Genomic DNA, 56222 nt, shown 5'->3' on the forward strand with positions numbered 1-56222 from the left:
CACTGGCTACACTTCTACAACCACCAGCGCCCCCACGGCAGCCTCGGAGGCAAACCACCCATTACCCGGTGCAACCAACCTGCTGTCTAAGTACAGCTAGGGATACCTACCAGGGGCCGTAGGGACCGTGGTTGCCGCCGCGCCCCGAGGTCTGGCTGACGGCGGGCTTCACGTCCGCCAGGTAGACGCAGGCGGCGACGATGGCGACGAGCTGGAAGAGGTTGAACCCTCCGCGACTGCCCAGGGCGGACAGCAGGCCGACCACGACGGCACCACCCGTGAGGGCGAGCCAGAAGCCCTTGGTCCGCTTGAACGCAGCCTCGAAGGCCGTGCCGGGACGCCGCACGCAGTCGGAGAAGGCCCACACCTCGATGCCCAGGGCCACGAGGCCGAGCGCGAGGTACAGGTAGTACTGGATTGCGAAGACGAGAGCCACAGGTTCAGCTTAGCTGGCCCGCTTCGGAGGACACAGCGGGCGGTCGACGGGTGGCCGATGCTGCTATGGTCGGCCGTCGATCACGAGGGACTCGCTCATCCGGACGGACCAGCGCACGCGACAGACCGGAGTACGGGACAGACCGGAGCACCGGACGGACCGGTTTACAGAACACACCGGTTCATCCGACGGACTACGGCTCAGAGTCCGCCGTCGCGCCCACCCGCCGCCTGCCGGAGGGCCTGCTCGAGGTCCGCCCACAGGTCCTCGGGGTTCTCGATGCCGACCGAGAGGCGCACGAGAGCCTCGGGGACGGTGAGCGGCTCGGCCGGCTGGCGCCGCCGTCGTTCGACGAGCGACTCGACGCCGCCGAGCGAGGTTGCGGGAAGCCAGAGCCGGACCGCCGCGACGAGGGCGTCGGCCGTTGCGACGTCGTCGAGCTCGATGCTGACGATGCCTCCGAAGCCGTTGAACTGCGCGGCGGCGCGCTCGTGGCCGGGATCCGTGGGCAGGCCGGGGTACCGCACGCGGCGCACCGCGGGGTGGTCGGCGAGCCGGTGTGCAAGGAATGCCGCTGTGGCCTGGCTCCGCTCCATGCGCAGGGCGAGCGTCCGGAGTCCACGCAGCGCGAGCCAGACCTCGAACGGCCCCGCGATGGCTCCGTGCAGGGTCCGGTGCGCCAGGAGCCGCGCGCGAAGGGCCGGATCAGAGGTGATGAGCGCGCCAAGGACGACGTCGGAGTGGCCGGCGAGCCACTTGGTGACGGAGTGCAGGACGATGTCCACACCCGCCTCGAGCGGCCGGTGCACCATGGGGGTGTTGAAGGTGTTGTCCGCGACGACCACGGCCCCGGCGGCATGCGCGGCGTCGGTCAGGACGGACAGCTCGGCGACCTCGAGCATCGGGTTCGTGGGGCTCTCGAGCCACAGCATCACCTGGCCGGCGTCGAAGCGTGCCGCGAGCGCATCCAGGTCCGCGAGCACGGCTGCGGTGTCGGCGATGTCGACGGTTCGCAGCTCGAAGCGGCCCTGTGCGGCCAGGTCCGCGGCGAGGCTGATCGAGCCGGCGTAGGCGTGGCGTGGCATGACCACCGCTCCCCCGGTGGGGACGAGGGACAGCGCCGCGGCGGCAGCACCGAGGCCGGAACCGAAGACGAGGGCCGGCAGCCGGGCGCCCTCGAGTGCGCCGAGGGCTTCCTCGAACGGGTCCCAGGTCGGGTTGGAGCCGCGGGCATAGATGCGGTCACCCGCCTCGGGCGCGCGCGTCTCGTGGTAGGTCGTCGAGAGGACGATCGGCACGTTGACGGGCGAGTCATGTTCGCGGGGAGGACGCCCTGCCGCAACGGTGAGGGTGTCGGGGGCGAGGTCGGAGTGCAGCGGGTCCTCGCGAGGTTTCGTCATGGTGCCAGCGTAGGTCGGGATCAGGTATGTCCAAAAAATAGCCTTCACAATCGACTGGACCTAGGGCCCATCCGCTCGTCTGCTCGGCTGCCTGCCCGCCTCACCTCCCGGCGCTTCCCGAAGGCCGCGCCCTCCTGCAGACCGAGCCGGCCGCCGAATGATTCATGGACTACCGCAACGGCGACCACCTCCTCACCGCCTCACCGCCCATCCGACGACTCCTCGAACGACTGCTCCGACGGCTCCTCCAGGGACAGGAAGCTTCGAGGCGCGGCGCGCGAACACTCCTCGCCATCCGGTCGTGGGAGTGCCAGTTCCCTGTGCTTGTTCCGCCTCCGGGTGCGATCAGGGTCGATGTAGCGCGGCGGCGTGAACCACGGGATGCCGCGCTCGACCTCGATCGTCCAGTTGCCCCGCTCGATGAGCCGGTGGTGGAACGAGCACAGAAGGCATCCGTTGGAGACGTTCGTCCTTCCGCCGCCAGCCCAAGGGGTGATGTGGTGCGCCTCGGTCCAGACTGCCGGGACCGTGCAGTCGGGGAACGAGCAGCCCCTGTCCCGCGCAACAAGGGCGCGCCGCTGCGCCACACCGAAAAACCTGCGTGCACGGCCGACGTCGAGCACTTCCCCGCCGCCACCCAGCACCACCGGGATGATATCGGCGTCGCAAGCGATCTTCCGCACGGTCTGCGCGGTGACCGGGCCGCCGAACACGGTGTACCCCCGTCCCGGAGGTTCGGGGGCGATCCGGGGACGGGGAATCGACTCGTCCTTGTTGCCGCGGCGCCCCTGGTCGCTCGGTCCAGGGGTGCGCTGCAGCGACCCGTGGCTCCGGTCTCCGCACGCCCCATCGCTCGGGTGCAGGCAGCCCGGACCTTGGTCTGCCGACCCCGATGGCTGTGCGCGGTCAGTCCGATGGGTAGTGGCTGCCCCGCGCTCGGAGACGGGATGGACGTCCCTGCGAACCACTCCACGTTCCTGCAGGTCCGACATCAGTGCCTGGTAGTCGATCGTGACCATCACCTGTGGCCGATGCCCGCCGGTGGCGGGGAGCGTATCGGTGGCCAGGGCCACCTGGCAGGCTCCGACCAGCCCGTCGAGCAGCCGCTGCGCCCGGGAGCGGCGCTCCCACAACGGCGCATCGCCATCCCCCGCACCCCCGCCGGAAGGCCTGTCAGCATGATCCGCTCCCCCGGATGCTGAGGCATCGGACATCTCCCGGTCCCGCGCGGTACGCGGGTTGGTGGCGGTGTTCATGACGGTGAGCAGGAATTCGAACTGTTCATCGTCCGCCGCGATGTCGAGCCGGTGCAGGCCCCGACGCCTTCCGCGGAGGAACACACCCTGCTGCTTCCTGAGCAGTTCATCCGTGGGCTCGGCGCCGTCCGGATCCAGAGCCGACTCCCACCGCCGGATGACCACGTTGAGCAGGTCCTCGTCGGATTCGACGGCCTGGGCGGTCAGCCCGTCCTCCATGGCTTGCAGCGGCTCGGGCAGTGCAGACGGCCTGACCCGTTCGACAGCGTCCCTGATCTGGGTTGCGGCGTACGAACTGATCATCCCGTCGCCGAAAGCGGCCGCAACGGACGCGAGGGCGGCCGGCTGCGGCTCGCCGGTCGGAGTCCGCCGTGGTAACACCGACGCCCCCAGGCGAATGCGCCTCCGCGCCTCGGCCCTGGTGATCCCGATCCTGGCCCGGAGATACTCGGCGGTGTCCTTGAACTCCCGGGGGCTGTCGGGACCGACCGGACAGCCGAGCCGGCCCGGGGCCTCCCGATGCTCACCGACGGTCGCGATGTCCCGCCGATCTGCTGCGGCCGCCCCCACGACCTGTAAGTACGAGACCACCCGCGCAAGCTGCTCGAGCGCACACAGCGACTCGGCGAGATCTGCGGTGGGTGTGAAGCCGGCCTCCGCCTCGAACAGTCGGCCGAGGCTCACCACCTGAGACCGCACCAGCCCGAGGGCCTGTGCCGTTGTAACGAGTTCCTCCGAGAACGCGAGTGCCATGAACCGAGAGTATTAGTACGCATCTTCGAACGATCGCGAACCGGCTCGTATGTGGACAACTCGCCGAGCGTCCGCGTCGGCCGGCGCACGGACCACGTAATCCCCGCCCCGCCTGCACGGGCGTGCGGGGTACAGCACTGATGCTGTGGCTTGGATGTCATCGACACTCGGTAGTCTTGAGCGCGTGACCTATCCCCTCCCGCACGGGCTTCCCGGGCTCTTCATAGCGCTCGAGGGTGGCGACGGCGCCGGCAAGTCCACTCAGGCAGCACTGCTCTGCCGGGCCCTCGAGGACAGCGGCCGCACCGTGGTGCGCACGCGTGAGCCCGGTGGCACGCCCATCGGGGAGAAGCTGCGGTCCCTGGTCCTCGAGCACGGCCACGGTGAGATCGATGCCCGCACCGAAGCCCTGATGTTCGCGGCTTCGCGCGCGGCCCACGTCCACCAGGTGATCGTGCCGGCCCTGCGGCGTGGCGACGTCGTCGTCTGCGACCGCTACATCGATTCCTCCGTGGCCTACCAGGGAGCGGGGCGCGGGCTCGGCACTGCGGCCGTCCTCGATGTGAACCTCTGGGCCACCGAGGGGCTCCGCCCCGACCTCACAGTGCTGCTCGATGTCGACCCGGCGGAGGGTCGCAGCCGCCGCACCGCGGGTGCCGCCGAGGAAGACCGCCTCGAGTCCGAGCCCGACGGCTTCCATGCCAGCATCCGGTCCGCCTTCCTCGACCTCGCCCGGCAGGAGCCCCGGCGGTACCTCGTGCTGACGGCATCCGATACGCCCGAGGAACTCCACCGGGCCATCCTCGGGGCCCTGCCGCGGGTGGCCGCATGAGCACCAGCCTGCCGACCACGGGGGTGTGGGCGGAACTGCGGGGCCAGGAGCAGGTCGTGGAGCAGTTGCGCCGCGCCGCCCAGTCCGGGGCGCCGACCCACGCCTGGCTCTTCACCGGCCCGCCCGGCTCCGGCCGCTCCAATGCAGCCCGCGCCTTCGCAGCGGCGCTGCTGTGCGAGCGCGAGGCCCTCGACGAGCGCGGCTGCGGCATGTGCAAGGCGTGCCGCACCGTCCTCTCCGGAGCCCATGCCGACCTCACCAACGTCACCACGGAGAAGGTGACCATCAGCATCGACGAGGCGCGTGAACTCGTGCGGAAGGCACAGGACAAGCCGTCGACGGGCCGTTGGCGCATCATCATCGTCGAGGACGCCGACCGCATGCAGGAACGCAGCACCAACGTGCTGCTCAAGGCCATCGAGGAACCGCCGCCACGCACCATCTGGCTGCTCTGCGCACCCAGTCCGGGCGACGTCCTGGTCACCATCCGCTCGCGGTGCCGATCCGTGGGACTCCGGCTGCCGCCCGTGCAGGACGTCGCCTCACTGCTCGTGGCCCGGGACGGCATAGACCCCGCCACGGCGGAAGCAGCCGCGCGCGCAGCCCAGAGCCATATCGGGGTCGCGAAGCGGCTGGCGACCGACGACGGTGCGCGGGAGCGCCGCAACCAGATCGTGCGGCTCCCCCTGACGCTGCGTTCGGTGGCCGGTGCGATGCGCGCCGCGGCGGACCTCGTGAAGCTCGCCGAGGCGGAGGCCCAGAGCTCCTTCGAGCAGCGGGACGCCGAGGAGAGGGCCGCCCTGCTGGCGACCCTCGGAGCTCCGGAGACGGGCACCCTGCCGCCTTCCGTGCGAGCGCAGATCAAGCGCCTCGAGGAGGACCAGACGCGGCGGGCCAAGCGGTCCAAGAACGACTACTTCGATCGGGCGCTCACGGACCTCATCTCCTTCTACCGGGACGTGCTGATGCTGCAGGTCTCCAGTGGTCAGTCTCTCGTCAACGAACCGCTGCGGCCCGAACTCGAGGAGTTCGCCCGCCGGGAGAGCGCGGAAGACACCCTCCTGCGGCTCGAAGCGATCAACGAAGTCCGCACGCGGCTCGTCAGCACCAACGTGTCCCCCCTCCTCGCGATCGAAGCGATGACGGTGAGCCTCCTGTCCCGGAAGGACCTCGATCGATGACCCCTGGAACGCTGCACACCTCCGGCCGGTCACCCCGCCGTCGGTCCCTGGCACCCCTCGTGGCGGCCGCCGCCGTCGTGCTCGGCCTGGCCGGGTGCACACTCTCCTCCCCCGACGACCGGGGGGACGCCCCCGCCACGGGCATCGAGACCGCCGATCCCGCCGCGGTCGGAGAGGTGGACGAAGACCTTCGCGGCTTCTACACCCAGGAGGTGCAGTGGGAGACGTGCGAGGGATCCTTCTCCTGCGCCACGATCGAGGTACCCCTCGACTACAGCGACCCGGGCCGCAGCAGCGTCGACATCGCGGCCATCCGGTCCGACGCGACGGGAGATGCCCAGGGAACCGTCCTCGTCAACCCGGGTGGGCCCGGCGGTTCCGGCTTCAACATCGTCAAGGACTCGCTGGACTACGTCACCAGCGATCGGCTGCGGGAGGACTACGACATCCTCGGCTTCGATCCCCGCGGGGTCAACCGCTCCGATGGGGTGGAGTGCTTCACCGACGCGGAGCAGGATGCCGCCCGGCAGGAGTCCTACCCGGTGGACGTGCCCGAGGAAGAACTCCTGGCACTCATGACCGCCGACGCGCAGGAGTACGCGGATCGCTGTGCCGAACGCACCGGTGAAATGCTCGGCTTCGTGGACACGGAGTCGGCGGCACGCGACATGGACATCCTGAGGGCGGTCGTCAGCGACGAGAAGCTCAACTACCTCGGCTTCTCCTACGGTACCCAGCTCGGCGCGACCTACGCCGACCTGTTCCCCGAGCGCGTGGGGCGCCTCGTCCTCGACGGGGCCATCGATCCCTCGCTGAGCAACGAGGACGTCACCCTCGGCCAGGCGGGCGGCTTCGAGCGGGCGGTGCGCGCGTACGTCGCCGATTGCCAGCAGGGGCCGGAGTGCCCCTACCCCGGAACGGTCGACGACGGCGTGCGCCGGATCCAGGAACTGTTCGCCGACGTCGAACGTGAACCCATGGCCGCGGAGGACGGCCGCCTCGTGCCGGTCTCCACGTTCGTCCAGGGATTCATCCTGCCGCTGTACGACAACGGCAACTGGCCCACGCTCACGCAGGCGGTCACCGCCGCCCTGGCGGGTGACCCGTCGAGCATCCTCTACCTGGCGGACCTCTCCGCCGAGCGCCAGCCGGACGGGACGTACGCGGGCAATTCGACGGCCGCCTTCCTGGCCGTGAACTGCCTCGACTACCCGATGACGAGCGATCCGGCGCAGATGCGCGCCGACGAGCAGGAACTGGTCGCCGCGTCGCCCACGTTCGGCCGGTTCCTCGCGTACGGCGGCATCACCTGCGCTCCGTGGAAGTACCCGCCGGTCCTCGGCCCTGCTCCCCTGCGCGCGGAAGGTGCGGATCCGATCGTCGTCATCGGCACCACGGGCGATCCCGCCACTCCGTACGAGTGGTCCACCGCGCTGGCGGAACAGCTCGAGTCCGGCGTGCACGTCACCTGGCAGGGCGAAGGCCACACCGCCTACGGCCGGTCCAACGACTGCATCCTGGACCTCGTGGACGCCTACTTCATCGAGGGGACCGTGCCCGCGGACGGAACGCGCTGCTGAGTCCTCTCCGGCTCCGACCCGAGCCACTGCGGAAGGTGGCACATGGACGGCAGGACGACGTCGGCGCCGGCCAGCCGCAGCTCGGCCTCCGAGTGCGCGCCGGTCAGGACCCCGATGACGGCGCCGGCTCCCGCGCGCTGCCCCGCGAGCACGTCCGACGTCGTGTCCCCCGCGACCAGTACGGAACGCACGTCCTCGATGTCGAGTGCGAGGACCGCTGTGAGGATGATGTCGGGGAACGGACGGCCCCGCCCGGCGTCCGAGGGGCAGAGGCTCAGGTCGGCCAGCCCCATCCAGCCGAGGGACTCCAGGATCATGTTCTGCGTGTGGCGTCCGAACCCGGTGGCCAGGCAGATCTTCAGCCCGGCTCCGCGCAGCGCCAGGATCGCCTCCTCCGCGCCGGGGATCGGCTCGACGCCGTGCCGGGCGAGCAGGCTGTCGTACGCCGCCTCGAAAGAGCGGTTGACGTCGACAGCGGTGACGGCGTCCTCGAACAGGGACCGGAACACGAGTTCCTTGGACGTGCCCATGGTCCGTCGGGCGTAGGCCGTCATCGCCTCGAAGGCGTGGGACCCCTCCCGCACGCCGTGGGTGGCCAGTGCACGGCTGAAGGCCTCCTCCTGCAGGGCGCCCTCGTCGACGGTGGTGCCCGCCATGTCGATGACAGCGAGCGAGAATGAGCGGTCCTGCGCCATGCGGCGTCCCCTTTGCCAGCCGAACCCGCTGCGTCCGGTGCACGGGGTGCCCCTGAGCCTCCGGCATGGACCCGACCCGCAGGCGACCACCAGACGGCAGCCGAATGAACCGGGCGCTAATTCCCCGTCGCCGCGGCCATTTTGACCCCGGGCCGGAACCTCCTATAAACTCGTGGCTTGTGGATTGGACCCCGGGCTAGCCCTGGACCGTGAAGCATTGCCTCCTTAGCTCAGTCGGTAGAGCGTCTCACTCGTAATGAGAAGGTCGCCAGTTCGACTCTGGCAGGAGGCTCTACCGAGAGCCCCGGACGGTTCGCCGCCGGGGCTTTTCCGTGCGCAGGCCAGGGTGGGAAGAGCCCGCGGCGCTGGAACACCGCCGCGGGCTCTTCGGATCCGGACGGAACGGCTCAGCTGAGGGCCGGTCCCGACTCGGCGGATCCCGTCAGTTCGCCGAGGAATGCGTGGCACCTGGCCGCACGCTCCGAATCCTGGGCCATGACCTGCTCGAAGAAGTCAGCGATGTCGTCGCGACCTGCATTCCGGGCGTCACGCACGTACTGGCCGTAGTCGTGACCGGCCTTCAGCGAGTGGTACTGCAGTGAGATGAGGTCGAACGAGACGTCGTCGAACCCGGTTTCGCCAGTAGCCATGAGGCACCTCCATGCTTGGTATGAACAGGTGGTGTCAGGCTAGGACCGGCTGATTCGGCGCGGCAACGCGGAATCGGACCATCGGGAGTGCTCGCCCCCGTGCCGGGAGTCTGTTAGGCGCCGTCGACCGGGCCGTCGACCGTGTGCGTGTCTGTGTGCGTGTCCGTGTGCGGTTCCGTGTCCGCGTGCTGGAGTGCGACCACGGCACCCGACTGCAGCAGGGCCTTCAGGGCGTCGGCCCCGTCCGCATCGGCCGCAGCCGCAGCCAGATTCGCCTCGGTGACGGCGCGCAGGACCTCCTCACGCTGGATCTTCACTCCTCGGGGGGCGTCGATGCCGATGCGTATGCCGTCGCCGCGGGAATCGAGCACCGTGATGACGATGTCGTCCCCGATCAGGATCTGCTCCCCGACCTTCCGCGTTAGTACAAGCACGGTTTCACCCTATCCCGGGTTGCTCGGCCCGGCGTCGACCACGGGGCGCGTTGCGCCGGCGCCGAGGTGCCACGGCGCCTGCGGGGCGTCCGTCCTGCCAGCCGACGGGCAGGCCCAGTGCGAGGACCGTCTCGGGTGTCGCGGTCGTCGACGAGCCCACGACGGCGAGCCCGGCCGGTTCGAGGCCGGCACGCTCCATGCTCCTCGCCAGGCCGCCGACCCACGCGGCCGCGTCCGCCTCCTTGCGTCCGGCATCGACGGCGACCCACACCTGGTCGGGGCGCAGGGCGAGCAGGAGGCTCCCGTCCGTCACGGCGTCTTCCGAGGCCAGTGCGAGGAACACCGCGTGCCCGCCGTCCACGCCCGCGGCGCGTGCGGTGTTGGCGTCGAGCCGGTCATCGACCCTCCGGGCATCAGTGCTGAGCCAGCCGGGCGGGCCCGCGATCGCGGCCGCGGCCGGTAGTCCACCGGCGAAGGCCGCCGCCATGGACAGGACGACCTCCCACGCCGCCGCCGGCGCACCGACCACGACCACGAGGTCTCCGGGTGCCCGGAGGACGGCGGGAACGGGCGGGGAGGCCTCCGCCGATTCCAGCACGAGCCCTGCCAGGACCGGCAGCTCCGCGGGGTCCGCCGGATCCGGGGCGAGGTGCGGGATCACGGAGGGCGGACCGGCCGCCGGTTCCTGCGCGATCGGGACCGACGCCGCCGAGACCGACGCCGGTTCCTGCGTGATCGGGGCCGACGCCGCCGGGACCGCCGCCGGCACCGACGCCGGGACCGACGCCGGGTCTGCGGACCGGGTCGCGGCGCCGGGACGGGAGGACCCTTCGCCGACGGGCTCCGCCGGTTCTGTCGCGAATGTCAGGTTGTCCATGAGTGCCGCGAAGAGGCCCGAGTCGGTGGAGACGCCGGCGGGCGCCGCGTCCCCCGCTCCGGATCGGCGCATAGCGGGCGGTACGACGCCGGAACCGCCTGCGAGGCGCACCTCATCCAGTTCGGCCTGCAGGAGCAGGGCATCGAGACCCGAAGGGTTGGGCTCGGTGCTCCGCCGGCCGCGGGGACGGGTGGCGGGGGCGGGTTCGCCGTCGTGCTCCGGCACCTCCACGACGATCTCGTAGTGCTTCCGCGCGAGGACGCCACGGATGCCGCCCACCGTGACGAGCTCCGCGGAGACGATGAGCGCACGCGGACCGTACAGGGCTGCCGCTCGGGTCTTCAGCTCCTCGAGCGACGGACCCTCAAGATGAAACAGCTGCGGAGCCACGTACCACTCCTATCGTCTCGATGGCGACGTCGGCACTGGTGACCTCCTGGTAGGACAGCACGGGAAGTCCCGCCGCCTGCGGTCCCACGAGGCGCCTGAGGGCCGGCCGCAGCGCGGGTGCACAGACGAGCACCGCGGTGTGCCCTGCCGACTCGATGTCGGCCACCGTGGAGCGTACCGAGGCGAGGACGGCTTCCGTCCGGGCCGGGTCGAGGAGGATCTGCGTGCCCTGGTCGGACGGGCGCAGCCCTTCGAGCATGGACTGCTCGAGCAGCGGATCGATCATGATGACGCGCAGCAGTGCGCCGTCGAGGTACTGCTGGGTCACCGCCGGCCCGAGCGCGAGGCGTGCGGACTCGACCAGGCCCTCCGGATCGGACGAGGACTTCGCCTTCAGCGTCAGCGCCTCGTAGATGCGGGCGAGGTCGTTGATCGGCACCTGCTCGGACAGCAGGCCTTGCAGCACGCGCTGCACCTCTGCGAGGGACAGCAGCCCGGGGACCAGTTCCTCGACGGCGGACGGGCTGACCTGCCGCACGCCGTCGGTCAGGACGCGGACGTCCTCGCGCGTGAGGAGGCGTGCGGCGTTCGCCGTGATGACCGAGGACAGGTGCGTCACGAGGACCGAGACGCGGTCGATCACCGTGGCGCCGGCGAGCTCGGCGTTGTAGCGCAGTTCCGACGGCACCCACTTCCCCGCGAGCCCGAACACGGGTTCGACGACGGCGGTCCCGGGCAGGTGCGCCAGGTTGTCGCCGAGGGCGAGGACCTTTCCGCGGGGCGCTTCACCCCTGCCTGCCTCGACACCCGCGATCTTGATGACGTAGGTGGCGGGCGGCAGGTCGATGCTGTCCCGCGTGCGGACCGGCGGCACGACGACGCCCAGTTCCAGGGCGATCTTGCGGCGCAGGGCTCGGACGCGTCCGAGGAGGTCGTCGGGGGCACCGGTGACCACGTCCACGAGGTCCGGCGCGAGCAGCACCTCGAGGGCGTGGACCCGCATCTGCTCCAGCAGGTCGTCGGTGGTGTCCGTGCTCGGCGCGGCGGCTTGGGCCTCGAGTGCCGCAGCGGCCGTCCGGGCGTCGTCATCGGATCTCTTGAGCCTCTGTGCGATCACGATCAGGCCGGCACCGATCACGATGAACGGCAGCTTGGGCATGCCGGGGATGAGCGCCATGACGATCGCCGCCGCTCCCGCGATGCGCAGGGCGTTCTGCGACTGGCCGAGCTGCTGCGCGGCCGTCGAGCCCATGTCCGCCTCGGCGTTGGAGCGGGTCACGATCATGCCGGTGGACACCGCCATGAGCAGCGCCGGGATCTGGGTGACGAGTCCGTCGCCGATGGTCAGCAGCCCGTAGGTGGTCAGCGCTTCGGTGACGGGCAGGCCGTCCTGCAGCATGCCGATCGCGATGCCGCCCACGAGGTTGATGATGATGATGATGATGCCGGCGATCGCGTCGCCCTTCACGAACTTCGACGCACCGTCCATCGCCCCGTAGAAGTCCGCTTCCGCGGAGACCTCCGCACGCCGCTCGCGGGCCTGCGTGTCCGTGATCAGCCCGGCGTTGAGGTCGGCGTCGATGGCCATCTGCTTGCCCGGCATGGCATCCAGCGTGAAGCGCGCCCCGACCTCCGCCACGCGTTCGGCGCCCTTGGTGACGACGACGAACTGGATCACCACGAGGATCAGGAAGACCACCGCACCGATGATGATCGAGCCGCCGACGGCGACGTGCCCGAAGGCCTCGATGACCTCGCCCGCATAGCCCTCGCCGAGGACGAGGCGGGTCGAGGCGACATTCAGGCCGAGGCGGAACAGCGTGGCGACGAGCAGCAGGGACGGGAACACCGAGAAGTCCAGCGGCTTGCGCACGAACATGGTGTTCAGCAGGATCACGAGTGCCAGCACGATGTTGATGATGATGAGCACGTCGAGCAGCATGGACGGCACCGGCACCACGAGGAGCAGGACGATGCCGACGACGCCTACGGGCACCAGGAATTTCGGGAGGGAGGAGCGCATGGTCTAGAAGCCTCCGGCGGCTGCGGGTCGGACGGGCAGGGTGTGGAGGCCGCGGGCGGCCCCCCTGGTCCTGAGGGACATGACGAACGCCAGGATGCGGGCCACCTGGTCGTAGTTCTCGAACGGGATCTCCTGCCCGAGCTCGCACGCCGCATGCAGCGCACGGGCGAGCGGGATGTCGGAGACCATCGGCACGTGCTTCTTCTCCGCTTCCTCGCGGATCTTCGCGGCGATCACCCCGGCGCCCTTCGCGACGACACGCGGCGCGGACCGCCCCGGCTCGTACTTCAGCGCCACGGCCACGTGCGTCGGGTTGACGAGGACGACGTCGGCCCCGCCCACGGCGGCGATCATCCGGTTGCGGCTCATCGCGAGCTGGCGTGAGCGCCGCTGGGACTTGATGAGGGGGTCGCCGTCGGAGTTCTTGTTCTCGTCCTTGACCTCCTTCTTCGTCATGCGCGTCTTCTTGCGGTTGCGGCGCATCACCACGAGGACATCCATCGCCGCGAGCGCGAGACCGGCGACGACGGCGGCCCGCAGGAGGGCCGCGGTACCGTCCCCCGCGGTGTTCAGGAGCGAGGCGACCGAGAGCCCGCCGGCTGCCATCAGCACGGGCATGAGGTTCTGCACCACGACGACGAGCACCAGCGCGACGACGGCCGTCTTCAGGAGGGCCTTCGCGCCCTGCCACAGGGCCTGCCCGCCGAGGATCCGCTTCAGGCCGGTCACCACGTTGAACTGCTCGAACTTCCCGGAGAACTTCTTGACGTGGATGCCGCCCTGCAGGGCTGCGGTGCCGAGCACGGCCACGAGCAGCACGCCGAGGAAAGGGCCGAGGATCCCGGCCAGGGATGCGCCGCCGTCGGCCAGCGCATCGAGGGCCGCCGCCGGGTCGGGGTTCGCGATGGTGTCCGTGACGCGGACGAGCTGTTCCGTCGCCGCGTCGGACGAGCGGGAGATGAGGGAGGGCAGTAGGAGCGCGGCGGCGCCGACGCCCACCCACGCCGTGAAATCCTCGGATTTGGCGAGCTGGCCCTTGGAGCGGACGTCCTTCATCCGCTTGTCGGTGGCCTGCTCGGTCCGCTCGCCGGAATCCTCGGCCATGTCAGCCCACCCCCATCAGGAGCGAGGCGGCGTCGTCCGCGAGGGTCGAGACGACGCGCGGCAGCGCCACGAACACCACGCCGCCGAGGCTGAGCGTGATGAAGATCTTGAGCGGGAAGCCGAGGGCGAAGGCGTTGAGGGCCGGCGCGACGCGCGTCAGGAGCCCGAGGCCGACGTCGGCCAGGAAGAGGACCACGATGAGCGGCCCGGCGATCTGGACCGAGGCGAGGAAGAGCCCGGTGACGGCGCCGGTGAGGGCTTCGGCAGGCTCCGCGAGGTCGAGTCCGCCACCGAGGGGCAGCGCGCTGAAGGTGCGGACCAGCCCGGCGATGATCAGCTGGTAGCCGTCGGACGTGAAGAGCAGCGTCAGCGCGGTCAGCTGGAAGAGGCGTGCGAACTGGGCGCCGTTGACCATGGACTGCGGATCGAAGCCCTGGGCCAGCGAGAAACCGCCGAAGAGGTCGATGAGGCTTCCGGCGGACTGGATGGCGGAGAAGACCACCAGCACCAGGAAGCCCAGTGCGGCGCCGACCACCAGTTCGAGCACCAGCGCGCCGATGTACCGGCCGGTGCCGCCCGTCTCGTAGCCGCCGGTGACCTGCGGAGAGACCGCGAGGGCGAGCCCGACGGCGAACATCGCCTTCACGCGGGCCGGGATGCCCTTGTAGGAGAAGGGCGGGGCGATCACGAGGAAGGCGACGATCCGCACGCCGGCGAGCATGACGGCCTCGATCCGCGACTGGTCCAGCTCGATCTCCATGTCACCCGCCCCCGAGCAGGCCGGGGATGCGCTCGAACATCTCGTGGGTGAAGGAGATCATCTCGGAGATCATCCAGTGGCCGCAGACGAGCAGGGCCAGGCACACGGCGGCGGCCTTCGGCACGAAGGAGAGGGTGACCTCCTGGATCTGGGTGATGGACTGCAGCAGGGAGATGGCGAACCCGACCACGAGGGCGGTCAGGAGGACGGGCGCGGACAGCTTGGCCGCGGCCCAGATGCCGGCGAGCCCGATGTCGAGGACGGCGTTGGTATCCACGTCAACCGCCCTGGTAGCTGTTGATGAGGGAGGTGATGATGAGGCCCCAGCCGTCCACGAGGACGAACAGCAGAATCTTGAACGGGAGCGAGATCATGACGGGCGGAAGCATCATCATGCCCATGGACATCAGCGCCGCGGAGACCACGAGGTCGATCACGAGGAACGGCACGAAGATCACGAATCCGATGATGAACGCAGCCCGCAGCTCCGAGATCATGAAGGCCGGGATCAGGGTGGTCAGCGGGACGCTCGCGGCGTCCTGCGGATTCGGCTGGCCGGCGGCGCGCGTCATGAGCGCCAGGTCCTCTTCGCGGGTGTGCGCCATCATGAAGGTCTGCAGTGGGCCGGCCCCGTCCGTGAGGGCCTCGGTGAACGTCGTCGAGCCGCTGAGGTAGGGCTGCACCGCGAGCTCGTTGATCTCGGTGAGCACCGGCGCCATGATGAACAGCGACAGGAACAGGGCCAGTCCCGCGAGCACCTGGTTGGGCGGGATGGACGGCAGCGAGAGTGCGTTGCGCGTCATCGCGAGCACCACGAAGATCTTCGTGAAGGACGTCATCATCAGCAGCAGCGCCGGTGCCACCGAGAGCAGCGTGATGCCGATGAGCGTGAGGACGGCGGAGCTCGGCTCGCCGTTGATCCCGTTGATCTCGACCGAGAGACCGTCGTCGGCTCCCGGAGCGGTAGGCGCCGTGGGGTCCGCGGGCGCCGACGGCGCAACCGGGCCGGGAACGCTCGGGTCCAGCTCGCCCGCATGGCCGGCGGCGGCTCCGAGGAGGATGACCACGACGGCGAGCAGGACGGTCGAGGCGGCCAGGAGTGCCGACCCCACGAGCGGAGGCAGGGCGGGCACCCGCGAGCGCGCGCCGTCCGAACGGGCGGCGCGGGCGGCGCGGGCGGAACGGGACGGACGCGCGGAGGACAGGGCCGCCGTCGTCACCCCGCCCGTCCCTGGCGCAGGAATGCAGTGGTCTGCTTCCAGGTGGCGGGCGAGAGGATGGACCCCTGGAGGGGTGCAGCGTGCGGTGCGGGCACGGCCGACCGGGCGGCACGCGCGGAACGGCGCGTCGGCGGCTCGGCCTCGGCCGGCGGCGCCATCGCGGCCAGGCGCAGCGACGCCGCGAATCGGGCATCGGCGGTCTCTCCCGGCAGGCCTGGGGTAGCCGCCGGCACGGCGGCGGATCCGGGCGCCGCGGCCACGGCGTCCTCCGCGGGTACCGCCTGCAGCGCACGCGGAGCGGAGGCGGAGTGCAGGACCGACACCGACTGCTCGGTCACCCCGAGGTAGAACCGGGTGCCCTCGGCGTCGACCACCACCATCGAGGCCTTCGGGCCGATTCCCTGCCGTGCCACCACGGAGACGAGCCCTGCTCCGGCGCGGTTGCCGTTGATCTTCGAGACCTTCCGGTGCAGCACGAAGAGCAGCGCGAGCACCACGCCGAGGGACAACAGCACCCTCAGGGCGAGGACCACGGCGTCCACTAGAGGGCGCCGTCTGTGACGTCGAGGATCTGGGTGATGCGCACGGCGTAGTCCTGGTCGACGACGACCACCTCGCCGTGTGCGACGAGGCGGCCGTTGAGCAGCACGTCCGCCGGAGCGCCGGCGGAGCGGTCGAGCTCGATCACGGCGCCGGGTTCGAGGTCCAGGACGTCGCGCACCGACATGCGGGTGCGGCCGATCTCGACGGTCATCGCCATCTCCACGTTGCTGATCCGGCCGAGGTTGATGCCGTTGGCCGGAGCCGAGGATCGGCGGGGTGCCGCGCCGGGCTTGGCGCCGCGCAGGCGCACGGCGAACCAGCCGACGGTACCGGAGGGACCGGTGAGGCGGAAGACGGATGTCTCGGTGTCGGTGAACAGCGGCAGCGCATCCTGGACGGCGGGGGCTCCGAGGACGCCGTCCCCGAGGGACGACGACGCCGCGTCCAGCGCCGATGCCATGACGTCCGCCGGCGAGACCAGCGGCGAAAGGGTCCCGGCCGCCGCGATCAGCGGCTTGGTGTCGAGCAGTACGACGGCGAGGTCCGCGGAAGCGGTTCCCACGAAGGACGCCACGACGGCGGTCGAGGCGCTCGCGGCAGGGACCTCGGAGGCCGCGCACAAATCGGCGGTGAGGGGGCCCGGCAGGGGAAGGCGGACGGCGAGTGATGCAGCGGCCTCGTACTCGGCGGTGGTGGTGTTCATGGTGCGGTGTTCTCCTCGGTGGTCACTACTACGCAGGCAAGGCGGGAGCCGTTCTGGCCCAGGGCCGCCTCGCCGAGCCGCTTCCCGTCGACGGCGAGCTCGAACGGCCGGTGCTGGGAATGGTTCAGTTTCAGGACATCCCCGACGGCGAGGTCGAGGATGCGGGACGGCAGGACCGGCAGCGCGGTGAGCTGCACGGCGACTTCCACCGGCACGTGCGCGACCTGCTGCTCGATCAGCTCACGTGCGTCCTCGCCGGTGGCCATGGGGTTCGCATCGCCCAGCTGCGGGAGCAGGAGCTGCGCGGGCATGGCGACCGTCGCCGGGCTCGAGCGCTCGCCGACGCGGATCTCGAACGTGCCCACGATCATCAGCTCGGTGGTCGATGCCGCCTGCGCGAACTGCGAGTTGTACTGGATGGAGTCGATCCCGAGCTGGTGGGTCAACACCGAACCCAGCGAGTAGTGCAGCCCCTCGAGGGCGTCGTCCATGAGGCGCCGGATGAGTGCCTGCTCGATCTGCGTGAACTTCCGCTCGCCGGGTGGAACGGTCCCGTGGCCGCCGAGCATCGAGTCCACCCAGTGGAGGCCCGCGGACGCAGGGAACTGGATGACGGCCTTGCTCGGGTGGTCGGGGATCGCGCACAGGACCATCGCCGTCGTGGGCGGCAGGGACGCGGCGTACTCGTTGTACGTCTGCATCAGGACCTGCTCGCTCGTGACCCGCGAGATCACGCGGACCTTCGCGGTGAGCTGCGTGCCCCACTGGCGGGCGAACGTCTCGAAGGCGAGTTCGAGCACGCGGGAGTGTTCACGCGCGAGCGTGGTGGGCCGGCGGAAGTCATAGACCTCCACCGCCCTGGCGGATGCCGAGGGCACGCCAAAGGAGAGTTGTTCCTGGACCGTCACGCCAGCGACTATCGGACGCCGACGGCGGGGTGTTAGCGGTTTGCGTACCGGTCAGGTACCCGCGGCGATCTCCGGGATCAGGGCGCGCACCCCTTCGGGCTCGTCCGAGTGCACCACGATGTCCACGCGTCTGTTCAACTCGAGCTCCGCCTCGCTGGTGCCTGGCGCGAGTGGCCGCGACTCGCCGTAGCCGATGGCGGAAAGCCGCGGCGCGGGTACGCCCCCGGTGTCGATGAGGTTCCGCACCACGTTGACGGCCCGCTCGGTGGACAGCTCCCAGTCGAGTGGCCGGGGAACGGATTGGGGCAGGCGCGCCGTATGGCCCTCGACGCCCACCTCGTTCGGGACGGACGCCAGGACCGGCCCCACGCTCTCGAGAACGCGCAGCGTCTGCTCGGTGAGCTGGGAGCTGTCCGGCAGGAAGAAGGTCTCGGAACCGACCAGCCGGATGGTCAGGCCGCGCTCGTCGATCACGTACCGGACGGCCTCGGCGAGGTCGCGTTCGCGGAGTCCGGCGTCGATGCGCTCCTGCAGTGCGCGGAGGTTCTCGACCTCCTGGACGGCCCGCTCACGGTCCGTCGTCGGCTCGGCGGCATCCCCTCCTGCCGACGGCGACGGCGACGGCATGGGTGCCGTGACGGCAGCTGACCCCGCCTCCTCCTCCGGGGTCACGGGAGACGCGTCCACGACCGCCGCTCCCCCGGTGAAGGACTCGCCCTCGTCGTTGGCGTGCTCTGCCGGGACCACGGTGCCCTCGGCCGTATCGACCGTGGCCGTCTCCACCGATCCGAAGCCTGTGGCGAGTGAGGCGCGCAACTGCTCGAACTTCTGCTGGTCCACGGAGGACATCGCGTAGAGGACGATGAACATGCACATCAGCACGGTGACCATGTCCATGTAGGACGCCATCCACCGTTCGTCCGGGTGTTCCTCGCCGTGGTCCTCGCCGCGCCGCTTGCGGTGCGGGCGCTTGCTCACGCGGCGGCCTTGCCCTGCGCTGCGGAGGGTCCGGCGTCGCCCTTCGCTCCCTTGCCCTTCGCTGCGTCCTTGCCGCCCTTGCCCTGGGCGTGCTGCGGAACCATGGCCTTCAGCCGCTCGCCCAGCAGGCGGGGCTGGCTCCCGGCCTGCACCGCGAGGACACCCTCCATCAGGAGTGTCATGCGGGCCGTCTCCATCTCACCGAGGCGCTTGATCCGGGTACCGATGGGAAGCCAGAGGAAGTTCGCCGAGAGCAGCCCCCACAGCGTCGCGACGAAGGCCGCAGCGATCATCGGCCCCAGCTTGTCGGGACTGGAGAGGTTCTCGAGCACGTGGGTCAGTGAGACGACGGTCCCGATGATGCCCACGGTCGGGGCGTACCCGCCGAGCCCCGCGAAGAATTTCGACGCCGTGCGGTGGGTCTGGGAGGCGGAGTCGATCTCGTCCTCGAGCATCTCGCGCAGTTCCTCGCCGTCCGTGCCGTCCGCGATGTTCTGCAACGCTCCGCGCAGGAAGGGGTCCTTGACGGTGTTGGCTTCCTCCTCGAGGGCCAGCAGCCCCTCGCTCCGCGCCTTCTCCGCGAGGACCACGACGCTGTCGATCGTGTCCTGGGGAGGCGTACTCCTGCCCATCAACGCCGGGGGCACGGCCTTCACGGCGACCAGGAAGTCCTTGAGCGTGCCGCCGGCGATACCGATGGCGAGGGTGGCGCCGAACACGAGGATCATCGGGGCGGGCAGCAGGAGCGCCTCGACGCTCGCATGTTCCAGGGTGATCATCGCGTACAGCGCACCGAAGGCGATGAGAATGCCGACGATTGTTGCGGGATCCATTTACGTGTTCCTTGGTCGGAGCTGGGTGGGCGTGCCTGCGTCCGGAGTGTGATCAGGGTGTGCGGTACCGGGTTCCGCGTCGTGCTCCCGGACCAGCCCGAGCGGACGGTGCCCGGACGGGCCCGCCGGTCCTCCGCCGTCAGCGGGATCCGCGGGATCCAGTGTCAGGAACCGGGCGAGGGAGATGATGCGCGCGCGGTAGGAGGTGATGAGGTCGATCACCTCGTCGAGCGATTCGGTGACGATGTACTTCGCGCCGTCCACCATCACCAGGGTGGTGTCGGGGCTCTCGTGGATGCGCTCGATGAGGTCAGGGTTCACCGCGAACTGGCTCTCGTTGAGCCTGGTCACCACGATCATCGGACATCCTGGGGTCGGGACGCCCCGGCGGGGCCTCTTCCCACCACTGTCGGCAGGCATGGCGGTTTCGTAAGAGCGGCGATCCGCTCCGGGCCGGTCACTCCCCCCGGGTGAGGGTCCCTGCCGGGTGCCGGAGCCTGCGCTGCCACGGCACCCGGCCGGAGACCTAGCGCTTGAGGTTCGCGAGTTCCTGGAGAACCTCGTCCGAGGTGGTGATGATGCGGGCGTTCGCCTGGAAGCCGCGCTGGGCGACGATCAGGTTCGTGAACTCCTGCGAGAGGTCCACGTTCGACATCTCGAGGCTGCCGGCGTCGAGGGACCCGAGGCCGTTGGCCCCGGCGGCGCCGATCTCCGCCGCGCCCGAGTTCGCCGTTGCGCGGTAGGACGAGCCGCCCGCCTTCTCCAGGCCCGCGGGGTTCACGAACCCGGCGAGCGCGACCCGGCCCAGGGGCTGGCGGTTGCCGTTGCTGAAGGCTCCGACCAGGGTGCCGTCAGCGCCCACGGTGAAGGACTCGAGGGTGCCCGCCGCCCGGCCGTTGCGCTCGGAGATGGAGACGGTCTTGAGCTCGGCGAAACCGGTGACGGCCGAGAGGTCGACGGCGATGCCGCCCACCGTGACGGACGAACCGGCCGCGGCCTGGCCGTTGGGGAGCAGGAGTTCGGTGGTGCCCGCGGCACCGTTCGCGTCCTGGCCCGCGACGGTCCAGCCGGTTGCCGATCGCGTGAAGGTCAGGGTGACGTTGCGGGGGGTGCCGTCCGCACCGTACACCTCCTTCTCCTGCAGGATCCGGGTGCCTACGGCGGCATCGGAGGGGAGGTTGCCCGTGACCCGCGCCGTCGTCGTCGCCTGCGCCGGGGAGACCGCACCCTTCGGCATCCGCAGGTCGCCGACGGCCCCGCCCTGCTGGACGACGCCGTTGACGGCGGGCCAGCCCTGGACGAGTGAACCGTCCGGAGTGACGAGCCGGCCCTCGGCGTCGGGGGTGAACGCGCCGGCCCTCGTGTACAGGGTCTCGCCGCCGAGGCGCGTGATGAAGAAGCCGTCACCGTTGATCATCATGTCGGTGGAGCGGCCGGTCGCCTGAGCCGAGCCCTGGGAGAAGTTGGTGACGACACCGGCCACCTGCACACCGAGGCCCACCTGGGCGGGGTTGGTGCCGCCGAGCGCTTCCTGCGGTGCGCCTGCGCCCTGGGTCAGCTGGGACAGCGTGTCCTGGAACTGGGTGGCTGAGGCCTTGAATCCGGTGGTGTTGACGTTGGCGATGTTGTTGCCGGTGACGTCGAGCATGGTCTGGTGGGAGCGGAGCCCCGAGATGCCGGAGTAGAGCGAGCGAAGCATGGTGGTGCCTTTCGGTGCGGAGGGCTGATCAGGGTCTCTGGTGCGGGGTCATGAAGCGGGTGGGGCGGTGGGTAGGGTGCCGACCCCGGACACGAGGTCCAGGGCGATGCTCCTGCCGCCGATGGTGACGGTGGGGACGGGGCCGCTGTAGGAGACGGCGGTCGCGAGGCCGCGCGTCATGATGCCGTCGGCGCCCGTGTAGGAGACCTCGTTGCCGAGGAGCGCGGCAGCGGAGGAGCGCATCTGGAGGTGGAAGTTCTCCTCGTTGATTCCCGTCATCTGCGTGATCTTCTCCATCATGGCCAGCTGCGTGGTCTGGGAGATCATCTGGTTGGTGTCCATGGGAGCGCTCGGGTCCTGGTTGCGCAGCTGGCTCACGAGCAGCGACATGAAGACCTCGGAGTCCATGGCCTGCTTGCGGGTCCCGGCAGCAGGTGTCTCGGTGGGGGCGAAGGTCGCGGGGGCGACCGCATCTATGGGCATGGCAGTCCTTCCGGGTCAGGCGAAGAGGTCGAGGGTCGAGGAGCCCGGGACCGGGCGGCTGGTCCAGGGTGTCGGGGTGGCAGCGGGCCGGTGTTCCGGCGAGGGAGCGGGCTCCGGTGATTCCCTGCGCGCCCGGCCCTGGCCGTCGTCCGGGGTGCCGGTGCCGAGATCGAGGGAGGCGGACAGGCCCGACGACGACGCTTCGCGCCGCAGCTCCGGAAGCGCCTGCTTCAGGGCTTCGCGTCCCGTGTCGGTGGCCGAGAAGAACTCGATCCTCGTGCCGTCCGGGGAGAAGCTGGCGCGGATGCTGATGGGACCGAGATCGTCCGGCGCGAGGGTGACGGTAATGGTGCTCGTTCCGCCGGGGGCTTCGGCCGCGGTCTGCGCGAGCGCGAATGCGGGTGCGCCGAGTTGCTGGGGCAGCGGCACGGCGGGTGGGCGGACCGGTGCGTTCGTGGGAGGAGAGCTCCCGACGACGGCGGCCGCCGGTGCCTGCTGCACGGGCACCGCCCCCTCCGTCCGGAGAGCGGCAGGGAGCTGGGCCGCATCCATGTGCTCCGCCGATGGTGCGGGAACGGACGCTGCCTGGCCGGGTGAGCTGCTGCCGGGTGCCGGCGGGGTGGTGCCGGAAGCCGGGTCCGCTGGAGGGCCCTGCGCCGTGAGCGGCGCCGGAGAGCTTGCGCTGGCCGTGCTGCCTGGCGTTGCAGCGGGCGTTGCGCCCTCCACGGCTCCGCCGCTCGTCCCGCCCTCCGCAGGCGCCCCACCTCCGGCAGCCGCTGCCGGAGCCGGCAGCGCTGCTGTCACTGGCGTCACCGGCAGCGATGCTGTCACAGGCGTCACCGGCGTCGGGGTGACGGGCATCGCCGGAGCCGTCTGGTCGCTGGAGCCGGAGCCGGCAGCAGCCGTACCGGAGCCGGAGCCGACAGCAGCCGTACCGGAGCCGATGCTCGTGGGCGCGGCCGGGGCCGCTGGCACGAGTGCCTCGGAAAGTGCCGCGGCCGGGGCCATGGCGGGAGTCGGATCATCCGTGCCGGCGGGCTCCGCATCGGTCGAGGACCGGCTGGTGCTTGGGCCACTCGCTGTGCCCGGTGTGGTGGCGGCTGGTCCCGCAGCAAGTGCGTCACTCACCGCTGGGCCCGTGTCACCCCGGACGGCAGCAGTCTGCACCGCCGCACCGGCTGCCGGAGCGCCGGATGATCCCGCGGGCGTGCCGACAGCGACACCAGCAGGCGCACCGGCCGCAATCGCGGCAGTCCCGGCAATCGGACCGGCGGACGCGCCGGCACCGGGGCCGGCACAGGGTCGGGAACCGGGTCCGGCACCGGGTCCGGCACCGGGTCCGGCACCGGGTCGGGCACCGGGTCGGGCACCGGGTCGGGCACCGGGTCGGGCACCGGGGTCAGCGTCGGTCGGGGCCTGGGCGCCCGTACCCTGGGAGCCCAAAGCCTGGGACCCCGAGGACGTCGATCGGGTGGCCGTGTGCACGAGAGCCGCCCTCGCGGCTCCGGCTGCGGAACCCGCGGGCGATCCGCCCGCTCGCTGCGCCGAGTGCCTGGTGTACAGGTCTTCGAAGGAGGCCCCCCGTGCTCCGTCCCGGCTGCCAGGAGCCGGACGCGCCGTGCGCACGGCATCACGGGCAGGGGTCACGGCGGAAGGCACCTGGAGCGGGCTCATCGTGCCATGCTCGCGAGGAACGCGGCCTGGGCAGCAGACGCGTCCGCGGCGCCCGGAGCTGGCACCGCCGTCGGGGCCGCGGGGGCGACGGACGCCTCTCCTGCGGGTGCTGCCGGCAGGATGCGCCGGATGGTGGTGAGGTTCGCGTCGGTCTCCCACATGTCCCGCACGGAGACGGTCTTGCCCGGCTGCGGGGCGTCGATCGCCTTGCCCCCGCCGAGGTACATGGAGACGTGTCCGCCGTCGAGGCTGAACAGGAGATCACCCGGCTGGGCCTCCGCCAGGGACGGCACGCGCGTGCCGGCATTCATCTGGTCCCAGGTCACGCGCGGCAGCTGGATGCCGATATCGGCGTAGGCACGCTGCACGAATCCGGAGCAGTCGAGGCCCGTGGCCGGGTCGGTGCCGCCCCAGACGTAGGGCACCCCCTCGTACGCTCGGGCAGCCTCGATGAGCCGCGCGGCGTCGGCCGAGGCCGGGACGGGGCCGGGGACGGCGACGGCGACGGGCGCACCCGGAACCTCCGCCACACCGCCGGCACCGGGGATGTCCGCAGGCACGACGGCCTCCGCGAGCGCCTCGGCGAAGCGGTCCGCGGCGCCGGACTGCACGGGGGCTGCCGAGGAACCGACGGTCGTCGTCGTGACCGGTGGCGTGGCCTGCGCCCTCGCTGCCGGGGCGGCGAGCATGGTCAGCGTGGACTGGATCTGCTGGATGCGGCCTACCGCGTCGGTGAGTGTCATGTCCTGTCCTTGCCGCTGCGCCGGGCCCAGCTGGTCGATGCGAGTTCGTCGAGGACACGCTGCTCGGCGCCGATCAGCGCCGTCGCCTCCGTGTCCCGGTGGCGGTCCGCGAGTTTCTCGAGGCCCACGGTCGCCGCCCGTGCGGCACGGTACTGGTCCTGCGCGGAGTCCTGCTGGGACTGCAGTTGCGCCTCGAGCGCGTGCAGGTCGGCGAGCATGCCACGCGCCGATGACCGGGCTGCGGCCACGGCGTACAGGGACGCGGAGCCGGCAGGGCTGATGTCCGTGCCGTCGAGGGCCTGGCTGACGCCGTCCACGCGGCTGCGGGACGCGCGAAGGCGCTGGTTCGCTGCCGCGAGGGAGCCCGCGGCCTCGTCCTCGCGCAACTGCCGCAGCCGCAGCAGGCCTGCCAGGGGAAAGTGTCGTGCCATCAGGCGATTCCCATCGATCGGGTGAGGTGGGCCAGGCGGTTCCAGGCCTCGTCGTACGGCGTCTGCTCGTCCATGCGCTGCTGCAGGAAGGCGTTCACGGCGGCCTCGTGGTCCACCGCGGCGTCGACCAGCGGATTGGATCCGCGGGAATACGCCCCGACGTCGATGAGGTCCTGTGCCGCCTTGCGTGCGGCGAGCGCCCGGCGGAGCGCGCCGGCCGTGCCCGCCTGCTCGCGCGTGGTGACGCGGGACGCGACGCGCGAGATCGACGCCAGCGGGTCGATCGACGGGAAGTGCCCGGCGACGGCCAGCTTGCGGTCGAGCACCACGTGACCGTCGAGGATGGACCGGGCTGCGTCGGCCACGGGCTCGTTGTGGTCGTCCCCGTCCACCAGCACGGTGTACATGCCGGTCACGGATCCCGTGGCTCCGGTGCCGGCACGTTCGAGGAGCTGGGCGAGCAGGGAGAAGGTGGACGGCGGGTACCCGCGCGTCGCGGGAGGTTCGCCGACGCTGAGGCCGATCTCGCGCTGCGCCATGGCCACACGCGTCAGCGAATCCATCATGAGCATGACGTCGGCGCCGCCGTCACGGAATGCCTCGGCGATCCGGGTGGCCACGAACGCTGCACGCAGGCGCAGGAGCGCGGGTTCGTCGGACGTCGAGACCACCACGATCGACCGGGCGAGGCCCTCCGGCCCGAGATCGTCCTCGAGGAAGTCACGGACTTCCCGTCCGCGCTCCCCCACGAGGGCGATCACCGAGACGGCGGCGTCCGTACCGCGGGCGATCATCGACAGCAGGGAGGACTTGCCGACGCCGGACCCGGCGAAGAGCCCCATGCGCTGCCCGCGTCCCACGGTGGTGAGCGTGTCCAGAACGCGGACGCCGAGCTGCAGCGGCTCGGTGATGCGGCTGCGGTCCAGTGCCGCCGGTGGCGTGTTGTCCAGGGGCAACCAGACGACGTCGGTGAGCGGCCCGCGGCCGTCGATGGGCCGGCCGACGCCGTCGAGCACGCGTCCGAGCAGGCCCGGACCGGCGGGTACCAGCAGCGGTGTCCCCTGGGCGCGGACCGGTGCTCCCGCCTGGATGCCTGAGAGGTGGGCGTAGGGCATGCAGCGCAGGCCGGTGAGCGAGGCTGCGACCACTTCCGCGTCCACGGGCGTGGCGTCGCCGATGGTCACGAGGTCCCCGATCGCGCAGTCGAGGCCCACGACGTCGACGCCGAGGCCGACGACGGACGAGACGCGGCCCACGCGCTGCGGGCAGGCCGCGGTGCGGGCCCGCTGGACCACCTCATCGATGAGCAGGGTCATGGCGCACTGCTGCCTGCTGCGCCGGCATCACGGAGCACGGAACGTACCCGGGCGAGAGCCGTGCTGAGCCGTGCGTCGATGGTCCCCTGGGGAAGATCGGTGACCGCATCTCCCCGTCCGAGGGAGGCATCGGCGACGAGGACGAGTCCGGGACGGACCACTTCGTCGGCTTCCAGCAGTGCGAGGTCCGCGGGGTGGAGCCGCACGGCCCGTACCTCCTCGCTCGCCGTCCCCTGGAGGGCACGCGCGACGGCGGCCCGGGCGGAGGACGGGCCATCCTTCAGCGAGTACCCGACCAGGTCCTCGGCGATGCTGAACGCGATGTCGAGGATACGTCCGGTCGCCTCGGCGAGGACGGGTGCCGTCCGCGCGTCGAGCGCACGCGTCGCGGCGTCGAGGACGCGCAGGCGCTGCCCCGCGGCAGCCTCCGCCTGGAGGCGGGCCTCCCCGGCTTCGGCATCCGCCGCCGCCTTGCGTTCGGCGAGTTCCACGCGGGCCAGGGACAGTCCGTACGCGTAGCCGGCGGCATGTCCGCGTGCGAACGCGATGTCGTCGACGGCCTGTCCGGAGGCGGGCCCGAGACGGGGGAACGTGACGGGCACGAGGGCGTCAGTTGACATACTCGTCCTCGTCTCCGCGCTGGATGGTGATGACGCCCTGGGCCTCGAGGTCGCGGATGGCGCGGACCACCTCTGCCCGGGCCTCCTCCACCTGCGACACCCGGACCGGTCCGACGGCGCGGATCTCGTCGTCGAGGATCTCCCTGTTCCGCTCGGAGACGTTGCCGCGGATCACGGTCACGACGGCCTCGGCCGCGCCCTTCATCGCGAGCGCGAGCACGGCGGAGTCGATGCCGCGCAGCACCTGCTGGACGTCGCGGCGCTCGAGGTTGACGATGTCGGCGAAGGTCAGCATGCGCGCGCGCACCTCCTCGGCGAGCACCGGGTCGCGGCCCTCCAGGCCTTCGAGCAGTTCACGCTCGGTGCTGAGATCGGCCCGGTTGATGATGTCGACGAGCGGCTGGATCCCGCCGATCGTCGAGGCTCCCTGGTGCGGAGCGGCAACCGCGCCTGCCCGGGCCTTGATGGATTCCGCCACCACGGAGACGGCTTCGGGCGTCGCCGACCCCATGGTCGCGATGCACTGGGCGACATCCGTGCGGCCGGCAGGATCGAGCCCGGCCAGGACGGTCGACGCGTGCTCGGGCTTCAGGTGGGCGAGCACCAGCGCAATGGTCTGGGGCAGTTCGCCCTCCAGCACGGTCTGGATCTGGCCGGGGTCCACGGAGTCGAGGAACTCGAAGGACTGCCCGGCAGCGGTCGAGGCCAGGCGGCCCACCACACCGGCGGCCCGTTCGGCTCCGAAGGAGGATTCGAGCAGGCCGATGGCGACGTCCATGCCTCCGCGTGTGCGGCGCCTGCCGCTGGTCGCCAGTTCGTGGAACTCCGCCAGCGCCTCTTCGGCGAGCGTCGGCTCCACCCGCTGCAGTCGTACGATCTCGGCGACGATCTCCTCTGCCTCGGCCTCCGACATCTGCTTCAGGACCGACGCGGCGTGCTGCTGCTCCAGCTGCATGAGGACCATGGCGGCCTTCTGCGTACCCGTGGGATTGATGATCGCCATGGCGTTCACACGCTCTGCCTGTCATCCATCATGCTGCGCAGGAACTCGGCGGTCTTCGCCGGGTCCTGGGAGGCGAGGGCATCGACCTCGGAGCGCATACGCTCCAGCTCGGACTCCGCCGATGCCGCCTGCAGGGCGCTCTGGACGGCGGCGACGTCGATCGTGGTGGTGCTGGGAGCGGGTTCGACGGCGCTGATCAGCCCGACGGCGGGATCGATCGCGGGCGACACGGGGCCGGGGATCGCGGGATAGACGCCCTGCAGCTCGCCGAGGTCGAGGGGTTCGCGTCGCTGCCGGCGGGACCGGCGGGCGTAGACGACGAGTGCCACGATGGCGACGAACAGGATGGCCGCGACGATGGACAGCGTCCGGATGAGCTCTGCACGCTGCTGCTCGGCCTGTGCCGCCTCCGCCTCGGCGAGGGCATCCGCTGCATCCTTGCCGCCGGCCTCGTTGAAGGGCAGTTCCTCGACCGTCACCACGTCGCCGCGTGCTGCGTCGATGCCCGCTGCGCTGGAGACGAGCGCCGTGAGCGCCGCCACGTCCATGTTCGCCGTCGCACGCTGGTTGACGGCGACGGAGATGGTCTGCCGGTTGATGCCGCCCGCCGGCGCCGTCGTGGACTCGGTGGTCTTGTTCACGGCGTTGTTCCGCGTGCTCGACTCCGAGTTGAACGTGCCGTCGCCGTTCGCGCCGCCCTCCGGCACGGCGATGTTGTCCGGGCCCAGGACTCCGGCGTTGCCGCCGCCGGCGCCCTCGTAGGCCTCGGTGGTGGTCGATTCGTTGAGCGCCGGGGCGTTCTCCGGCGTCGTGAAGGTCTCCTCGACGCGCTCGGCCGTCTCCCGGTTCATGTCCGCGGCCACCGCTACGGTGGCGTTGCCTGCACCGACCACGCGGTCGAGCATCGCCTGCACGGACGCGCCGATGCGCTTCTCGTAGTCGGAGGCCTGCTGGTCGCTGCCGCCGGTGGCGCCGACGCCGACCGCGGAGAGAACCCGGCCCTCGGCGTCGATCACGGCGACGTCGGCGGAGTCCATGCGGTCGATCGAGGCGGACGTGAGGTGCGTGATCGCCTGCACCTGGTCGCTCGACAGGGTGGCCCCCGGGTCGGTCTCCACGAACACGGATGCGGTCGGCTTGCCCTGCTCCGCCACGAAGACGGTGTCCTCGGGAATGGCGAGGCGGACGGTCGCCGTCTTGACGCCGTCGATCGCGGAGACCGTCGCCGCGAGCTCGCCCTCGAGTGCCCGCTTGTAGGTGGTGGACTGCTGGAATTCGGAGGACGTCACGCCCATGTCGTCCAGGAGCGAGTACCCGCCGGTGGACGAGGAGGGCAGGCCCGCGGAGGCCGCCTTGATCCGCTGGTCGTACACGGCGCCCTCGGGCACGAGGATGGTGCCGCCGCCGTTCGTCAGTTCGTACGGCACGCCGTCGGTCTGGAGCTGGTCCACGATGGTGCTGGCATCCTCGCCGCTCAGCCCGGAGAACAGCGGGGTGTAGGAGGGCTTGGACAGCCAGGACGTGAGGGCGATCCCGCCGAGCACGAGGACGGCGACGCCGATGATGGCGATGGTGCGCTGGGCGATGGTGAAGCTCTTCACGGCGTCCCCGAGGCGGGTCGCGGCGGACGACAGGGGCGTGGGCATCAGGCCTGCATCCTCATGATCTCGTTGAAGGCGTCAACGCCCTTGTTCCGTACGGCCGCGACGAGTTCGAGCGTCACCTGCGCACGCGTCGAGGCGAGCGTCGCGTTGTGGATGTCCGTCAGGTCGCCGGTGACGGCCTGCACGGCGAGCTCGTTCGACGCCGACTGCAGGGACTGCAGGTTGTCCACGGCCGAGGTGAGCGAGGTGGCGAAGCCGCCGTCGCCGGCGCCGGAGACCGCGCCTGCGGATGGCAGGTAGGACGTGGCGACGGGCTGGACAGCACCGATCGCGGGGATCGCGGGCATGGGCATCAGTTGCGTCCGATCTGGAGGGCGGCCTCGTAGGTGGCCTTCGCGCGGTCGACGACGGCGGCGTTGGCCTGGTAGCCGCGCTGGGCCATGATGAGCTGGCCCATCTGGGCGCTCATGTCGATGTCGGGGTAGCGGACGTAGCCGTCCGCGTCGGCGAGGGGATGGTTCGGTTCATGGACCAGGCGTCCCTCGGCGCTGCCGAACTCGGCACCGGCCACGTAGGCGCCCTGCCCGTTCCCGTCGGCGCGTGCGGTGATGTAGCGCTGCTGGAACGCGGCGCCGTCCGTGGCGGTGACCGTGTTGGCGTTGGCCATGTTGTCCGCGACGGCGTCGAGCCACTTGCGGTGCAGGGTGAGGCCCGTGCCGGAGATGCCGATTGCGTCGAAGGTCATCAGTTGGTCCTCAGGGCGGTGCGGATGCTGGTGAAGGGGCCCTCCACGGCACGCGCGGCGAACTGGAAGCGCAGCACGGTGTCGATGTTGGAGAGGGTCTCGGTGTCCAGGTTGACGTTGCTGCCGTTCAGCCGGGTCGGCTCGAGCGAGGTGTCCGTGGTCGCCTGCACGCTTCCGCTGCCCGTCGACACCGAGCGCGCCAGGGCCTCCTCGAAGCTCACGCGCTGGGCCTGGAAGCCGGGCGTGTTGACGTTGGCGATGTTGTTCGCAGTGACGCGCTGGCGCAGGGCGAGCCCGTCGAGGGCACTACGCAGGGCGAGCGAGGACACGGAATCGAGCACGGGCGGCAGAACCTCTTCTTGCAAGGCTGAACGGCCGATCCATGGCCAGGAAGGTGAGCGATCCATGCTCACCGGCGACTATCGGACGTGGTCCGACAGGTTGTTAGGTGCTTTCGGCAGGAACTTTCAGCCGGCCACGTCGACGTAGACGGCCGGCAGTTGCCGGGCAGTCGCCGCCTGCACCGACCCGAGTGCCGAGCGGTGCCGCCGCAGGGATCCGAGCTCGGCGCCGAGACGCTCCAGCGCGTTCCGCTGGCGGCCGTTGATGCCCCGGGCACGGGCCACGAGGGCATTCGGGATGGGACCGTCCATCCGCGGCGGCGTCCAGCTGCTGAGGGCGGCGGCCTGGTGCATGAGGGTCGCGGGCGTGAGCTCGCCTGCCTCGGCCTCGCCGACGGCAGCCTCGAGGGCGTCGAGAACGGAGGTCCAGGCGGTGACCGCTGCGTCTGCGCTGCCCGCGGCCTGGGCCGGGTCGGGCCGGGCCGGGCCGGGCTGTCGCTCGTCGGCCGGGAGCTGCACGTCAGCCAATGCCGAGCACTCCGAGGGACCGCGGCGCAGCCTGGTCGGACACGGCTGCGGGAATCACCTCGCCCGTGCGGGCGGCTTCGTGCCACGCCTGGCGCAGCGGCTCCAGGATCTCGGCGCACTCCGCGGTCCTGACCCGGTTCCGGGTGGTGTTGGCCTCGACGAGGGTCTGCCGCACGTAGGTGTACAGCGACATGAGGCCGGCAGCGCCGTCCCAGATGTCCGTACGCAACGAGGACATCAGCTCACCGACGATGTCCTGGGCATGCAGCAGGTTCTCGCTCGCCACGGCCCAGTCCCCCGTCTCCTGGGCGGCACCGGCCCGCGCGAGGTCGAGCAGGAGGCGGTCGTAGAGCATGGTCAGCAGACCGGCGGGAGTCGCCGAGAGGACGGCGTCCTGCACGTACTGCGAGCGCTTGGCCTGGTATCCGTTTCTCTGCAGCATCTGGCTAGCTTCCGTTGGTGGGGAGTCCGGCCAGCTGGGACGACAGCCAGTCCCCCTGTGATTGGAGTTGTGAGAGCTGGACCTCGAGCGCCGAGTAGGTGCGTTCGAGCGTCGCCCGGCGCTTCTCGAGCCGGGTGTCCCAGCCGGAGACCTGGTCGTTGAGGCTGCGGACCGTCGATTCCTGGCTCGTGATCCGGCGCGTGAGCTCGCCGTCGTACTTGTCCGAGGCGGCCTTGCCGGCCGCCGCGACACGCTTCGAAAGCTGCGTGAGCGCATCCTTCACGGCAACCGGGTCCTTCGCGAGCGCGGCGGCGAACTTCTCGGCGTCGAACTCGACGGTTCCGGAACGGGTGAGCGTGATCCCGAGCTCCGACGTCGACCTTCCGTTGATCGGTGCCGTCGCCGCCGTGAGGACCGACTGCGCGATCCCCCGCACGGCGCTGTCACCCGTGAACCGGCCCGACGTCGGGGCGGCGCTGGCCGTCGCGCCGGGCGTGACCTTGGAGTTGGCCTCCACGAAGGAGAAGACGCCGCGCAAGGCCTCCACGAGGTCCTTCGCCTTCGTGGTGGTGGCCTCGGCGTCGCGGGAGACCGTCACCGAGACGGGCTCGGTGGTGGTCTTCGCGACGGTGACGGAGACGCCGGGCAGGATGTCGGCGAACGTGTTCGACGACGACTTCACCACTTGCTCCGCGGCTGTCCCACCCCAGAGGACCACCTCGGCGTCCTTGGCGGTGCGGACGGTGGCTGCACCGGTTTCGGCGAAGAGATCGGGTGCGGTGCTCGCGGCGACATCCGCCGCGGTCCCGCGGAACACCGCGAAGCCGTGCTCGGCACCGGGCTCCTGCGCGGTGAACTGGAGCCGGTACTGCGGCACGCCGGCAGCGTCCGTCCCGGCGCTGACCTTCGTGGCGGTGATGCCGACGCCGGCTTTGTTCACGGAGGCGACGACGTCGTCGAGGCTCCCGGTGGTCGCGATCTCGGTGGTCGTGCCGTCCTTGGCTTTCACGGTGAGCGTAGAGGCTCCGGGGGAGAAGGAGGTCATGACCGCGGTGACGGAGGACTGCGAGGAGGCGAGCTGCCGGACGGTGAAGTCGAGGGTGCCGGCCCCGGCGGACGACGTCGCGGTGGCGGTGGCGGCGTCGGAGCTGCTGGCGAGCTTGTAGAGGTCCAGGGCCAGGGGTTTCGCGGTCTTGGTGGCGAGCTCGGTGAGCGAGCTCAAACGGGTGTTCAGCTGCTGCAGGGCGGTGACGAAGCCCTGCGTCGAGGTGGCCTTGGCCTTGAGGATCGACTGGGGACGTGCTTCCAGCTGCATGAGCTGGTTGATCATGTTCGTGGTGTCCAGCCCGCTGGCGATGCCGTCGATGGAGAACGCCATGGGTCTACCTCTCGGGGGCTGGGACGGTGCGTGGTTCTACGGGGTGCTGCTGTCAGCGTTCAGAAGGCGAATGCGCGGTGGCGGGACCTCTCGGTCCAGGATCAGTCCCGCCACCGTGCACCCTTCGCCTACATACTCACCGCTTAGCGGAGGAGCTGAAGGACACCCTGGTTCATCTGGTTGGCCTGCGCGAGCATCGCGGTACCGGCCTGCGAGAGGATGTTCGAACGGGTGAAGTCCGCCATCTCCTTCGCCATGTCGGTGTCGGTGATGCGGGACTTGGCCGCGGAGAGGTTCTCCTGCGAGACGTTGATGCTGTTGATCGCGGACTCGAAGCGGTTCTGCACGGCACCGAGCTCGGAGCGCGACTTGGAGACAGCCGTGATCTCCGTGTCCAGAGCGGCAATCGTCGTCAGAGCGTTCGCTGCAGAATCGAAGTTCAGTGCGCCGACGGTCGTACCCAGAGTCGAGATATTCGCACCCGTGAGATCGACGCCAATCTGATCGTTCGCCGCCGTGCTTCCCGCACCCACCTGGAAGGTGAGGTCAGCACTACCGTCGAGGAGCTTGGTGCCGTTGAAGTTCGTCGAGTTGCCGATTCGCGTCAGCTCTTCGGACAGCGCGGTGACTTCAGCCTTGATCGCGTCACGTGCGTCCGAGTTGTTCGAATCGTTGCCCGACTGGACCGCGAGGTCGCGGACGCGCTGCAGGATGCTGTGGACCTCGGTCAATGCACCTTCAGCGGTCTGGACCACACTGATGCCGTCCTGGGCGTTGCGGGCTGCAACTCCGAGGCCGCCGATCTGCGAGCGCAGGCCCTCGGAGATCGCCAGGCCGGCGGCGTCGTCGGCTGCACGGTTGATGCGGAGACCGCTGGAGAGCTTCTCGAGCGACTTGGACATATCGCCCTGGGTGCTCGAGAGGTTGCGGTATGCGGTGTTGGCCGCGGTGTTCGTGTTGATCTGGAAACCCATGATGTATTCCTCCGTGAAAGGGCTGCGTTCGCCGGCCCATCCATGGGCCAGCACCCGTAGCTATCGGAAGCACCTCCGAGGGTGTTAGGAATCCGCTGAACTTTTTTCCGGGCATGCCGGAAGGTGGGCCGCACAAACAGTCCAGACGCAAGGTAGGCCTAGTTTTCGTCGTGGGTTGAGCCCGACCAGGCCGGATCGCGCGGACGGCCGGGGTCCCGGCCGTAAGCTCACTCTTCGATCAGATTCCTGATCATGCTGATCGGAAGGAAGTACGGGTGCTCACTGAAGCGCACGGGGATGACACGGCTCGCAGGAGCATCTCCCGGATCCCGGTGATCGCCCTGGTCACCGTATCGGCGCTGTATGTCGCCTGCCTCCTGCTCGGGGACCTGGCCCGCTTCGACGCGGCCGTCGTTTGGCTCGGCATCACCGCGGAACTCTCCGCCGTCGCCGTGTGCATCTTCGCGGTCCTGCGGACGCGCCGGTCCCAGTGGCAGGTGGTGTTCGGTGCCGCGGCTGTGACCGTCTACACCGCGGGCGACGCCTACTATCTCTCGGCGCTGAACGGGCAGCACTCCCTCTCGGTCGTATCGGCTGCGGACGTCGCGTACTTCGCCTTCTATCCGCTGATGCTCGGCGCCCTCGTGGTGACGGTGCGGAAGCTGAAGGGCCTCACCTGGCCCTTGCTGCTGGACAGCATCGTGGGAGCCCTGGCCGCCGCCTCGGTCATGGCCATGATCCTCGCGCCGGTCCTGCAGGCCGGGGCCGGCAGCAGTACGACGTTCGAGATGGTGGTGGTGGTCATCTACCCCGTCCTCGATCTCCTCCTGATCAGTACCATCGGTGGCCTGATGACCTCCCGCGGGCTCGATCTCGGGCCGCGCTGGCCGCTGCTCGTGGCCGGACTGATGCTCTTCGCCATTGCGGACATCGCCTACGCGCTGGGCACCCAGGACTACATCGCCGGATCGGTGATCGATGCCGGCTGGATCCTGGGGGTCGTCGCCATCGCCCTGTGGATCGACGGCGTCGCACGAGCCGGTGCGGTCCTCCGCCACCACGACCGCGGCATGCCCGCCGTCACCATGCTGATGGTGTCCACAGGCTCCGCCGTCTCCGTCCTGCTCATCGGGTGCCAGGTGCCCATCGCGCCCCTCGCCCAGGCCCTCGCCGCCCTCACCCTCCTCCTGGCCGCGGCACCCCTCCTGTTCCGGAACCGCCTGCTCGTCGCCCTCGCGACCACGGACGACCTGACGGGGCTCCCGAACCGCCGGGGCCTCATCAGGGACCTCCGCGGCCGGCTGGGCGGACGGCGCTCCGGCGCCCTGTTCTTCCTGGACCTCGACCGCTTCAAGGACGTCAATGACGCCCTGGGCCACGACGTCGGGGACGCCCTCCTCGTCCAGGTCGGTGAGCGCTTCGCCCGGCCGTTGACGTCGAACGACCTGCTGGCACGCCTCGGCGGAGACGAATTCGCAGTCTTCCTCGACGGCGTCTCCCTGGAGGAAGCCCTGAGGGTGGCACGGCGGCTGGAAGCGGAACTCGCAGAACCGGTCCAGATCGGTACGGCTTCCCTGAAGATCAGCGTCAGCATCGGCATAGCCCTCACGCCGGAGAACGGCACCGATATCCACCTCCTGATGCGCAAGGCGGACATCGCCATGTTCCGGGCCAAGTCGAGCCGCAGCGGACACCATCTCTACAGCTCCATGGACGACGACGGCGGCGCGCGGAAGCTGCGGATGCTGCAGGAGCTCCGCGCAGCGCTGGTCGAGGGCCAGTTCGAGCTGCACTACCAGCCCAAGGTGCACCTGCCCGATGACGCCGTCACGAGTGTCGAGGCCCTCATCCGCTGGAACCACCCCGTGCTCGGGCAACTGCCACCGACGTCGTTCCTGCCCCTCGCCGAGGAAGCAGGCCTGATGCCCGAACTCTCCACGCTCGTGCTCGAGGCGGCCGTCGCCCAGGTCTCGCGCTGGCGTGCCGACGGGCTGATCATCAGCGTCGCCGTGAACCTGTCCCAGTCCTGCATCCAGCACGGGCTGCCCCGGCAGGTCCGCACCCTCCTCACGCAGCACCACCTGCCGCCGGAGTGCCTCATGCTCGAGATCACCGAGGACATGCTGATGGGCGACCCGGCCCATTCGGCGAAGATCCTCGCGCAGCTCCGCGCCGACGGCATCCGGATCTCGATCGACGACTTCGGAACCGGTTACAGCTCCCTCGCGTACCTGCGCGATCTTCCCGCCGACGAACTGAAACTGGACCGGTCCTTCATCACCGCCATGCGCTCGGACCGACGCGCCGGCGGGCTCGTGGGCTCGATCATCGACCTGGCCCACAGCCTCGACCTGCGGGTCGTCGCCGAAGGAGTCGACAACGCGGAGACCCTGCTGGAGCTGCGCGCGCTGGGCTGCGATCTCGCGCAGGGCTTCCACTTCGCCAAGCCGCTACCGGCCGCCCTGGTGGTTCCCTGGATCACCGGTCACACTCCGGTGGCAGCGGTCACCAGCGCCACCGGATGAGCCCCGGCTGGTAAATTGTCGGTTTGCGCCTGTCGACGTTCCTTACATCGCGGCAGGCAACGCCGATAGTTTCTTCCGGTTCCACCCGTCCGTGGTCCCGGAGAGGAGGTGGCACCGTGACCGCACAGGATCTTTCAGCCCTGCTCTGGCAGGAACGCGAGCTGCTCGAGCTCCTCGTCTTCAAACTCGAGGAAGAACAGCTCCTGCTCACCTCGGGTAAGACCCGCTGGCTCCACCATGCCACCCGCGAGGTGGAGCAGGTGCTCGAACGGCTCCGCGAGGTCGGACTGGCCCGGGCCGTGCACGCTGCAGGTGTTGCCACGGAGTGGGGCATCGACGACGGCGCAACCCTCCGGGAGATCACCGCCGCCGCCCCGGACGGGCCATGGCAAGAGCTGCTGTCCGCACACCTCCAGGCGATGACCGCACTCGTGGCACAGATCTCCGCCCTGCGCGACAGCAACCAGCACTTCCTCAAGGCGGCCAGCCGTTCCACCCAGGAAACCTTGGCCGGTATCGGCACCGGCGCGGGAACCTACGCCGCCGACGGCGCCTCGACCCAGGGCCACGGCCTGCCAACCCTCCTCGACAAGGATCTGTAGCGGGACCATGAGCACATTCAGCGGACTCAACACTGCCTACTCCGGCCTCGCCGCCGCACGCGCGGGCCTCGATGTCACCGGGCAGAACATCGCCAACGCGACCACCCAGGGGTACACGCGGCAGCGGCTCGAGACGTCGGCGGCAGCCCCCGTGCGGCCCACCCTCTTCGCTGCAGGGACACGGACCGGCGAAGGCGTGCTCGCCGAGGGCGTGGCGCGGCTCGGTGACGCCCACCTCGAGGCACGCGTGCGCATCACGGCGGGCGCTGCCGGTTACACCGCCGTCCGTGCCCAGGCATTCTCCGCGCTCGAGGACGGCCTCGGGGAACCGGGCACGAACGGCGTCTCGAAGCCGCTGCAGGACTTCTGGTCGGGGTGGCAGGAACTCTCCAACCACCCCGACAAGGACGCCCCCGCCTCGACCCTCCTCTCGACCGCCGGGCAGCTCACCTCCCGCATCGCCTCGGGGTACCGCGGCGTGGAGACTCAGTGGGCGTCGGTCCGCTCGTCCGCGGCGGGCCTCGTCGTCGAGGTGAACGACGCCGCCGCGCAGGTCGCGGACCTGAACCGGCAGATCCGCTCCGCCGTCGCCTCCGGCGCCTCCGCGAACGAGCTCGTCGACCGCCGGACCACGCTCGCCGCAACGCTCGCCGGCCTGACCGGAGCAACGGTGCGCGACAATGCCGACGGCACCGCCGACGTCCTGCTGGCGGGTAATCCGCTGGTCTCGGGTACCACTGCCAGGGCGCTGCAGGTCACGGGCCCGATCCAGCTCGACGGCGACGGCACGGTCCAGGTCGAGTGGACCCACCGCCCGGGGGCGTCTGCCGGCATGGAGAGCGGTGAACTCGCCGCCGCCGTCTCACTCCTCGCGCCCGCCGACGCCGGCGGAGCGCTCGCGCAGGCCGCCGCCGGGTACGACGACTTCGCCAGGCAGCTCGCGGACCAGGTCAACGCCCTGCACACCGGCGCCGGCAAGGGAGCGTTCTTCGCCTACCAGCCGGAGCGCGCCGCAGCATCACTCACCGTTCAGCCCACCCGTCGGGAAGACCTCGCCCCGGGCGCTCCGGGAGCGGGCGGCTTCGACGGATCCGTGGCCGCGGCGATCTCCCGCCTCGGCACCGGAACGGGCTCGCCCGACGCCGCCTGGTCGGCCTTCGTCGTCGCCCTCGGTTCCGCCGCTCGGGCCGAACTCCAGGGCAACGCCCTGGCGGAGGTGTCCGCGACGTCGGCGCTGCAGCAGCAGCTCGGCGCCACCTCCGTGAGCATGGATGAGGAACAGGTCAACCTGCTGCAGTACCAGCACGCATACCAGGGCGCCGCGCGCGTGATGACGGCCGTCGACGAGATGCTCGATGTCCTCATCAACCGCACGGGAATCGTCGGACGCTAGGAAAAGGCCATCATGATCACGCGCGTCACCAACCAGACCATGCTGCAGGGGGCCCAGCGCTCGCTGCAGGTCAATCTCGCACGCCTCGCCGACCTGCAGGAAAAGGCCTCCAGCCAGAAGGCCATCAGCCGGCCCTCGGACAATCCGGCCGCAGCCGGCGAAGCTCTCCGCGTCCGTGCCGAGATCCGCGCGAACGAGCAGTACGGGCGGAACATCTCCGACGGCGAGGGCTGGCTGGGGCAGCTGGAGAACGCCATGACGACGTCGAAGAGGGCGCTCGACCGCGTCAACGACCTGACGCTGCAGGGCTCCAACTCGGCGCTTCCGCCTGCAGCCCGCGAGGCCCTCGCACTCGACATCGAGTCCCTGCGCGGAGGCCTCGCCGCCCAGGCGAACGCCACGTACGCCGGGCGCTTCCTCTTCGCAGGCAATGCCGATGCCCCCGCCGCGCTCACCGCCGATCTGGACTTCGAAGCAGGAGGGACGGTCGAGCGCCGCGTCGGGCCCGGCCAGACCCTGCGCGTCGATGCCGACGGCGCAGCCGTGTTCGGAAGCGGCAGCAGCTCGGCCTTCGCCCTGCTGGACACTATCGCGGCAGATCTCCGCGCCGGCAAGGACGTCTCCGTACACCTCGCGCCGCTCCAGCAGCGCATCCAGGACCTCACCGCCCAGCACAGCGAGATCGGTGCACGCCACGCGCGGCTGCTCGAAGCCAAGGACGCCGTCGCCGACGCCTCGCTGGCCCTCGAAGGAGAACGCGCCGCCGTGGAAGACATCGACCTCGCCTCCGTCATCCTGGACCTCAAGCTGCAGGAGACCGCCTACCAGAGCGCACTCGCCGTCTCGGCGCGGGTCCTGCAGCCCTCACTGATGGACTTCCTGCGATGAGGGCCGCGTTCGTCACCCCTCCCCCCGGCCTCGCACCGCTGACCGACTTCCACTTCGAGCCGGTGCCGGGCGCCGACGGTCTCTTCACGCTCACGGCGGCCGAGGAACCGGCCGTGCGCCTGTTCCTCCTCGACGCGGCAACCTACGTGCCGGACTACAGTCCGCATTTCTCCGCAGTGCAGCGCGACGTCCTCGGGGCGCACGTACCGGAAGCCCACCTGTTCGTCGTCGCCAACCCGGGCCCCGGCGGCACCACGGTCAACCTGGCCGCGCCGATCGTGCTGGACCCGCAGACCGGACGCTGCGCGCAACTGATCCTCGAGGGGCAGGGCTACCCGCTGCGGGCAGCGCTGGCCCAGGCCGCCTGACGCGGTTCCGAACGACGAAGAGCCGCCCGGCAGTGCCGGGCGGCTCTTCGTCATCCCGCAGGTTGTCCCTGCCGGCGGTTTCCTAGGCGAAGTCGGACGTCGCGGGATCGGCCCCGATACGGCCGGCCGGTCCCTTGTCGAGCCTGTTGATGGCCTCGATGTCCTCGTCCTCGAGCTTCACGTCGAGCGATTCCCAGTTCTCGATGATGCGCGACTCGGTCACCGACTTGGGGATGACCACGATGCCGAGCGCGAGGTGCCATGCGAGGACGACCTGCGCGGGCGTGGCGTTGCGCTTCTGCGCGATGTCCTGCAGCACGGCGTCGTCGAGCAGTCCCTTGCCGGAGCCGAGCGGCGACCACGATTCGTGGAGGATGCCCTTCTCGGCCTCGAACGCGCGCAGCTCGGACTGGTTCAGGTACGGGTGGGTCTCCACCTGGTTGATCGCGGGGACCACGCCGGTGGCATCGATGATCTCGTTGAGCGCCTCGATGGTGAAGTTCGAGACGCCGATGCTCTTCACGCGCCCCTGCTTCTGCAGTTCGATGAAAGCCTTCCACGTGTCCAGGTACTTGCCCTGCTTCGGCTGCAGCCAGTGGATGAGGTAGAGATCGAGCGTCTCCAGGCCCAGCCGCTCCATCGACGCGTCGAACGCCTTCAGCGTGGCGTCGTAGCCCTGGTCCGCGTTCCACAGCTTCGTGGTGATGAACATTTCGTCGGGGCGGAGGCCCGACGCCGCGACGGCGCGTCCCACGCCCGCCTCGTTCCCGTAGATCTTGGCGGTATCGATGTGGCGGTAGCCGGCCTTGAAGGCCCTGCCCACCACGTCCTCGGCAACATCGTCCTCGACCTGCCACACTCCGTACCCGAGCTGGGGGATGGTGGAACCGTCATTGAACGTGAGGTTTGGTGATGTAGTCATACAGGCGGGAACCAACGGCTCTGCGCTTTTATTTCTGTTTCCACTGACAACTATCAGCCGGCGAGGTATCGATGTGACCCTACCGGGCACCCGGCATCGAGCGCTCCGCCTCGTCGACGTCGTCCGCCACCAGCTGGGCCCGGCGCCGCACGTTGTCGAGTCCGGAGGACGCGACGCCCCACCGCTCGCCGTCGAGCCTGGTCATCGCGGCGGCCTCTGCCGTCGTCGCGAGCGTGTTGCCCGCACGGGAGAGCGCCCGATGCACCTGCAGGAACGCACCGGGGATATCCAGCCCCGTGCTCGGCGACGAGGCCTGCGCGCCCACGCAGATCGCACGGACGCGCGGCAGCATCGCGCCGAGCTCGTTGGCGACCACCACGAGCTCGTTGTAGACGTCGTCGTCCTCGATGCCCTCGAGGATCTGGTGGTAGCGGTCGAGGCCGCGGCGGAAGCGGTCGTGCGCGCGCCGCCATACCCCGGTGCCCAGTTCGGCGTCGTCCTTCCGCCCCTGGCGCGCCGCTGCGAAGAGTGCCACCTACGCGTTACAGGTACTGGCCGGGGCCATGCGTGTCCGCCGGGGCCTCCTGCGCCTGGCGTACCGGTGGCGTGCGCCGGGGTTCGCCGTCCTCCCCGACGACGACGCCCGGGGCGATCACCGTGCCGGGAGGCAGCTGGCGCATCTGGAGGCGCGCTGCCAGCTGCTGGTTGGCCATCTGCTGTGCGGCCATCGCGGCCTGGATACCGTGGAAGAGCCCCTCGAGCCACCCCACGAGCTGTGCCTGGGCAACACGCAGCTCCGCGTCCGTGGGTGTCGAATCCTGGTCGAACGGCAGGTTGATGCGGTGCAGCTCCTCGACCAGTTCCGGGGCGAGGCCGTCCTCGAGCTCCTTCACCGAACGCTCGTGGATGGACGCCAGCCGGGTGCGTCCGGCGACGTCGAGCGGAGCGCTCCGGACCTCCTCCAGCAGTTGCTTGAGCATGGTGCCGATGCGCATGACCTTCGCCGGTTCATCGACGAGCTCCGCGAGCGATGCGGGGCGTCCGTCGGACTGGGCGGCGGGACCGGAAGCACCCGGCTGGGCGCCGTTGGAGTGACCGTCCGGTGTGCCGGGGACGATCCCTGGAGCGGGATCGAAGGGACTGGCTGGCTGCTGTTCAGTCATGACGCTATGCTCCCACAACGGCTGGGACCGGGCACGCCGGATCCACCCTTGCTCCCGGGCGGTGGGCACAGCGGAGGCCTGCGGACAGCACGAAGCCCGGCGCTCCCTGGTGGAGGCGCCGGGCTTCGTGTGGTGGAGTACTCGCTAGCAGCAGCGGCCCTCCGGGTTGGTGTCCTGGCGATCGGCCTTGTCCCGCCAGAACTCCCGCTCGGTCATGGGCTGCCCGCCGGCATGGCTGCGCTCGTGGTGGTCGAGGTACGCCTGGTAGGCGTTCTCCCCCATGACGCCCTTGAACAACCAGGCCAGCTCGCGGGCGGTGTCGCGCGCCCGATGAAGGACCTGCGGCACGGTCATCAGTGCCCGGTCCTCGCAGGACGCTTGCCGGGCTCGAGGGCTGCCCACTGCGCCTCGAGCTCCTTCTCGGCCGGCGTGGCGATCAGGCCGGCCGGTGCGAAGATCCGCGACGCCACGGGAGCATCCTCGTTCTCCTTGCCGCCGCCGTTCCGGTAGGCCCGGATGGTGGCGAGGATCGCCGTCAGGATGACGATGATCGCGAGGACCACGAAGAAGATCGACAGCGTGCCCTGGATGAAGGTGTTGCGTACCACCGCCTCCATCGCGGCGACGGTCTTTGCCGTACCGAAGCTCTCCTCACCGGCAGCCAGCGCGTCCTTGAAGGCAGTGTGCTGCGCCCAGTAGCCGATCGCAGGAGTGGAGGAGAAGATCTTGTGGAACGACGCCGTGATGGTCACCACGGACGCGAAGGCGAGCGGGAGGGCCGGGATCCACAGGAACCGGAACAGGCCCTTCTTCGCACAGATCGCCATGCACACGGCGAGCGCGATGGCCGCGAGCAGCTGGTTCGCGATACCGAACAGCGGGAAGAGCGTGTTGATGCCGCCGAGCGGATCGGTGACGCCCATGATGAGGATCGCTCCCCAGCCGGCCACCATGATGGCCGTGCAGATCCACGCCCCGGCGCGCCAGGAGGTGTCGCGGAAGCGGGGCACGAAGTTGCCGATGCTGTCCTGCAGCATGAAGCGGGCCACGCGGGTTCCGGCGTCGACCGCCGTGAGGATGAACAGCGCCTCGAACATGATGGCGAAGTGGTACCAGAACGCCATCATGCCGGCGCCCCCGAAGACGCCCTGCATGATCTGCGCGATACCCACGGCGAGCGTGGGTGCGCCACCCGTGCGGGAGACGATGGATTCCTCGCCGACGTTCGACGCCATGGTGCTGAGCGCCTCCTGCGTGAGGTTCACGCCGGTGAGGCCGAGGCCGTTGACGAAGGCCACGGCACCCTCGATGGTGCCTCCGGTGGCCGCGGCGGAGGAGTTCATGGCGAAGTAGATGCCGCGGTCGATCGAGAGGGCGGCGACGAGCGCCATGATGGCCACGAAGGACTCCATGAGCATGCCGCCGTAGCCGATGAAGCGCGTCTGGCGTTCCTTCTCGATCATCTTCGGGGTGGTGCCGGAGGAGATGAGGGCGTGGAAGCCGGAGAGGGCACCGCAGGCGATGGTCACGAAGAGGAAGGGGAACAGCGTGCCCGCGACGACTGGACCGGTCCCGGACGTCGCGTAGGGGGTGATGGCGGGGACGCTGATCTCCGGGCGCGTGATGACGATCGCGACGGCCAGCATGATGATCGTGCCGATCTTCATGAAGGTGGAGAGGTAGTCACGCGGGGCGAGCAGGAGCCAGACGGGCAGCACGGCGGCGATGAAGCCGTAGATGATGATGCCCCACGCGATGGTGATGCGGTCGAGCGTGAAGAGCTCCACGCCCCAGGCCGTCTCCGAGATCCAGCCGCCGCCGATGATGGCGAGCAGCAGCAGCGCGAACCCGATCAGTGACACCTCGGTGACCTTGCCGGGCCGCAGGAAGCGCAGGTAGACGCCCATGAAGAGCGCGATCGGGATGGTCATCGAGACGGAGAACACGCCCCACGGGCTCTCACCGAGGGCGTTCACGACGACGAGCGCGAGGATGGCGACGATGATGATCATGATGGCGAGCGTGGCGATCAGTGCGGCGGTTCCGCCGATGACGCCGAGTTCCTCACGTGCCATCTGGCCGAGGGAGCGGCCGCCGCGACGCATCGAGAAGAACATCACGAGGTAGTCCTGCACCGCGCCGGCGAAGATCACGCCGATGATGATCCAGAGCGTTCCGGGAAGGTAGCCCATCTGCGCGGCGAGCACCGGGCCCACCAGGGGTCCGGCTCCGGCGATCGCGGCGAAGTGGTGGCCGTAGAGGACGCGGCGGTCGGTTGCCGCATAGTCCTTGCCGTCCGCCTTGTACTCGGCAGGCGTCGCGCGCCGGTCATCGGGCTTCAGGAGCTTGCGCTCGATGAACTTCGAGTAGAACCGGTAGGCGATCAGGTAGGTACAGACGGCGGCGAAGACGAACCAGATGGCGTTGACGGTCTCACCGCGGACGATGGCGAGCATGATCCAGGCGATTCCGCCCAGGAGTGCGATGCCCACCCAGAGTGCGATCTTCGCCGGCGTCCACCGGCGGTCTTCTGCTTCAGCCTGCTGCGGGTCGACGGCGACCGCGGGCAGGTCCGGATCCGTCACCAGCACGTCGGCGTGCCGGTGGGATCCGCTCTGCTTCTTACTCATGATGCTCCTCGAGTGCGAGAGTGTGATGCACACGAAGGTAGCAACCTAGTGAGGCCTGCGTCACAGGGCAAGCCCGCGAGCCGGTGGGAAGCGCCGAACGCACCCGCTCGTGCGGCGAGCGACCGGCGCTTCCGGCACCCCGTCAGGAGGAGCTGCGCCTGCCTCCGTCGAGGCCGTCGTCGAGGACCGCCGGGGGCTCGTCGTCGTCGTTCGCGTTCAGGCCCTCGCTGATGCTCGCGTGCGTCCTCGTGCGGCCGTCGGCGGGCTCGTCCGCATCGTCGGTCGGTCCGTTGTCGACTCCGTCCGGCACCTGGTCGCCGAGGTTCTCCGCGAAGCTGTCGGCCGCCTGTGCCAGGCCGCCCTTGTCGTCGTCGTGGCCGTGATCCGTGGTTCCCACTGTCCTGCTCCCTCCGGTTGCTGTCCTGCCAGCCTCGCACAGCCGTGCGCCGACCGAAAGCATGCTGACGATCCTGGTCGGCGGGCACACGGGTGCCGGTGGAGCGTAGTGTTGGTCGGTGGCATTCCGCCATCCGATGCCAGCGGCGCCGTCGATCCCTTCACCTGAAAGCCCGCCGCCCGTGTCCCTCCTCCGTGACCTCGTGCACATCCACCCGTCCTCGGGCGACCACCACCCCGCGCTGCGCTGTGCGGTCGGGGTAGGGGTCCCGCTGCTGGTGGTCCTGCTCCTGGGCCGGCTCGACCTGGCGGTGTTCGCGACCTTCGGCGCCTTCGCCGGCATCTACGGGCGGAACGAACCGCACCGCCGGCGCCTCGCCACGCAGGTGCGCGGCGGCGGCCTCATGCTCGCGGTGATCCTCGCGGCGACGCTGACCGCACGGGCCGACGTCGGGCCCTGGGGCCTCGTCCTCCTCACCAGCGCGGTCGCCGGGCTCGGCACCTTCGGCGCGGGCATCTTCCGCCTCCGCCCGGGCGGCTCGCTGTTCCACATCTTCGCCTTCGCGGCGATCGCCTCCGTTCCCGGACAGCCTCCGCTCTGGCAGGGGCTCACGACGGCGGTCGCCACCGTGGCCTTCGCGCTGCTCCTCGGGCAGGCCGGGAACCTCTGGCCACGGCACCGCACGCGGTGGGTCCGGCCGGCAGCGGACCGCCTCAGCACCCCGCACGTGGCGGCCCTGGGCCGGGAAGCGGCGCTGTACGTCGTGGCCGCCCTGCTCGCCGGCAGCGCGGCCACGGCCCTCGGCCTCGGCCACACCTATTGGGCGATGGTCGCCGCGACCGTCCCGCTCGTCGGCCAGTCCGCGCTGATCCTCCTCCCTGGCCTGGCCGCGGCCGAGATGTTCATCCTGCGGCAGTACGCCCTGGCGCAGGCGTTCGTCACGCCACTCGCCCTGGTCTCCACGCACCTGGCCCATCCGGCCGACCCGGCGGGCCTCCTCACGGACCGGGCCGTCGAGACCGTGATCGGCGCAGTCGTGGGGATCGCCCTGGTGCTCGCGCTGCACGTCCGCCAGCGGGCGGCGGAACTCCGTGCCCGCAGTACCTAGCCCATCACCAGCAGGATCTTCCCGGTGTGCTCTCCGGAGTCGAAGTAGGTGTGGGCCTCCGCCACCTGCGCGAGCGGGAAGGTACGGTCCACGAACGGGCGGACGGCGCCGGAGGCGACCAGCGGCCACACGTTGTCCCGGACCGCGGCCATGATCGCTGCCTTCTCGGCCACCGGGCGCGCCCTCAGGGTGGTCCCGGCGACACTCGCCCGCTTGCGCATCAGCGCCGCGAGGTCCAGTTCCGCCCTCGCCCCGCCCTGCAGCCCGATGACCACGAGCCGGCCGCCCGGTGCGAGGGACTCGACGTTCCGGGCGAGGTACGCCGCCCCGACCACGTCGAGGATGACATCCGCTCCCCGGCCGTCCGTGGCGGTGAGGAGCTCCTGCACGAAGTCCTGCTCGCGGTAGTCGATGAGCGTCCGGACGCCGAGGGACCGTGCGACGTCGAGCTTCGCCGCGGAACCGGCCGTCACGTGCGGCACGGCGCCGAGGGCGAGACTCACCTGGACGGCCATCACCCCGATGCCACCGGATGCCCCGTGGATCAGGACGTCGTCCCCCCGGCCGAGGCCCGCCTGCAGCACGAGGTTCGACCACACCGTCGCGGCCGTCTCGGGAAGGCCCGCGGCCTGCACCAGGTCGACGCCGCCGGGTGCCGCGACCACCTGCCCGGCCGGCACGGCCACCTTCTCCGCATAGCCTCCGCCCGCCAGCAGCGCGACGACGGCATCCCCGGCCGCGAACCCCGACTCCCCCGCCTCGGCGACGTAGCCGGACACCTCGAGGCCAGGCACGGCGGACGCACCCTCGGGCGGCGGGTAGAGTCCACGCCGCTGCTGCACGTCGGCACGATTCAGGCCGGCCGCGACGACGTCGATGAGGACTTCACCGGCCGCGGGCACTGGATCGGGAACCTCCTGCACCGACAGGACCTCGGGCCCGCCCGCCCCCTCGATCACCACTGCGCGCATGCCGGCCTCCACTCGTTCGGGTATTTGGGCGTCACCCGCCCTTCGTGAAACACTAGCGGCGGAAGGTTGTCCGAGCGGCCGAAGGAGCTGGTCTTGAAAACCAGTGGGCGGTTACCCCGTCTCAAGGGTTCGAATCCCTTACCTTCCGCTCCCGAAGAAGGCCCCGCATCGCGGGGCCTTCTTTTTTCCGTGCCGGGCCGGCGTCCCTTCGGGCAATGGTGCCCCACGCCGCCGTGCGGTACTGTCCCGAGGAGCAACAGCCGTGCCACGCGTCCGTGGCCTAGGACGGGGTCTCGATGCGTACTGGTTCTCACAGGGGTTCGCCGCTGCGCCGCGTCGGTGTGGCAGGGTCCACCATCGCCCTCGCGCTGGTGACAGGATGCACCCTCTTCCCCTCGGCGGGTCCGGAGCGGGACGCCGACGGCGCCGTCACGGCCGAGGCCGAGACGGACGCGTTCTCGATCGAAGTGGGAGACTGCATCGACGATCCCGGCACGGAGAGTGTCTCGGACATCACCGTCCTTCCGTGCGATGAGCTGCACCATTTCGAGGCGTTCGCCAGCATAGAGATGCCCGACGGCGACTACCCGGGCGTGCCGGCCGCCAACACCGCCGCCAGTGACTTCTGCGGCGAGGAGTTCGCCTCGTACATCGGGGTGGAGTACGACGCGTCGGTCCTCGAGATGCTCTATTTCTATCCCGTGGAGGAGAGCTGGAAGACGGCAGGCGACCGGGAGATCCTCTGCTTCGTCGCCGAGCAGGGCGAGACACCCGTCACCGGGACACTCGAAGGCGCCGGCAGGTAGCTCCTTCCCTGCCCCGTTTTTTGGTAACCCGTTGTTAACGATCTTCTGGTTGGCTTCCCCGGGGGATACAAATGTCACTTGCGTCACATATGGTGCTCATGCCGGCGCGCCACCCATCGAGGGACGGCGGGCTTCACTCGCGGCTGCTTCGCGGCCATCGTCAAGGAGAAGACAGAACGAATGGTTAATTCGTCATGGAAGGGAGCGCTCGGTGCGGCGCTGTCGGTAGGGCTGATCGCCTCACCGATGATCGCACTGCCTGCAAACGCGGTGGAGACACCACCGGGCACGGCGTCCGTCGCAGGAGACGGCGTCATCATCAACGAGGCCTTCGTCTCGGGAGGTTCCGCAGGAACCCCGTTCACCAACAAGTACGTGGAGCTCTACAACCCCACCGACGCGCCGGTGAGCCTCGACGGCTGGTCGCTGCAGTACCGGGGAGCGGGATCCACCGCCACGGCGCCGAGTCCCACAGCACTCCGTGGAACCATCCCCGCGAAGGGATACTTCCTGGTGCAGGGCAACTCCAACGGCACCGCCGGAGCCCCCGTGCCCACCCCGGACCTGGTGACCGGCTTCGCCCCGGGCGCCCCGGGCGGAGTCATCGTCCTGTCGAACCAGGCCACCACCGTCGGAGCACTGCCTGCCGCCAATGCCGCCGGTGCACCCGGCGTCGTCGACCTCCTCGGCTACGGTGCGGCGACCGCTTTCGAAGGGACGGCAGCTCCCGCCCCCGGCAGCGGCAGCACCAGATCCGCCAGTCGCACCGGTTTCGCCGACACGGACAACAACGGCGTGGACTTCACCCTGCAGGACACGACGCCGATGAACAGCGGCGCGACCTCCGGCGGTCCTGTCCCGACGCCGACCCCCACCCCGACACCTCCGGCACCGCCGGTTCCGCCGGTTCCCGGGGTCGTCACCGCCATCCGTGACATCCAGGGCACCGGCAGCACCACCCCGCTGTCCGGCCAGACCGTCACCACGCGCGGCAAGGTCACCGCGGCCTACCCCACGGGCGGCTTCGCGGGCTTCTACCTCCAGACACCGGGCACCACGGCAGCGGCCGACCAGAGCGTATCGGATGCCATCTTCGTCTACTCCCCCGCAACGGTCGGATCCGTCGCGCCCGGCGACTACGTCGAGGTCACCGGCACCGCCGGTGAGTTCAGCGGCCTGACGCAGCTCACCGTAGCGGCGGGTGGGACCGTGAAGCTCACCGAGGCGGCCGAGGAGCCGAAGGCATCCGTCATCGCGCTGCCCGGCACGGAAGCCGCCCGGGAAGCGGTCGAGGGCATGCTCTTCCACCCCTCCGAGGCCTTCACGGTCGCCGACAACTACACGCTGAACCAGTACGGCGAGGTGACCCTGGCAGCCGGCACCGAGCGCCTGCTCCAGCCCACCGACGTCGCGCGCCCAGGAACCCCCGAGAACGCGGCGGTCATCGCCGACAACGCGGCACGCAGCGTCCGCCTCGACGACGGCGCCTCGACCAACTTCCTCAACCAGGCGAACCGCGGCAAGGTGCTTCCGTACCTCACGGCCTCCCAGCCCGTCCGCGTCGGCTACAGCGCGAAGTTCACCGCCCCGGTGGTCCTCGACTACCGGAACAGTGCCTGGAAGTTCCAGCCACTCGCCGAGCTGAACGGCGCGAACCCAGCGGGCGTCCAGCCCGTGCAGTTCGCCGGCGAGCGCCCGGCAGCACCCCAGCCCGTCGGCGGCAACCTGAAGATCGCATCCTTCAACGTGCTCAACTACTTCCCCACCACCGGTGAGGACCTCGCCGGGTGCACGTACTTCACCGACCGCGCAGGCAACCCGATCACCATCAACGGGGGCTGTGACGCCCGCGGCGCTGCCAACAAGGAGAACTTCGAGCGCCAGGAGGCGAAGATCGTCGCCGCGATCAACGCGCTCGGCGCCGACGTCGTGACCCTGATGGAGATCGAGAACTCGGTCAAGTTCGGCAAGGACCGCGATGCCGCCCTCGCAACGCTCGTCGCAGCCCTCAACGAGACGGCTCCCGGCACCTGGGACTACGTGCGCTCGCCGGCGGTACTTCCCGCCCCGGCCGATGAGGACTTCATCCGCACGGCCATGATCTACAGGAAGGCCGTCGCCGAGCCCGTGGGCGAATCCGTCATCCTGAACGACAACGTCGCCTTCTCGAATGCGCGCAAGCCCCTCGCCCAGGCCTTCAAGCCCGTCGGCGGGACCGAAGCCGAGACCTTCCTCGCGATCGTCAACCACTTCAAGTCCAAGGGCTCCGGCCCCAGCTCGGGAACGAACACCGACAGCGGCGACGGGCAGGGCGCCTGGAACGCCGCCCGCGTCACGCAGGCCAAGGCCCTCGTGGCCTTCGCCGACTCCGTGAAGGCCACGGCCACGACGGACAAGGTCTTCCTGACCGGCGACTTCAACTCCTACACGCACGAGGACCCCATGCAGGTCCTCTACGACGCCGGGTACGTCAACCAGGGCGAGAAGGACGACAGCTACTCCTACGTCTTCTCCGGGCTGAGCGGCTCGCTCGACCACATCCTCGCATCACCCGCCGCGGACGCCACGGTGTCCGGCGTGGACACGTGGAACATCAACTCCGTCGAATCCGTAGCGCTCGAGTACAGCCGGTTCAACAACAACGTCACCGACTACTACGCCGCGGATCCCTACCGCGCCAGCGACCACGACCCGGTGATCGTGGGGCTCGACCTCGTGCCCGCCGACCCCACCGCGGAGCTCAACCTGCTCAACATCAACGATTTCCACGGGCGGATCGACGCCAACACGGTGCGCTTCGCCGGGACCGTCGAGAAGCTGCGGGCCGAGTTCGGTGAGGACAAGACCGCCTTCCTCTCGGCCGGTGACAACATCGGTGCGTCGCTGTTCGCCTCCGCGCTGCAGGACGACAAGCCGACGCTCGACGTCCTGAACGCCCTGGAGCTCGAGGCGTCCGCCGTGGGCAACCACGAGTTCGACAAGGGCTTCGGGGACCTGACCGGACGGGTCGCCGACGCGGCAGCCTTCCCGTACCTTGGCGCGAACGTCTACACCAAGGGCACCACGGAGCCTGCGCTCGATGAATACTCGATCATCACGGTCGACGGCGTCGACGTCGCCGTGATCGGCGTCGTCACCGAGGAGACGGCCACGCTCGTCAGCCCCGGTGGCATCGCGAACGTCGACTTCGGCGATCCCGTCGAAGCGGTCAACCGCGTCGCCGCGGAGATCGAGGAGCAGGACCTCGCGGACGTCATCGTCGCGGAGTACCACGACGGAGCCGGTGACGGCGTCGTCGAGGGTGCCACCCTCGAGGAGGAGATCGCCGCTGGTGGTTCGTTCGCGAGCATCGTCACGGAGACCACTCCGCTCGTGGATGCCATCTTCACCGGGCACACGCACAAGCAGTACGCGTGGGACGCTCCCGTCCCCGGCGCCGCGGGCGAGACCAGGCCCATCCTGCAGACGGGGTCCTACGGCGAGTTCGTCGGACAGATCACGCTGACCGTCGACACCGCCACCGGTGATGTCGAGTCCTACACGGCCCGCAACGTCGCACGCACCGCGGACACGGACGCCGCACTCGTGAGCACCTTCCCCCGCGTCGCCGAGGTCAAGTCGATCGTCGACGCGGCCCTCGCGCAGGCGACGGTCATCGGCAACCAGCCGGTCGGTTCGGTGACGAAGGACATCACCTCGGCCTTCACGGGTGCCACGCGTGACGACCGCACCTCCGAGTCCACGCTCGGCAACCTGGTCGCCGATTCGCTGCGGGCCAGCCTCGCGTCCGCCGACCGCGGTGGAGCGCAGATCGGCGTCGTCAACCCGGGCGGCCTCCGCAACGAGCTGTACTACGCGCCGGACGGCGTCGTGACCTTCGCCGAAGCGAATGCGGTGCTCCCCTTCGTCAACAACCTGTGGACCACCACCCTCACCGGTGCGCAGTTCAAGGCGATGCTGGAGCAGCAGTGGCAGCCGGACGGCAGCTCGAGGTCCTTCCTGGCCCTCGGACTCTCGGACAACGTCAGCGTCACCTATGACCCGGCGCTGGCTCGGGGTTCGAGGATCACCTCCGTCCTGATCGACGGCGCGCCCCTCGACCCCGCGAAGGACTACCGGATCGGCACCTTCAGTTTCCTGGCGCAGGGTGGCGACAACTTCACGGCCTTCCGCGAAGGGACCGACACCCGCGACTCCGGGCTCGTGGACCGCGACGCGTGGATCGACTACATCCGGGCCAACAGCCCGCTGTCACCGTCCTTCGACCGTCGCACCGTGCAGGTGCAGGGCGCTCCGACCGCGGTGAAGGCCGGTGACGCCGTCTCCTTCACGGTGTCGAAGCTCGACCTCACGTCGCTCGGCAGCCCGGCGAACACTTCGCTGGACGCGAGCTTCGTCGCTGCGGACGGCACGGCGACGCCGCTGGGCAGCGTGCCTGTCACCGCGGGCAGCGCCACGGTGAACCTCACGGTCCCGACGACGGCCAGTGGGCAGGGACGCATCGTCCTGACGGCGACACCGAGCGCGACCACGGTGACCCTCCCGGTCACCGTCGAAGCGGTCGCGCCGACCGAACCCACCGAGCCGCCCACGCCGGGCAAACCGGTGAAGCCCGTCAAGCCCGTGAAGCCGGGCAAACCCGCCTGCTCCGAGCCTGCACTTCCGGCTGAGGGCGCGAACAACGGGAGCTGGGCCAGCTACCGGGCGCAGCTGGCGAACTACCAGCGCTGCCTCGAGCGCTAGGTAGATCGCCGGGCTCCGGCCGGCACGATCAGGGGGACCTTCACCAGCATGGTGAAGGTCCCCTTCGTCTATCCGGTGAGTCCACCCGGGGACACACCGGGTCCAGGGCGTCCGGCAGCCTCCCGAGCCCTGGTTCGGGCCCGAGGGTTCCGGGCTGCTCCAGCCCTCGCGAGGATCGCGCCCGCGATGGCATCGGCGTCGAGCAGCGTCCTGCTGCCTGCCTCGAGGGGCGCGCCCGCCTCGGCGGCGATCGCCGTTCCCCACTGGACCGAGGCGAGCTGGAGGCCGATCACGTAGAGCGATTCCTGTTCCCTGCCGGTCCGGTCGACCGCGCGGTAGGGAGGCGCCGTGACGTCCAACCCGGGTGACGTCACCGGAACGCCGTCCTCGGCCATGAAGGTCTTCGGGCGTACGGTGCCCTGCTCGAGGAGGGTGCGCATCAGCGGAGACAGGCTCGTGGACACCCGGTTCGCGGGCATCATCGCCTCGACCAGATAGCGCGCGGTGAACGAGTCCTTCTGCACCCACGGCGAACCCGCACGGAACAGCTCCTCGTCCGGATCGAAGCCGAAGCTCGGGTTGGGGCCGACGAAGCGGACCACGCCCGCCCGGACGAGTGCGGCGAGCTGCGCGATCCGCACCGGCGGCGGTCCGCTGGCCAGGCCCTCGACGAGTGGCTCGAACCAGCCCCGCAGTTCTGCGTCCCAGGACGAATCGGAGATCCCGCCGTCCGCCACGGCCTGCTTGATGACCGACCGACCGGCGTTCATGGCCCCGATAGCCATCTTGAGGGCGTCGTCCTCGCCCTTCGCCGAACCGGCGGCGTCCGCATCGAGGTAGGCGAGCACGGCCGCCGTGAAGTCCTCGCCATCGGCAAATCGCCGACCGGCGAACGGGTGCGCGAGGGCTTCGACGTCGAGGCGGAACTCCTCCGGCACTGAACGAGCGACGGCGGCCCCGGCTGCCGCCTCCCATGCAGGACCCTCCATCGCCAGGGCGGTGTCCAGCTCCTCGAGGAATTCAGCCGCCGCCCCTGCGGGAACGTGGCCGTTCGTCCTGCAGAGCGTCGAGTAATAGGCCCAGAGCGCATCGCGGTGCAGAAGGGGCCAGATGTCGTGGTCGAAGCCCGGCTGGACCCCCGCCTGCCGGAAGGCGAGGACGCGCGCGGGTGTGCAGTAGCGCAGGGTGACGCTGCGGGGGATGTAGGAATCGAGCGCCGCCTTGGCCCTGTAGGGCACTCCTCGCCGGGAGGCCGCGACCAGCCGTGGCTCCCTGCCCGACGGCTCGTACCGGAGCCGGCCGTCCGCGGCAGCCGAGAACCGCCCGCCGCGGCCCTCCGTCAGCTGGATCATGGCGTCGAAGAAGTTGAGGCCCAGGCCGCGGATCAGGACCGTCTTCCCGGCGGGGAGCCGGTTCCAGGAGACATCCGCCGGGACCGCGGGCGGCCAGTACTGCAGACCGTGGCGCGCGGCGGCATCCTGCAGTCCCTCCTGCTCGGGAGTGAGCGTCGCGGGCAGGTGGCCGACTGCCAGCACGACGTCGTCGGCGTCGAGACCCGAACCGTCGTCGAGCTCGATCCGCCACCGGCGGCCGATGCTTTCCCCGGGATCGTCGGCGGTCTCCGTGATCCTGACAGCCTCCTTGGGGCAGTGCAGTACGCTGACGCCGCGCCCGGCCCGACGCACCACCTCTGAGAACATCCAGGCGAGGTATCGGCCGTACAGGGCCCTGCTCGGGAATCCACCCGCCGTCAACGTGGAGCTCTCGGCAGCATCCGCGGCGTCGAGGCCCGCTATGAGCCCGTCGTTCACGCGCCTGCGCCACGCGTCGAAGGACCAGGCGACAGGTGCAGCCGCGAGACGGGCGGCCGCGGCTCCCACCGGGACCACCGTGGGGTACAGGCAGGGTGTGTTCATGAGGAAGAGCCGCGACTGATCGGTCCGCCAGATGTGTCCCGGCCCGGGTTCGTGGGGCTCGACGACGTGGATGACGAGATCGGGAGCGCCCTCGCCGAGCGCTCGATGCCGGGCGATCAGGCGCTCCACGACGGAGGTGCCGCGGGGCCCGCCTCCGATGACGGCCACCTGCCACGACTCCCTGTTCTCCACCCGTCCAGAGTATCCAACGCCGCCGCCACCCCTGCCCGGCATGGCGTACACGGCGATGGCTGCGCCGCCGGAGCCCTGCATAGGATGGGCGGATGACGCACTCGACGGAGACCACCGCCAGCACGGACGACCCTTTCCTCTGGCTCGAGGACATCTACGGCGAGAAGCAGCTCGAGTGGGTGCGCGCGGAGAACTCGCTGACCGAGGACGCCCTCGTGACGCCCGATTTCGAAGCGCGTGAACGGAGCATCCTCGAGGTGCTCGACTCCACGGACCGCATCCCCATGGCCGGCAAGCACGGCGATCTCTACTACAACTTCTGGCGCGACGCCGAGCACCGCCGGGGTATCTGGCGTCGCACGACGTGGGACAGCTACGCCTCGGCGGACCCGGACTGGGAACTCCTGCTCGATATCGACGCGCTGAGTGCCTCCGAAGGAACGGAGTGGGTCTGGGGCGGGGCGCTCTTCCTGCGTCCGGCGGAGGGAGAGCCCCACCAGCGGGTCCTCGTGGTGCTCTCCCCCGATGGCGGCGACGCGGCCCGCTACCGCGAATTCGACCTCGGTTCGCGGACCTTCGTCGAGGGCGGCTTCGATATCCCGACGGCGAAGAGCCGCATCACCTGGTGCGGTCCGGACGCGCTCTACGTCGGCACCGACTTCGGGCCCGGCTCGATGACGTCGAGCTCCTACCCGCGGACCGTACGCATCCTCCGGCGTGGAGGCGACCTCGCTTCGGCCGAGCAGTACTTCGAAGTGGACGAGGACCACATGATGGCCCTCGTGCTGCACGATCCCACTCCGGGTTTCGAGCGGGACATCGCCGTCGACACGATCGACTTCTACACCCGCCGGACCTACCTGCGGCAGGACGGCGACTGGCGCCTGTTCGACATCCCCGAGGACGCGAGTATCTCCCTGCACCGGGAGTGGCTGGTCATCCGGCCCCGCACGGACTGGACCGCGGACGGGACCACGCACGTGGCCGGGTCACTGCTCGTCATCGACCTGGAGGCCTTCCTCACCGGCGGGCGCTCGTTCGCGACGGTCTTCACGCCGGACGCCGCGACGTCCCTCCAGTCCTGGAGCTGGACCCGGGACTTCCTCCTGCTGAACCTGCTGCACGACGTCTCCTCCGAGATCCGCATCCTCGATCCTGCCCGGGACTGGGCCGCGGACCTCCTCGACGCGTGCCCGCCGCTCCACAGCGTCGACGCGTACGCGGTGGACGACGAGGACGACGACTCGGGCAACGACTACTGGCTCGTCGCAACCGGCTTCCTCACGCCGTCGACGCTCTACCGCGGCACGATCGGCGGCACCTCCTCGGCCGTCAAGTCCTCGCCGTCCTACTTCGACGAGGACCGCTATGCGGTGGAGCAGCACTTCGCGGTGTCGGCCGATGGCACGCGGGTCCCGTATTTCCAGATCGCCGCGAAGGACCTGCAGCTCGACGGCGGCAACCCGACCCTGCTGTCGGGATACGGCGGTTTCGAGCACTCGATGACGCCCGCGTACAGCGGCGTGACAGGACGGGGATGGCTGGAGCGCACCACGGCGGACGGCCGCCACGGCGTGTACGTGCTGGCCAATATCCGGGGCGGGGGCGAGTACGGGCCCCAGTGGCACCACGCCGCCCTGCATGCCGATCGCCACCGCGCCTACGAGGACTTCGCTGCCATCGCCGGGGACCTGGTGCAGCGAGGCGTCACCTCACCGGCCCTCCTGGGCTGTACCGGCAGGAGCAACGGCGGCCTGCTCGTCGGCAACATGCTCACCACGTACCCGCACCTGTTCGGAGCGATCTCGTGCGGTGTACCGCTCCTGGATATGCGCCGCTACACGAAGCTGTCTGCGGGCTTCTCCTGGATCGCCGAATACGGGGATCCGGACAAGCCCGAGGAGTGGGAGTACGTCCGGACGTTCTCGCCGTACCACCTCCTCCGCGAGGACGTGGCCTACCCGAAGACGCTCATCTGGACGGCGACGAGCGATGATCGCGTGGGTCCCGTGCAGGCACGGAAGATGGCGGCGAAGATGAAGGATCTCGGGATGCGGAACG

The 56222-nt window shown here is 70.1% G+C and carries 55 protein-coding genes and 2 tRNA genes (1 of these 57 running past the window's edge); 15 read left to right on the forward strand and 42 right to left on the reverse strand.

Annotated features, from left to right (window positions below; all coding sequences use genetic code 11):
* The coding region (locus tag ACIQCY_RS15175) for an integrase core domain-containing protein (protein WP_400484802.1) at window positions 1-90 on the forward strand (90 nt) is incomplete at its 5' end.
* Between the two features lie 16 nt (window positions 91-106).
* Here ACIQCY_RS15175 and ACIQCY_RS15180 read toward each other — a convergent pair.
* The 3 genes from ACIQCY_RS15180 to ACIQCY_RS15190 all read right to left on the reverse strand — a co-directional run bounded on the left by ACIQCY_RS15180 (window position 107) and on the right by ACIQCY_RS15190 (window position 3845).
* Window positions 107-436, reverse strand: a complete 330-nt coding sequence (locus ACIQCY_RS15180) for a DUF2516 family protein (RefSeq protein ID WP_400484736.1) — start codon at window positions 434-436, stop codon at window positions 107-109.
* 200 nt (window positions 437-636) lie between these two features.
* Entirely contained in the window at window positions 637-1836 is a 1200-nt protein-coding gene (locus tag ACIQCY_RS15185; RefSeq protein WP_400484737.1) for a trans-sulfuration enzyme family protein, read from the reverse strand.
* Between the two features lie 200 nt (window positions 1837-2036).
* Window positions 2037-3845, reverse strand: a complete 1809-nt coding sequence (locus ACIQCY_RS15190; protein ID WP_400484738.1) for a DUF222 domain-containing protein — start codon at window positions 3843-3845, stop codon at window positions 2037-2039.
* Between the two features lie 154 nt (window positions 3846-3999).
* On the opposite strand from ACIQCY_RS15190, the gene tmk reads away from it, so the two are divergent.
* Genes tmk through ACIQCY_RS15205 form a run of 3 tightly spaced genes read left to right on the forward strand, consistent with a single transcriptional unit; the run spans window position 4000 to window position 7438 of the window.
* On the forward strand, window positions 4000-4677 hold the full coding sequence (tmk, locus tag ACIQCY_RS15195; protein ID WP_400484739.1) for a dTMP kinase: 678 nt from the start codon (window positions 4000-4002) through the stop codon (window positions 4675-4677).
* Entirely contained in the window at window positions 4674-5858 is a 1185-nt protein-coding gene (locus ACIQCY_RS15200; protein ID WP_400484740.1) for a DNA polymerase III subunit delta', read from the forward strand. Before tmk ends, ACIQCY_RS15200 begins: the two co-directional genes overlap by 4 nt.
* A complete protein-coding gene (locus ACIQCY_RS15205) occupies window positions 5855-7438 on the forward strand; it encodes an alpha/beta hydrolase (protein WP_400484741.1) in 1584 nt (527 codons plus the stop codon). The genes ACIQCY_RS15200 and ACIQCY_RS15205 overlap by 4 nt, the downstream gene beginning before the upstream one ends.
* On the opposite strand, the gene ACIQCY_RS15210 is transcribed toward ACIQCY_RS15205, so the two are convergent.
* Complete coding sequence (locus tag ACIQCY_RS15210) at window positions 7393-8133, reverse strand: HAD family hydrolase (protein WP_400484742.1); 741 nt, start codon at window positions 8131-8133, stop codon at window positions 7393-7395. The two genes, ACIQCY_RS15205 and ACIQCY_RS15210, sit on opposite strands and share 46 nt — an antisense overlap.
* Before the next feature lie 219 nt (window positions 8134-8352).
* Here ACIQCY_RS15210 and ACIQCY_RS15215 point away from each other — a divergent pair.
* A tRNA-Thr gene (locus ACIQCY_RS15215) sits at window positions 8353-8425 on the forward strand.
* 115 nt (window positions 8426-8540) lie between these two features.
* Here the strand turns inward: ACIQCY_RS15215 and ACIQCY_RS15220 are convergent.
* The 30 genes from ACIQCY_RS15220 to ACIQCY_RS15365 all read right to left on the reverse strand — a co-directional run bounded on the left by ACIQCY_RS15220 (window position 8541) and on the right by ACIQCY_RS15365 (window position 33537).
* The gene (locus tag ACIQCY_RS15220) at window positions 8541-8783 is read right to left on the reverse strand and encodes an acyl carrier protein (RefSeq protein WP_400484743.1); all 243 of its coding nucleotides are present in this window, start codon (window positions 8781-8783) and stop codon (window positions 8541-8543) included.
* A 113-nt stretch (window positions 8784-8896) separates the two neighbouring features.
* A complete protein-coding gene (gene csrA, locus ACIQCY_RS15225) occupies window positions 8897-9217 on the reverse strand; it encodes a carbon storage regulator CsrA (RefSeq protein WP_400484744.1) in 321 nt (106 codons plus the stop codon).
* Between the two features lie 4 nt (window positions 9218-9221).
* Window positions 9222-10484: a hypothetical protein gene (locus ACIQCY_RS15230; protein ID WP_400484745.1), complete on the reverse strand. Its 1263-nt coding sequence runs from the start codon at window positions 10482-10484 to the stop codon at window positions 9222-9224.
* On the reverse strand, window positions 10459-12507 hold the full coding sequence (locus ACIQCY_RS15235) for a flagellar biosynthesis protein FlhA (protein ID WP_400484746.1): 2049 nt from the start codon (window positions 12505-12507) through the stop codon (window positions 10459-10461). The genes ACIQCY_RS15230 and ACIQCY_RS15235 overlap by 26 nt, the downstream gene beginning before the upstream one ends.
* A gap of 3 nt (window positions 12508-12510) precedes the next feature.
* Window positions 12511-13611, reverse strand: coding sequence for a flagellar biosynthesis protein FlhB (locus ACIQCY_RS15240; RefSeq protein WP_400484747.1), 1101 nt, complete (start codon window positions 13609-13611; stop codon window positions 12511-12513).
* A 1-nt stretch (window position 13612) separates the two neighbouring features.
* On the reverse strand, window positions 13613-14371 hold the full coding sequence (locus ACIQCY_RS15245; protein WP_400484748.1) for a flagellar biosynthetic protein FliR: 759 nt from the start codon (window positions 14369-14371) through the stop codon (window positions 13613-13615).
* Window position 14372: 1 nt separating this feature from the next.
* Window positions 14373-14648 (reverse strand): flagellar biosynthesis protein FliQ, encoded by a 276-nt coding sequence (gene fliQ / locus ACIQCY_RS15250; protein WP_208739138.1) that lies wholly within the window; start codon window positions 14646-14648, stop codon window positions 14373-14375.
* Window position 14649: 1 nt separating this feature from the next.
* Window positions 14650-15468: a flagellar type III secretion system pore protein FliP gene (fliP, locus tag ACIQCY_RS15255; protein WP_400484803.1), complete on the reverse strand. Its 819-nt coding sequence runs from the start codon at window positions 15466-15468 to the stop codon at window positions 14650-14652.
* Between the two features lie 119 nt (window positions 15469-15587).
* Complete coding sequence (locus ACIQCY_RS15260) at window positions 15588-16133, reverse strand: FliO/MopB family protein (RefSeq protein WP_400484749.1); 546 nt, start codon at window positions 16131-16133, stop codon at window positions 15588-15590.
* A complete protein-coding gene (gene fliN, locus ACIQCY_RS15265; protein ID WP_400484750.1) occupies window positions 16133-16837 on the reverse strand; it encodes a flagellar motor switch protein FliN in 705 nt (234 codons plus the stop codon). The genes ACIQCY_RS15260 and fliN overlap by 1 nt, the downstream gene beginning before the upstream one ends.
* Window positions 16834-17745 carry a flagellar motor switch protein FliM gene (locus ACIQCY_RS15270; RefSeq protein WP_400484751.1) on the reverse strand — a complete coding sequence of 304 codons (912 nt, stop codon included), beginning with the start codon at window positions 17743-17745 and terminating at the stop codon, window positions 16834-16836. Before ACIQCY_RS15270 ends, fliN begins: the two co-directional genes overlap by 4 nt.
* A 51-nt stretch (window positions 17746-17796) precedes the next feature.
* On the reverse strand, window positions 17797-18723 hold the full coding sequence (locus tag ACIQCY_RS15275; protein ID WP_400484752.1) for a flagellar motor protein MotB: 927 nt from the start codon (window positions 18721-18723) through the stop codon (window positions 17797-17799).
* On the reverse strand, window positions 18720-19556 hold the full coding sequence (locus ACIQCY_RS15280; protein WP_400484753.1) for a motility protein A: 837 nt from the start codon (window positions 19554-19556) through the stop codon (window positions 18720-18722). Before ACIQCY_RS15280 ends, ACIQCY_RS15275 begins: the two co-directional genes overlap by 4 nt.
* Window positions 19557-19916 carry a flagellar FlbD family protein gene (locus ACIQCY_RS15285; RefSeq protein WP_400484754.1) on the reverse strand — a complete coding sequence of 120 codons (360 nt, stop codon included), beginning with the start codon at window positions 19914-19916 and terminating at the stop codon, window positions 19557-19559.
* A 166-nt stretch (window positions 19917-20082) separates the two neighbouring features.
* On the reverse strand, window positions 20083-21255 hold the full coding sequence (locus ACIQCY_RS15290) for a flagellar hook protein FlgE (RefSeq protein ID WP_400484755.1): 1173 nt from the start codon (window positions 21253-21255) through the stop codon (window positions 20083-20085).
* A gap of 48 nt (window positions 21256-21303) precedes the next feature.
* Window positions 21304-21738 (reverse strand): flagellar hook assembly protein FlgD, encoded by a 435-nt coding sequence (locus ACIQCY_RS15295; protein WP_400484756.1) that lies wholly within the window; start codon window positions 21736-21738, stop codon window positions 21304-21306.
* Between the two features lie 15 nt (window positions 21739-21753).
* Window positions 21754-22746 (reverse strand): flagellar hook-length control protein FliK, encoded by a 993-nt coding sequence (locus tag ACIQCY_RS15300; RefSeq protein ID WP_400484757.1) that lies wholly within the window; start codon window positions 22744-22746, stop codon window positions 21754-21756.
* 662 nt (window positions 22747-23408) lie between these two features.
* Window positions 23409-24155, reverse strand: coding sequence for a C40 family peptidase (locus ACIQCY_RS15305; RefSeq protein ID WP_400484758.1), 747 nt, complete (start codon window positions 24153-24155; stop codon window positions 23409-23411).
* Entirely contained in the window at window positions 24152-24586 is a 435-nt protein-coding gene (locus ACIQCY_RS15310; RefSeq protein WP_400484759.1) for a flagellar FliJ family protein, read from the reverse strand. Before ACIQCY_RS15310 ends, ACIQCY_RS15305 begins: the two co-directional genes overlap by 4 nt.
* Window positions 24586-25902, reverse strand: coding sequence for a FliI/YscN family ATPase (locus tag ACIQCY_RS15315; RefSeq protein ID WP_400484760.1), 1317 nt, complete (start codon window positions 25900-25902; stop codon window positions 24586-24588). The genes ACIQCY_RS15310 and ACIQCY_RS15315 overlap by 1 nt, the downstream gene beginning before the upstream one ends.
* Complete coding sequence (locus ACIQCY_RS15320; protein ID WP_400484761.1) at window positions 25899-26522, reverse strand: FliH/SctL family protein; 624 nt, start codon at window positions 26520-26522, stop codon at window positions 25899-25901. The genes ACIQCY_RS15315 and ACIQCY_RS15320 overlap by 4 nt, the downstream gene beginning before the upstream one ends.
* Entirely contained in the window at window positions 26512-27525 is a 1014-nt protein-coding gene (fliG, locus tag ACIQCY_RS15325) for a flagellar motor switch protein FliG (RefSeq protein WP_400484762.1), read from the reverse strand. Before fliG ends, ACIQCY_RS15320 begins: the two co-directional genes overlap by 11 nt.
* A gap of 5 nt (window positions 27526-27530) precedes the next feature.
* Window positions 27531-29171 (reverse strand): flagellar basal-body MS-ring/collar protein FliF, encoded by a 1641-nt coding sequence (gene fliF / locus ACIQCY_RS15330; protein ID WP_400484763.1) that lies wholly within the window; start codon window positions 29169-29171, stop codon window positions 27531-27533.
* Entirely contained in the window at window positions 29171-29482 is a 312-nt protein-coding gene (gene fliE, locus ACIQCY_RS15335) for a flagellar hook-basal body complex protein FliE (protein ID WP_400484764.1), read from the reverse strand. The genes fliF and fliE overlap by 1 nt, the downstream gene beginning before the upstream one ends.
* Entirely contained in the window at window positions 29482-29874 is a 393-nt protein-coding gene (locus ACIQCY_RS15340) for a flagellar basal body rod protein FlgC (RefSeq protein ID WP_400484765.1), read from the reverse strand. The genes fliE and ACIQCY_RS15340 overlap by 1 nt, the downstream gene beginning before the upstream one ends.
* On the reverse strand, window positions 29874-30215 hold the full coding sequence (flgB, locus tag ACIQCY_RS15345) for a flagellar basal body rod protein FlgB (protein WP_400484766.1): 342 nt from the start codon (window positions 30213-30215) through the stop codon (window positions 29874-29876). The genes ACIQCY_RS15340 and flgB overlap by 1 nt, the downstream gene beginning before the upstream one ends.
* A gap of 126 nt (window positions 30216-30341) precedes the next feature.
* Window positions 30342-30743, reverse strand: coding sequence for a hypothetical protein (locus ACIQCY_RS15350; protein ID WP_400484767.1), 402 nt, complete (start codon window positions 30741-30743; stop codon window positions 30342-30344).
* Window positions 30736-31185, reverse strand: coding sequence for a flagellar export chaperone FliS (gene fliS / locus ACIQCY_RS15355; RefSeq protein ID WP_400484768.1), 450 nt, complete (start codon window positions 31183-31185; stop codon window positions 30736-30738). The genes ACIQCY_RS15350 and fliS overlap by 8 nt, the downstream gene beginning before the upstream one ends.
* A 4-nt stretch (window positions 31186-31189) precedes the next feature.
* Complete coding sequence (fliD, locus tag ACIQCY_RS15360; protein ID WP_400484769.1) at window positions 31190-32563, reverse strand: flagellar filament capping protein FliD; 1374 nt, start codon at window positions 32561-32563, stop codon at window positions 31190-31192.
* 143 nt (window positions 32564-32706) lie between these two features.
* The gene (locus tag ACIQCY_RS15365) at window positions 32707-33537 is read right to left on the reverse strand and encodes a flagellin (protein WP_400484770.1); all 831 of its coding nucleotides are present in this window, start codon (window positions 33535-33537) and stop codon (window positions 32707-32709) included.
* 275 nt (window positions 33538-33812) lie between these two features.
* Here ACIQCY_RS15365 and ACIQCY_RS15370 point away from each other — a divergent pair, with 275 nt between their 5' ends.
* The 5 genes from ACIQCY_RS15370 to ACIQCY_RS15390 all read left to right on the forward strand — a co-directional run bounded on the left by ACIQCY_RS15370 (window position 33813) and on the right by ACIQCY_RS15390 (window position 39313).
* A complete protein-coding gene (locus tag ACIQCY_RS15370) occupies window positions 33813-36062 on the forward strand; it encodes a putative bifunctional diguanylate cyclase/phosphodiesterase (RefSeq protein WP_400484771.1) in 2250 nt (749 codons plus the stop codon).
* Window positions 36063-36178: 116 nt separating this feature from the next.
* Window positions 36179-36664, forward strand: a complete 486-nt coding sequence (locus tag ACIQCY_RS15375) for a flagellar protein FlgN (RefSeq protein ID WP_400484772.1) — start codon at window positions 36179-36181, stop codon at window positions 36662-36664.
* 7 nt (window positions 36665-36671) lie between these two features.
* Window positions 36672-38057, forward strand: coding sequence for a flagellar hook-associated protein FlgK (gene flgK / locus ACIQCY_RS15380; protein ID WP_400484773.1), 1386 nt, complete (start codon window positions 36672-36674; stop codon window positions 38055-38057).
* A gap of 12 nt (window positions 38058-38069) precedes the next feature.
* Window positions 38070-38945, forward strand: a complete 876-nt coding sequence (locus ACIQCY_RS15385; protein ID WP_400484774.1) for a flagellin — start codon at window positions 38070-38072, stop codon at window positions 38943-38945.
* Window positions 38942-39313: a flagellar assembly protein FliW gene (locus ACIQCY_RS15390; RefSeq protein WP_400484775.1), complete on the forward strand. Its 372-nt coding sequence runs from the start codon at window positions 38942-38944 to the stop codon at window positions 39311-39313. Before ACIQCY_RS15385 ends, ACIQCY_RS15390 begins: the two co-directional genes overlap by 4 nt.
* A gap of 82 nt (window positions 39314-39395) precedes the next feature.
* Here ACIQCY_RS15390 and ACIQCY_RS15395 read toward each other — a convergent pair whose 3' ends face one another.
* From ACIQCY_RS15395 to ACIQCY_RS15420, 6 genes are all read right to left on the reverse strand, one after another.
* On the reverse strand, window positions 39396-40235 hold the full coding sequence (locus ACIQCY_RS15395; protein WP_400484776.1) for an aldo/keto reductase: 840 nt from the start codon (window positions 40233-40235) through the stop codon (window positions 39396-39398).
* Window positions 40236-40314: 79 nt separating this feature from the next.
* Window positions 40315-40770, reverse strand: coding sequence for a hypothetical protein (locus ACIQCY_RS15400; RefSeq protein WP_400484777.1), 456 nt, complete (start codon window positions 40768-40770; stop codon window positions 40315-40317).
* A 7-nt stretch (window positions 40771-40777) separates the two neighbouring features.
* The gene (locus tag ACIQCY_RS15405; RefSeq protein ID WP_400484778.1) at window positions 40778-41398 is read right to left on the reverse strand and encodes a bacterial proteasome activator family protein; all 621 of its coding nucleotides are present in this window, start codon (window positions 41396-41398) and stop codon (window positions 40778-40780) included.
* Between the two features lie 144 nt (window positions 41399-41542).
* Window positions 41543-41752 carry a YbdD/YjiX family protein gene (locus ACIQCY_RS15410; protein ID WP_400484779.1) on the reverse strand — a complete coding sequence of 70 codons (210 nt, stop codon included), beginning with the start codon at window positions 41750-41752 and terminating at the stop codon, window positions 41543-41545.
* Window positions 41752-44028 carry a carbon starvation CstA family protein gene (locus tag ACIQCY_RS15415; protein WP_400484780.1) on the reverse strand — a complete coding sequence of 759 codons (2277 nt, stop codon included), beginning with the start codon at window positions 44026-44028 and terminating at the stop codon, window positions 41752-41754. Before ACIQCY_RS15415 ends, ACIQCY_RS15410 begins: the two co-directional genes overlap by 1 nt.
* Before the next feature lie 142 nt (window positions 44029-44170).
* Entirely contained in the window at window positions 44171-44425 is a 255-nt protein-coding gene (locus ACIQCY_RS15420; RefSeq protein ID WP_400484781.1) for a hypothetical protein, read from the reverse strand.
* A gap of 181 nt (window positions 44426-44606) precedes the next feature.
* On the opposite strand from ACIQCY_RS15420, the gene ACIQCY_RS15425 reads away from it, so the two are divergent.
* Entirely contained in the window at window positions 44607-45533 is a 927-nt protein-coding gene (locus ACIQCY_RS15425; RefSeq protein WP_400484782.1) for an FUSC family protein, read from the forward strand.
* On the opposite strand, the gene ACIQCY_RS15430 is transcribed toward ACIQCY_RS15425, so the two are convergent.
* A complete protein-coding gene (locus tag ACIQCY_RS15430) occupies window positions 45530-46504 on the reverse strand; it encodes an NAD(P)H-quinone oxidoreductase (RefSeq protein WP_400484783.1) in 975 nt (324 codons plus the stop codon). The two genes, ACIQCY_RS15425 and ACIQCY_RS15430, sit on opposite strands and share 4 nt — an antisense overlap.
* A gap of 60 nt (window positions 46505-46564) precedes the next feature.
* Between ACIQCY_RS15430 and ACIQCY_RS15435 the strand changes: the two genes are divergently transcribed.
* The 3 genes from ACIQCY_RS15435 to ACIQCY_RS15445 all read left to right on the forward strand — a co-directional run bounded on the left by ACIQCY_RS15435 (window position 46565) and on the right by ACIQCY_RS15445 (window position 52053).
* Window positions 46565-46652, forward strand: a tRNA-Ser gene (locus ACIQCY_RS15435).
* A 148-nt stretch (window positions 46653-46800) separates the two neighbouring features.
* Window positions 46801-47310 carry a septum formation family protein gene (locus ACIQCY_RS15440; protein WP_400484784.1) on the forward strand — a complete coding sequence of 170 codons (510 nt, stop codon included), beginning with the start codon at window positions 46801-46803 and terminating at the stop codon, window positions 47308-47310.
* Window positions 47311-47490: 180 nt separating this feature from the next.
* Window positions 47491-52053 carry an ExeM/NucH family extracellular endonuclease gene (locus tag ACIQCY_RS15445; protein WP_400484785.1) on the forward strand — a complete coding sequence of 1521 codons (4563 nt, stop codon included), beginning with the start codon at window positions 47491-47493 and terminating at the stop codon, window positions 52051-52053.
* A 68-nt stretch (window positions 52054-52121) separates the two neighbouring features.
* On the opposite strand, the gene ACIQCY_RS15450 is transcribed toward ACIQCY_RS15445, so the two are convergent.
* Entirely contained in the window at window positions 52122-54161 is a 2040-nt protein-coding gene (locus ACIQCY_RS15450; RefSeq protein ID WP_400484786.1) for an FAD/NAD(P)-binding protein, read from the reverse strand.
* A 92-nt stretch (window positions 54162-54253) separates the two neighbouring features.
* Between ACIQCY_RS15450 and ACIQCY_RS15455 the strand changes: the two genes are divergently transcribed.
* A protein-coding gene (locus ACIQCY_RS15455; protein WP_400484787.1) for a prolyl oligopeptidase family protein crosses the window boundary here: on the forward strand, window positions 54254-56222 show its 5' portion. Its footprint extends 119 nt past the window's final position; only the first 1969 of its 2088 coding nucleotides appear in the window; the start codon lies at window positions 54254-54256; its stop codon lies off the right edge, out of view.

The organism is Arthrobacter sp. NPDC092385 (assembly GCF_044755105.1).
Lineage (GTDB): Bacteria > Actinomycetota > Actinomycetes > Actinomycetales > Micrococcaceae > Arthrobacter_D.

What these genes read in the sequence shown, in the direction of transcription:
- fliF (WP_400484763.1), bottom strand. Translation starts at nt 29,171, where the DNA reads ATGCCCACGCCCCTGTCGTCCGCCGCGACCCGCCTCGGGGACGCCGTG.
- ACIQCY_RS15280 (WP_400484753.1), bottom strand. Translation starts at nt 19,556, where the DNA reads ATGGATCCCGCAACAATCGTCGGCATTCTCATCGCCTTCGGTGCGCTG.
- ACIQCY_RS15415 (WP_400484780.1), bottom strand. Translation starts at nt 44,028, where the DNA reads ATGAGTAAGAAGCAGAGCGGATCCCACCGGCACGCCGACGTGCTGGTG.
- ACIQCY_RS15290 (WP_400484755.1), bottom strand. Translation starts at nt 21,255, where the DNA reads ATGCTTCGCTCGCTCTACTCCGGCATCTCGGGGCTCCGCTCCCACCAG.
- ACIQCY_RS15220 (WP_400484743.1), bottom strand. Translation starts at nt 8,783, where the DNA reads ATGGCTACTGGCGAAACCGGGTTCGACGACGTCTCGTTCGACCTCATC.
- fliG (WP_400484762.1), bottom strand. Translation starts at nt 27,525, where the DNA reads ATGGCGATCATCAATCCCACGGGTACGCAGAAGGCCGCCATGGTCCTC.
- fliN (WP_400484750.1), bottom strand. Translation starts at nt 16,837, where the DNA reads ATGAACACCACCACCGCCGAGTACGAGGCCGCTGCATCACTCGCCGTC.
- ACIQCY_RS15430 (WP_400484783.1), bottom strand. Translation starts at nt 46,504, where the DNA reads ATGCGCGCAGTGGTGATCGAGGGGGCGGGCGGGCCCGAGGTCCTGTCG.
- ACIQCY_RS15285 (WP_400484754.1), bottom strand. Translation starts at nt 19,916, where the DNA reads ATGATCGTGGTGACCAGGCTCAACGAGAGCCAGTTCGCGGTGAACCCT.
- ACIQCY_RS15405 (WP_400484778.1), bottom strand. Translation starts at nt 41,398, where the DNA reads ATGACTGAACAGCAGCCAGCCAGTCCCTTCGATCCCGCTCCAGGGATC.
- tmk (WP_400484739.1), top strand. Translation starts at nt 4,000, where the DNA reads ATGTCATCGACACTCGGTAGTCTTGAGCGCGTGACCTATCCCCTCCCG.
- fliS (WP_400484768.1), bottom strand. Translation starts at nt 31,185, where the DNA reads ATGCTGCAGAGAAACGGATACCAGGCCAAGCGCTCGCAGTACGTGCAG.
- ACIQCY_RS15445 (WP_400484785.1), top strand. Translation starts at nt 47,491, where the DNA reads ATGGTTAATTCGTCATGGAAGGGAGCGCTCGGTGCGGCGCTGTCGGTA.
- ACIQCY_RS15365 (WP_400484770.1), bottom strand. Translation starts at nt 33,537, where the DNA reads ATGGGTTTCCAGATCAACACGAACACCGCGGCCAACACCGCATACCGC.
- ACIQCY_RS15300 (WP_400484757.1), bottom strand. Translation starts at nt 22,746, where the DNA reads ATGGCCCCGGCCGCGGCACTTTCCGAGGCACTCGTGCCAGCGGCCCCG.
- ACIQCY_RS15395 (WP_400484776.1), bottom strand. Translation starts at nt 40,235, where the DNA reads ATGACTACATCACCAAACCTCACGTTCAATGACGGTTCCACCATCCCC.
- ACIQCY_RS15440 (WP_400484784.1), top strand. Translation starts at nt 46,801, where the DNA reads ATGCGTACTGGTTCTCACAGGGGTTCGCCGCTGCGCCGCGTCGGTGTG.
- ACIQCY_RS15385 (WP_400484774.1), top strand. Translation starts at nt 38,070, where the DNA reads ATGATCACGCGCGTCACCAACCAGACCATGCTGCAGGGGGCCCAGCGC.
- ACIQCY_RS15310 (WP_400484759.1), bottom strand. Translation starts at nt 24,586, where the DNA reads ATGGCACGACACTTTCCCCTGGCAGGCCTGCTGCGGCTGCGGCAGTTG.
- ACIQCY_RS15240 (WP_400484747.1), bottom strand. Translation starts at nt 13,611, where the DNA reads ATGGCCGAGGATTCCGGCGAGCGGACCGAGCAGGCCACCGACAAGCGG.
- ACIQCY_RS15315 (WP_400484760.1), bottom strand. Translation starts at nt 25,902, where the DNA reads ATGACCCTGCTCATCGATGAGGTGGTCCAGCGGGCCCGCACCGCGGCC.
- ACIQCY_RS15305 (WP_400484758.1), bottom strand. Translation starts at nt 24,155, where the DNA reads ATGACACTCACCGACGCGGTAGGCCGCATCCAGCAGATCCAGTCCACG.
- ACIQCY_RS15390 (WP_400484775.1), top strand. Translation starts at nt 38,942, where the DNA reads ATGAGGGCCGCGTTCGTCACCCCTCCCCCCGGCCTCGCACCGCTGACC.
- ACIQCY_RS15245 (WP_400484748.1), bottom strand. Translation starts at nt 14,371, where the DNA reads ATGGAGATCGAGCTGGACCAGTCGCGGATCGAGGCCGTCATGCTCGCC.
- ACIQCY_RS15295 (WP_400484756.1), bottom strand. Translation starts at nt 21,738, where the DNA reads ATGCCCATAGATGCGGTCGCCCCCGCGACCTTCGCCCCCACCGAGACA.
- ACIQCY_RS15190 (WP_400484738.1), bottom strand. Translation starts at nt 3,845, where the DNA reads ATGGCACTCGCGTTCTCGGAGGAACTCGTTACAACGGCACAGGCCCTC.
- ACIQCY_RS15410 (WP_400484779.1), bottom strand. Translation starts at nt 41,752, where the DNA reads ATGACCGTGCCGCAGGTCCTTCATCGGGCGCGCGACACCGCCCGCGAG.
- ACIQCY_RS15200 (WP_400484740.1), top strand. Translation starts at nt 4,674, where the DNA reads ATGAGCACCAGCCTGCCGACCACGGGGGTGTGGGCGGAACTGCGGGGC.
- ACIQCY_RS15210 (WP_400484742.1), bottom strand. Translation starts at nt 8,133, where the DNA reads ATGGCGCAGGACCGCTCATTCTCGCTCGCTGTCATCGACATGGCGGGC.
- ACIQCY_RS15205 (WP_400484741.1), top strand. Translation starts at nt 5,855, where the DNA reads ATGACCCCTGGAACGCTGCACACCTCCGGCCGGTCACCCCGCCGTCGG.
- fliD (WP_400484769.1), bottom strand. Translation starts at nt 32,563, where the DNA reads ATGGCGTTCTCCATCGACGGCATCGCCAGCGGGCTGGACACCACGAAC.
- ACIQCY_RS15340 (WP_400484765.1), bottom strand. Translation starts at nt 29,874, where the DNA reads ATGACCTTCGACGCAATCGGCATCTCCGGCACGGGCCTCACCCTGCAC.
- ACIQCY_RS15235 (WP_400484746.1), bottom strand. Translation starts at nt 12,507, where the DNA reads ATGCGCTCCTCCCTCCCGAAATTCCTGGTGCCCGTAGGCGTCGTCGGC.
- fliE (WP_400484764.1), bottom strand. Translation starts at nt 29,482, where the DNA reads ATGCCCATGCCCGCGATCCCCGCGATCGGTGCTGTCCAGCCCGTCGCC.
- ACIQCY_RS15320 (WP_400484761.1), bottom strand. Translation starts at nt 26,522, where the DNA reads ATGTCAACTGACGCCCTCGTGCCCGTCACGTTCCCCCGTCTCGGGCCC.
- ACIQCY_RS15185 (WP_400484737.1), bottom strand. Translation starts at nt 1,836, where the DNA reads ATGACGAAACCTCGCGAGGACCCGCTGCACTCCGACCTCGCCCCCGAC.
- flgK (WP_400484773.1), top strand. Translation starts at nt 36,672, where the DNA reads ATGAGCACATTCAGCGGACTCAACACTGCCTACTCCGGCCTCGCCGCC.